The following is a 57671-nucleotide window of genomic DNA, read 5'->3' as shown; positions in this document are numbered from 1 at the left end:
GATCGACAGCAACAAAGGCGTCAGCGTAGCCCGCAGCCGCCTGGCGGCCCTGCTCAACCGGCCGCTGTACGATCTCGACCGCCTTGACCTCGCGGCCACCAGCACCTTGCAGGCCGAACTGCAAAACCAGGTGACCGGTTACCTCAAGCAACTGGCCGACCCGGCATTCGCGGGCAACATCGGCCTGCTCGGCGAACGCCTGCTGACGCCCGCCAGCACGCCGCAAGTGCGCTACAGTTTTACCCTGTTCGAACGCACCGCCGACGGCTCACGGGTGCGGGTGCAAACCGACAACACCGACCAGCCCTTCGATATCAACGAAGGCAGCAAGCTGGAACTGGGTTCCACCGCCAAGTTGCGGGTGCTCACCACTTACTTGCAAATCATCAGCGAACTGCATGATCGCTACGCCACACAAACCCCAGCAGCGTTGAAAAAGGCCGACATCGCCGAGCAAGACCGGCTCAGTCGCTGGGCCGTCGATTACTTGCTGCAGGCTTCGGACAAATCCCTGGCGACCATGCTTGAGGCCGCCCTGGACCGCACCTATTCGGCCAGCCCCAACGAAGGGTTTTTCACCGGCGGCGGGATGCATTATTTCCATAATTTTCGCAACGAAGACAACGGCCGCAGCCCCACATTGCGTGACGCGCTGCGCGAGTCGATCAACCTGCCGTTCATTCGCCTCATGCGCGACCTGACGCGCTACGTCACCTATGCCGGCGCCAACAACAGTGCGCAATTGCTCAAGGATGACGGCGACCCGCGCCGCCAGGAATACCTGGCCCGGTTTGCCGACCGCGAAGGCACCACCTTCCTGCTCAAGTTCTGGAAGAAGTACCAGAAAAAAGACACCCAGGCGCGCCTGGAAACCTTCCTCGACAGCCTGCACCCCACCGCGATTCGCTTGGCGGCCGTACATCGCTACCTGTTTCCTGAAGCAAACCAGGACACCTTCAACCGCTTCGTGCGCTCCCACCTGACCGGCGTAAAAACCACCGCAGCCCTCAGCGACGAGCGCCTGCAACGCCTGTACAAGGACTACGGCCCCGGCACCTACGACCTGCCCGACCAAGGCTATATCGCCAAGGTCCACCCCCTGGACCTGTGGTTGCTCGGTTACCTGCTCAACCACCCGCAGGCCACCTTCAGCGAAGTGGTCAAGGCCAGCCAGTTCGAACGCCAGGAGGTGTACAGCTGGCTGTTCAAGAGCCGTCATCAAGGCGCGCGCGACAGCCGTATCCGCACCATGCTCGAAGTCGAAGCCTTCCTGGATATTCATCAGCGCTGGCAAGCGGTGGGGTATCCGTTCGATCACCTGGTACCGTCGCTGGCTACCGCCATCGGCAGTTCGGGAGACCGCCCCGCCGCGCTCGCGGAACTGATGGGCATCATCCTCAACGACGGCGTGCGCGGCAAAGTGCTGCGCATCGACAGCCTGCACTTTGCCGCCGGCACCCCTTACGACACCCGTGTGGTCAACACGCCCGACCCCGGCAAACGGGTGATGCCGTCCGAAGTTGCCAGCGCCTTGCGCGGGGCGTTGTCGCGAGTGGTGGACGCTGGCACGGCCAAACGCGTGTCGGGCAGTTTCACCCAGGCCGACGGCACGCCAATGGCCATGGGCGGCAAGACCGGCACGGGCGATAACCGCATCCAGGCAATGGGTGCCGGTGGGCGCTTGATCAGTTCCAAGGCGATCAACCGCACCGCCACTTTTGTGTTTTTTATCGGCGACCACCACTTCGGCACACTCACCGCCTTTGTGCCCGGCAGTTCGGCGCAAGGCTTCAAATTCACCTCGGCGTTGCCGGTGCAAGTGCTCAAAGGCATGGCGCCGTTGTTGATGCCTTATCTGCAAGGGTCGGGTGAGGTGATGTGTGGTGGTTCCTGATTGGGTGGCGTGCCAGCCACTGAGTCGTTGGCCGCCCAACCGCTTTCAAACCTAGACCTCCGAATCCCAGATCACCGTGACCACGCCCGTGTAGGTGCTACCGGGCTGCTTGAGCATTTCCTTCACGTCGTCCCGCTCCACGGTAAAGTGCAGGCTCGCGGGGCGGTTGTTGACGTAATAGCCGGGTTGGAACAGCTCGGTGCCGCTGCCGTCCAGGCGCAAGGGCAGCTTGTTCACGGCCTGGCCGTACTGGTCTTGCAAGCCATAAGGCAAGGTCACCCCGACCTGCAGCGGCACCTCGTCGCCCGCGCCGTTGCGCAGACCGCAGGTGTTGCCGATGGCCAGGCTGCATTCGAGCTGCATCTTGAAACGTCCGCTGGCGGAGATGACGAAGGTCTGGTCACGGAACAGTTTCGACGGTTGTCGCCCGCGATTGAGCCAGGCTTGCCAGCCGCCCTCGGGCAGCAGTTCAACGCGGTTGCCTCCCGGTGGCAGGTCGACCTTGAGGTTGTGCTCCACCGACAGGGTGAAGTTGAAAGTCAGCGTATTGTCGTTGGGCATCATCACATCGCCGAGATCAAAATCCCCTCCTGGGCCGATGCTGTAACTGACCGAACCGCGGTATTCACCGCTGGCCATGCCCAATGGATTCGGGGTCTTGAGTTCATAGCCATACTCGACGGGGTTATAGACCATCTGCGGAATCGGCGAGGTGGGGACCACGTTGCAAGCCCCTGCATTTTCAGGAATGGTCCAGAAGTAGAGTAAAAAAGTGCTGGACGCCGCGATATACCTGACCCCCTGACACGGTGCTGCACCATAACGCCAGTAATAATCCCAGGAGCCATTTCTGGCCCAAACGCCCACTCTGGCGCCACCGCCCAGGCTCCATCGGCCACCGAAGCCGGCGATGCGCATCTGTACCGTTTCAACCTGACCCGTGGCGATATGGGTCACCTGCACATCGCGCCAGGAGGACGGTACCTTGAAATACGCGCCCTTGCGCGGGTCTTCATGGTCCGCCTCGATTTGCGCGTTCGAGTTGAACACCAATTCGTTGGTACGAATACTGAAGGTGTTGAGTGACTCGCACAGCGCCGGCACATGCCAGGCACAGATGCCACTGTGGGGGGTGGTGTTCTGGAATTTATTGACCATCGGGTTGGTCGGGTCAGGGCGAAACACCGCCGAGATGTTTTGCTCCAGCGCCTGCACCGGCAGGCTCGCCCAGCTGAGGCCCAGCGCCAGCGCACAAGGCCCCAGCCATTTTTTTGTAACGGTGAACAGTCGCATAATCGCTCCGTATCGCGGGCCCACAAGGTTTCACTCGCCAGGCTTATGGCGCGGGAAAATCGAACATCAAGTGCACCGTGCCGTAATACTCGCCACCGCGGTAACCGTCAGGTGGTTCGATAGCGGCAATCTCCAGTTCGGCGCGGCGCCCCGGGCGCGCCTCCTCGGCACTGAGTACCTGCGTGGCATCCAGGGTCAACGGCACCCGATTGAACAACACCTGCAACTCGATACGGTTGCGCCCGCTCAGCAAGTACGGGGTGTCGCCCAGGCGGGCGGTCACGCCACCGTTGATGTTCTTGACGTCGAAGTTCTTGCGCAGGCGGCCAAGCCGCGCCGTCGCCAGGTCCCACGCCAGCACTTGGTCATGCCCCATCCAATCCGGCTCGGAGGGCAGTACATAGGCTTCTTCGATCGGGATGGTCACCGACACATCGAAGCTGTGGCGTTCCTGGAACGCCTGCGCCGGCTCGCCCAGGAACACAGGGGTCATCAGTACCGCCAGTGCCGTCAGTTGCTTGAACATTGTCATCACCCGTTGCTGTTGACCGTCATCGGTTTTTTGTCGCGGCCTTCGATCAGCTGGAAACTGAACTGGCGCTCGGGCTTTTTCTCGAACACCAGCTGACGGCCGGGCAGGATGTGGTGCTTGGTGGTGGCTTCACAGTCGGTTTTCTTCGCCACCGAACAGTCCCGGAACTCATCGAGCACCACCACGCTGTTGCCGGCATTGCGCAAGGTGTACTGGCTGGTGGTCTGGCTGATCTGCGTGTCGAAACGGGTGTTCTGTGGGCGCACGAAAAACACCGTGCCATAACCGGCCATGACGTTGACCCCGGCGGCCAGCGCGTCCTTGTACTCGGCCCGCTCTTCATCGGTGACAGCAAAGTCGTCTTCTTTTTCCGGCACCACCGGGATGAAGCGCACACGGAAGTAACGTTCCGTGTCGCGCTGGCCCATGTACAGCAAGCGGGTGCCCTGACGCCCGCCCGCCGGCACGATCAGCCGCGCCGGGCTGGCCATCAGGCCGTCACGGTTGGTGGCGCCGCCCTTGGCGTCAGTCATCGAAGTAATCGGCACTTCCTTGGAGGTGCCGTCGGCGTTGTAGACGATTTCCAGCACATTGACCTTGATGAATGCGGTACTGGTGCCGCCGTTATAGACACGCTTGAGGTAGGAACTGCGATCGCCCTCCAGGTAGTCGTACACCACCCCCACGTTGATCGCCGGCCCCGCCTGAGCGGACAACGACAACAGCACCAGCCCGACCGATAACACTGCTTGTTTCATGTTTGATTACGCCTCATTGATTGAACCCAGCCCAGCGGCTGATGTGCGGTAGATGCCTGCCTAGACTTCCGAATCCCAGATCACCGTGACCACGCCGGTGTAGGTGCTGCCCGGTTGTTTGAGCATTTCCTTCACGTCGTCTCGCTCCACGGCAAAGTGCAGGCTGGCGGGGCGGCTGTTCACGTAGTGGCCGGGCTGAAACAGCTCAGTGCCGGAACCGTCCAGGCGCAAGGGCAGCTTGCTCACGGCCTGGCCGTACTGGTCGCGCAAGCCAAATGGCAGGGTCACGCCGACCTGCAGCGGCACCTCGTCGCCGTCCCCGTTGCGCAGCCCGCAGGTGTTGCCGATGGCCAGGCTGCACTCGAGCTGCATCTTGAAACGGGTACTGGCCGAGATGACGAAGGTCTGGTCGCGGAACAGCTTCGAAGGTTGCCGCCCGCGATTGAGCCAGGCTTGCCAGCCGCCTTCGGGCAACAGCTCGATACGGTTGCCTCCGGGGGGCAGGTCAACCTTGAGGTTGTGCTCCACTCGAAGGTCGAAGTTGAAGGTCAGCACATCATCGTTTGGCCGGTAAATGTCACCAAAATCGAAATCCTGGTGCGGCCCGACCCCGTAAGTAATCGACCCTCTGTATTGCCCAGCATCCATGTCCAGGGGGTTAGGTGTCCTCAGTTCATATGTGTACTCAAGCATGCTGAAACTGGAGGAGGGAACATTGAACGGCGTCACTAGATTGCACGCACCGCCACCTTCCGGTATCAGCCAGAACCACAGCCGCAACGTGGGGGCCGCCGCCCACATGCCGGTGTATTGGCAGGGGGAAGGTGGATGCGTCCAGTTGGCGGGTAATGAACTCCACGCATGCACGCCCGGAGGGTTGGTTGTATTGAAACGGCTGCCAATACCCGAGATACGCATCTCGACGGTTTTGCGGTCGCCCTTGGGTGATATCACCTCGAAACTGCGCCACTCGGAGGGGACCTTGAACATCAAGCCTTGACGCGGATCCGCATGGTTGGCCTCTATCGGGCCGGTGGCGACAAAGTTGATATCCCAGGTGCGGATACTGAAAATCCCCAATGCTTCACACCGTGCCGGCATATGCCCAGGGCATACCCCGCTCTGCGGGGTGGTATTGGTGAACCTGTTCACCATGGGATTGCTAGGGTCCGGTCGGAACTCAGCGGTAATGTCTTGCGTGGCCGCAAGGCCCCAAGGGGTGAACGAACCCAACGAAGCGGCCAATACGACAGCGCGCCACATTGTGTTGCCAGGCTTGTTCATGCTGATCAACTCGTTGCTGCGAACGCATGCTGTTCTGAGTAAAAAATTCATCCGGCCGCCTCTGACGCATGGGCGACTTCGGCCAACGTATCCGGCGTGCAGCGCAAGTCGCCGATCATCAGCACGTCGCTTTCGCTTGGCGCGTTGCTGGGGTCCAGACGGAACTGGCACAACAGCTGGTTCTGGTAGCGCACTTGCAGGGTGGGTGAGCTGGAACTCATTTCCATGGAGAAGAACCCATCTACTTCGCTGACCCCACGGCTGGCGTGATTGATCACGTGGTGGCCGCGCAGAGGTGTGCCGTGTTCATCCAGCAAGCGGCCCAGCACGGTGACGGTTTTCATCACCGTGACTTTGCGGTAGTCCACACCGCCCTTGTTCAGGTGGTAGCTGGAGCGCGCCGGCTGGATATTGGCCGCCGGTGGGTGGTTGCCTTCAAAGTCGAAGGCCACGCTGCTGCTCTTGTAGGCCGACACCGGCACATAATTGCGCCCGGGCCGCAACAGGGTGCTGCCGCCGCCCAGGTCATCGGCGCGCAAGGCGATCTCGTCGAGGTCGGTTTCCACGTCGATGATCATGCCGGCACCGTTGCCCTGGTACTGGCTGCTCAGCAATACCTTGCCGGCACCGGCCACCAGGGTGCTGTTGAGGTTCAGGCCACCGCTGAAGTCGCCGTTGAAGGAACTGCGCTGCACGAAGCCGTCACCGCTGATCGCGTCGGTATTGAAACTGGCCATGCCCGACAGGCCGACGCCATAGGTGTCGGTGATCGCCGTGGCCGAGACGCTTTGCAGGAAGTGGTCGGTCAGGTCTTGGCGCAAGGTCACCGAGGCGTTGTTGTCACGCCCGCCGTCACGGGCGGTGCGGGTGCCGATGCTGCCGGAGATCTGCCGGCCATCGCGGCCCAGGTTCATGCTGACACTTACGTCTACACCACGATTGCGCGCGTCGTTGGTACCCGAGGTACCGGGCCGGTCGAACACCGAGAAGCGCCAGTTGGCATCGCTGCCGAACAGCTTGTCATGACGGCTCCAACCCAGGTCGATACCGGCGCCCTCGACATTGCCTTCGCTGTGGGACAGGCGCATGTTCAGGGTGTTTTTCGCATCGAGCCGGTGGTTGACCGACAGCGCCGTGTTGCTGGCCTCGCCCACGAAGGTATTGCGGCGCAGGCGGGTGCCGTCCGGCAGGGTTTCGTAGGTGTCGCGGGTGTCGAGCCAGCTGCGCGTGTGGCTGAACACCAGGTTGGTGGCGCCCAAGGTGTAGAGCGCTTGCAGGTCCATGCCGGTGCCGTGGTCCTGGGTCTGGTACAGGTTGGTGTAGAGACTGGTGTTGTTGGCGACCGTCCAGTCCACCGAACCGCCGTACTGCAGTTGTTCACGCACCTGGCGTGCCGACAGGCCGAGGATCACCCGTGGGTGCAACAGGTAGTTGATGGACGCGCCCGCAGTCATCGCGCCAGAGGCTTGTTCGTCCCAATTGCTGAACAGCTTGGTCTCGCGCCCGGCAAACAGGTTGTAGCGCCACGGGTCTTCGGCGTTGCGCCAGTTGCTGGGTTTGTACACCAACTCCTGGGTGGTGCTGGTGGTCAGGCCGTCTTCCACCAGGCGCACTTCCACTTCATAGATACCGCCGGGCAATGGCCGGGTGTCCAGGGTTTGCAGGCCGGCTGCCACGGCTTGGGTGTTGATCAACAGACCGTTGCGGTAAATCTCCACCGCCGCCTGGCGGTTGGCGGTGACATAGATCGGGTACACGCTGGGCTTGGCATTGTTGATGGCCAAGCTGTCGGAACTCCCGTACATCAGGCCCAGCGCTGTGTCAGGGCTGGCACCGAAGCTGCGCAGTTGGCGGGTCAGGCCGTCGGAATTGGGGGTGAAATGACCCAGGCGAAAAAATTGCCCTTCCATTTCCCGCTGGGTGTACAGCTCATGGATCGCGTGGCGCATCTGTTCGTTATCGCCACTCTGTCGCGCCAGTTGCAGGTTGAACACCTGGCTCCAGTTGCCAATGCTGGAACTGGCCTGCAGCCCGTAGCGACCGCCCAGTTTGTTGTCCTGGCCACCGTTGAGGTTGAGCTGGTTGTTGATGATCAACCCCAGGCTGCCGTCTTCCGGTTGCTGGTAAAAGCGCGGTGCATCGTCATTGAGCTCGACATTCTGAGTGATGATCGCCAACTGGGAGTTTTCCAGGTTGTAGAACGCCGAGAGCATTTTTTCCGGACAGGATTGGGTACAGGCACCCAGCGCCACGCCCTTTTCCAGCAGGGCTTGCCAGGTGTCGCGGGTGGCGGCCGGGACCTTGCTGTCACCGGTGTCGGTGAACTCGAGCAGGGTGACGCGATCATCCCGGGTCAACACAATCAGTGCCTCGCCCAGCAACTGCTGGTCAAGGTCTACACGTACCGCCAGCGGCACGTCGAAAAAGTGATCGGCAAAACCGGCGGGCAAGCCTTGGGCCTGACTCAGCAGATTGCCGGTAGTCAAAGCGCCCGAGGCAGCAGGTACGGCCAGGGCACTCGTACACATCAACAGCGCAAGCGCCGTCGCGATAGGCGTCATCGGAAACATGAACGGAACACTCTGAATGCCAAAAGACTGGAAAAAACCAGGCCGGCGGACCGAGGAGGAAAGTCAGCCGACCTGCAAGTAAATGCCCGTGTTCAACGGGCATTCATTGGCACATCAAAGCGTTGGCAATACCGCGTCGAATACCACCGGCATCACCGCGGTGTAGGAACCGCGCTGAGTAGCCGAAGGCTTGGCCGCGACGATGCGCATTTCAGCGCCAATACCTGGGGTGGAGTCGGCTTCATTGACCACTTCCTGCGGAGAGCCGGTCAGGGTCACGCCATTGAGGGTGGTGGTCAGCGCGATGTTCTGCGCGGCATCACCGTTGAACAGCACAGCCGGGCCGCCTTCGATGTAGGCGTGAACCGAACCGTTGGTGTTCTTGATGTCGTAGATGGCGCTCAGGGGCGCCAACTCACCGCTGACCAGGTTGTAGGTCATGGTTTCGTCACGACCCCAGTTCGGATCACGCGGCTGGGCGTGGAACACGGTGGTCGGGATGTTTGCCTTGAGGTTGACGGTGTGGCTGGCTTCACCGGCAGCGATAGCCGTTACCGAGGAAGATAGCGCCAGAACGGCCAGGGGAACAGCGACAGCAAACTTCTTAAACATGGTCAATACCTGTAGTTGACAACATTGAATGGTTCATTGCCAAGGAGGTCCCTAACAACGAATTAGCAGGCGTAGTTAGTTGAACTACGCACTGCAAGACAATGATCAAGCCAAACTAAAAGCAGGTATGCAGGCACATTCCAAAACGCACGTAGCCCTTGTAAACAGGGCTTGAGCGAAAAAGATGGCATTTCGCCAAAACTTTAAAAGTATCCGTAGGAAATAAGCTACACGCTAAAAATGTGCTAAAGAAGTTGCTGTAAGAAGCGTACCACAAGACTAAGCAGCGCCTGACAAATAACAAGTTCAGATATAAATTCGAGCTACAACTCTAATTAAAGTTATAGCTCTAAAATCCAATCAGGTCCAATAGTTGTTAGTTGCTTCGCGGACCAAGCCTGTGCAACCGCCAACGACCGTTGGTCGCCAGGTACTATCCTTAGCATTAAGATATATCTTACGTTATATCTAAACCTGCACAGAGGACCTGCCCATGAAACACGAACATCGCGGCGAGTTTGAAAAACGCGGCGGTCGCGGCCCACGGGTGTTCGCCCCTGGCGACCTGAAGCTGCTGCTGTTGTCACTGATCGCCGAGCAACCTTGCCATGGCTACGACCTGATCCGCCGCATCGAGGGCCTGTTCGACGGCGCCTACAGCCCCAGCCCCGGCGTGATCTACCCCACCCTGACCTTTCTTGAAGAGAGCGAGCTGATCAGCGGCGACGCCGATGGCGGAAAAAAACGCTACACAATCACCGACCCCGGTCGTCTCTTCTTAAGCGAGCAAGCCGTTGCCCTGGACGGTGTGCGCATGCGCCTGGATGTCAGCAAGCGCTCGCTGCGTGGCCACGACCGCCCACCGCAAATCCATGAAGCGGTGCACAACCTGCGCCACGCCTTGCATTCACACAACGGGCACTGGAGCCCGGAAGAAATCATTCGTGTCGCGGCGCTGCTCAATCGCACCGCCCAAGCCATTGCCGACGGGACAGACCAATGAACACACAAACCATTCATCGCGTAACCCACGAAATCAAACGCCGCCGCCTGCAAGTATTGCGGGTGGTCGATATCACCCCGCGCATGCGCCGCGTCACCCTGGGCGGCCCGGAATTGGCGGGCTTTATCAGCCTGGGCAGCGACGACCACATCAAGCTGTTGTTCCCGCAGAACGCCCAAGAACAAGCCGCGCTGGAAAGCCCGACGTTCAACATCAAGGGCGACGGCCCGCAACCGGCGATGCGTGACTACACACCACGGCGTTACGACCTGAGCATTGGCGAGCTGGACATCGACTTCGTGCTGCACGGCGATGGCCCTGCGTCTACCTGGGCCGAGCAAGTTGAAGTCGGCCAGCACCTGTATATCGGCGGGCCACGTGGCTCGATGATCGTGCCGGATATCTTCGACAGCTACCTGCTGATTGGCGATGAAACGGCGATCCCGGCCATCGCTCGGCGCCTGGAAGAACTGCCCGCTGGGCGCAAGGTGCTGGCGGTGATTGAAATCGCCGATGCGGCGGAACAACAGGCGCTGAACAGCGCAGCCGAGGTCGAGGTGATCTGGGTGCTGCGTGGCCAGGATGACCTGCTCAATGTGGTGAGTAACCTGACGCTGCCCAGCGGCACGCTGTACAGCTTCGTCGCCACCGAAACCAAGCTGTCGCGCCAGGTGCGGCGGGTGCTGCTGGATGCGCACAAGGTCAACGAGCAATACCTCAAGGCCGTGGGTTACTGGCGTGCCGAGGGCAGCGAGGAAGAATAAATAAGGTGGGAGCTGGCTTGCCTGCGATGCAAACACCTCGGTTTATCAGTTACACCGAGGTGATGCTATCGCAGGCAAGCCAGCTCCCACATTAATGGTGCTCACTTTAGATCGAGGGAGATTTGAGGTGCTTGTCCAGGCCGATGATCGCCAGCGCGATGACGATGAACCCTGCCAAAATCCCTGCGGCATTCACAAACACTTGTGGATAACCAAGGCTGTCCACATCCATGAACGGGTACTGATACTGCCCGAGCATATGCCCGCGCAGCAGCACATAACCGAAGTACACCAATGGGTAAATCACCCAGCCGGCAATGTGCTTGAACCGCAAGGTGCCCTTGGGCACACACCGCCACCAATACACCACAAACAGCAACGGCATGACGTCGTGCAGCAATTCATCGGCGATAAATTGAAAGCCTTGCGGGCTCCACAGATGCCGCAGCAGCAGGTTGTAGGCCAGGCTCACCAGCACGATGCTCGCCGCTATCGCGCTACTGATGTGAGGCGCGAGGAAAAACCGCTTGGCACCAGAGTCGCGCTTGACCAGCGCGTAGCTGAGCACCACGACCACCAGGGTATTGGTCAGCACGGTGAAGAAGCTGAAGAAACTGATCAGGCCGCCCAGCAAGCTCGCGCCACTGGTCCAGCGCAAATAGAGAATCAGGTATTGCTGGATCGCCAACCCCACCCAACCGGCCAAGGCTGCCGTCGCGACAAAGCGCTTCATGCTTTCAATCCAGGGGGCGCTTGGTACGCATCAGCTTGACGTACAAACCTTCGACCTTTTCCCGCGCCCACGGGGTTTTGCGCAGGAAGGTCAGGCTCGACTTGATGCTCGGGTCACTCTTGAAGCAGCGGATATCAATGCGCTCGGCCAAGCCGCTCCACTCGTAATGCTCCACCAGGGTGGTGAGCACGTGTTGCAGGGTCACACCGTGGAGCGGGTCGTTGCTTGTCGCGGTCATGCCAGGCCTTTTGCAAAAAGAGGAAACACAGCCGCGCACCTTAGCCGACGGGGCGTGCAGGTGGAAGCATCGGATTGAATATAGCCCGCGAGGAAAAGTTCCCCTTTTTCGCAAAAAAGAGATGTTATATTGTAACTTTACTTAACAACCTTTTTGCCTAGGAATATCCGATGTCGCTGCCTTCTATCTGGCGCTTGTCGCCCCTCGCCGCCGCCCTGTTGATCGGCTCCCAGGCCCATGCCCTGGAACTGCCACCCCAAGTGGTCACCGGCAACCCGCTGGGCAGCGAACAGCTGGCCTCGCCCACCACCGTGCTGGAAGGCGACGACCTGACCCTGCAACAAAAAGGCAGCCTCGGTGAAACCCTGAACAAGCAGCCGGGCGTATCGTCTTCGTACTTTGGCCCAGGGGCCAGCCGCCCGATCATTCGTGGCCAGGACGGCGACCGTATTCGCATCCTGCGCAACGGTGTGGGGGCGCTGGACGCCTCGTCGCTGTCCTACGACCACGCGGTGCCGCTGGACCCGATCAACGTTGACCGCATTGAAATCGTGCGGGGCCCGGCCGCACTGCTGTACGGCGGCAGCGCCATCGGTGGTGTGGTCAATACCTTCGACAATCGCATCCCCACCGAGGCCATTGAAGGCATCCATGGCGCGGGTGAACTGCGCTACGGCGGTGCCGACACCACCCGCAGCAGCGCAGGCAAGCTGGAAGCCGGCAACGGTACGTTCGCCTTGCACCTGGATGCCGATGCGCGCGAGTTCAACGACCTTAAAATCCCAGGCTATGCCCGCAGCCGGCATGCACCGGAGAGCGAAAACGGCCCCGGCAAAAACGGGCGCCTGGGTAACAGCAATGGGCGCCAGGACGGTGGTGCGGTAGGCGGTTCCTACACCTGGGATGATGGTTATGCGGGGCTGTCCTACAGCAATTACGACAGTAACTACGGCTCACCCGCCGAGCAGGATGTGCGCATCCGCATGAAACAGGACCACTACGCCTTTGCGTCCGAGATCCGCAACCTGCAAGGGCCTTTTACCTCGGTGAAACTCGACGCCGGTTACACCGACTACGAACACCGAGAAATCGAAGGCGGCGAAACCGGCACCACCTTCAAGAACAAAGGCTATGAAGCGCGGGTGGAAGCTCGTCACCAGCCGATAGGCCCATTCGATGGCGTGGTCGGCGCCCAAGTGACGCGCAACGAGTTCTCGGCCCTGGGCGAAGAAGCCTTCGTACCGCAGACCGACACCAACGCCGGCGCACTGTTTATCCTCGAAGAAATGCAAGCCACCGAGCGCCTCAAACTCAGCCTAGGCGCACGTCTGGAACACACCAGCGTCGACCCGAACGCCAAAGGCAACGAGCGCTTTGCCAATGCCGACAAGAGCAGTAACTTCACCGCCGGTAGCCTGTCGTCTGGTGCGGTGTACGCCCTCACGCCGATCTGGTCCCTGGCCGCCACCCTCGGCTACACCGAACGCGCGCCGACCTTTTACGAGCTGTACGCCAACGGCGCCCACGTTGCCACCGGTACCTACGAGTTGGGCGATGCCAACCTGAAGAAAGAAAAGGCCGTGTCCAGCGACCTGGCCCTGCGCTTTGACAACGGCACCCACAAGGGCAGCTTCGGCGTGTTCTACAGCCACTTCTCCAATTACATCGGCTTGTTGGGCACGGGTCGTACCCTGAACGATGAAGGCGAAGAGGACGCGGGCGGTATTCCCGAGTACGAATATTCTGGCGTGCGCGCGCGTTTCGCCGGCTTCGAAGCCCAGGATCACTGGAAGCTCGGTGAAGGCGCCTACGGTAAGTTTGCGCTGGAACTCTCGGGCGATTACACCCGCGCCACCAACCTGGACACCGGCGAAGCCTTGCCACGCATCGCGCCCCTGCGCATGAGCAGCGGCCTGCTGTGGGAACTGGACCGCTGGCAAGCACGTATCGATGTGGAACATGCCGCAGGCCAAGGGCGTGTGCCGGATAACGAAAGCGGCACCGACGGCTACACCACCCTCGGCGCCAGCGCGGGGTATCGCTTCAATGTGGGCGGTAGCCAGTGGCTGGCCTTCGTCAACGGTGAAAACCTGACCAATCAGACCGTGCGCTATGCCAGCTCGATTCTGCGCGATATCGCGCCGGCGCCAGGTAGAAGCGTGCAGTTCGGCGTTCGCACTACCTTCTAATCATCACCGCTAATCCCCTGTGGGAGCGGGCTTGCCCGCGAAAGCGTTGGGTCAGTCAACATCACTGTTTGCTGGGCCGACGTCTTCGCAGGCAAGCCAGCTCCCACATTTGATCTTCGTTGCTTTGAGCATTGCGTTCGCTTGATCGATCGGCATTGGGGACATGCCTGCGACGTGATTGTGCAGCGACTATCTGTCACTGTTACCAAAACTGAAATGATGCATCTTGCGATTCACCCTTTCTCAAAACGCCCCGCCGCATTATCCTTCGCAACAATCTGAAACGCTTCACCTCCGGGTCGATCCCATTTGCCGAATTTCCCTTCACGCAAAGACAGCGCTGTCTTAAACCGACCTGCGCCAGGGACTCTGTTGCCCGCCTGTGGATAACCCGGTTATCCACAGAAAAACCCGAAAATAACGATGAACCAAGCCCGTGCTGAATCGTCATCTACAGTGAAGCACGGGGTTACATAATTATTCCAACGTCACGGAGAAACACACTATGAGCACTGATGGTGCTTCAAGCCCAAGCCGCCTGTTGCCCAGGCTGCTAGGCGTCTTGCTGCTGATCATGGGGCTGGCCTTGCTGGCTGGCGGCGTCAAGCTGAGCATGCTCGGCGGGTCGCTGTACTACCTGCTCGCCGGTATCGGCATCACCCTGACCGGCGTGTTGCTGCTGGCTACCCGCCGCGCTGCGCTGGGCTTGTACGCACTGGTGTTGTTCGCCAGCACCGTGTGGGCACTGTGGGAAGTCGGCCTGGACTGGTGGCAACTGGTACCGCGCCTGGCCCTGCTGTTCGCCTTGGGCATCGTCATGCTGCTGCCGTGGTTTCGCCGTCCGTTGCTGCGTGGCCAAGCGGCCCCGCTGGGCACTGGCGCGCTGAGCGTGGCCGTGGTGCTGGCGGGCGCTACCGCACTGGCCAGCCAATTCACCAACCCAGGTGAAATGGTCAAGACCGGCCAACTGGACCGCGACGCGGTACCGGGCATGGCCAGCGCTGCGCCCACCCAGGCCGATGGCGACTGGAATTCCTATGGCCGTTCGGCCTTCGGTGACCGTTACTCGCCACTGGCACAGATCACCCCGGAAAACGCCCACAAGCTGGTGCCGGCGTGGACCTATCGCACTGGCGACATCCCTGGCCCAGGCGACCCCGGTGAAACCACCGCGGAAAACACCCCGCTGAAAGTCAATGGCATGCTCTACGTGTGCACACCGCACAGCCAAGTGATTGCCCTGGACCCGGATACCGGCAAGGAAATCTGGCGTTTCGACCCGAAGATCACCACCCAGGGTGCTGAAAGCTTCAAAGGTTGGGCGCACATGACCTGCCGTGGCGTGTCGTACCACGATGACGCTGCCTACGCTTCCGAACAAAGCCCGACTGGCACTGCCAGCCCGGCCGCCGCACCGAACGCCTGCCCGAAACGCATCTTCGTGCCGACCGCCGACACCCGTCTGATCGCCCTGAACGCCGACACCGGCAAGATGTGCGAAGACTTCGGTGACAAAGGCCAGGTCGACCTGCGTGCCAACATCGGCAGCTTCGCCCCAGGCGGTTACTACTCCACGTCGCCACCGGCCGTGACCAAGAACCTGGTCGTGATCGGCGGTCACGTGACCGATAACGTTTCCATCGACGAGCCAAGCGGCGTGATCCGTGCGTTCGACGTGCACACCGGCAAGCTGGTGTGGAACTGGGACAGCGGCAACCCGGACGACACCACCCCGTTGGCCGAAGGCAAGACCTACACCCGCAACTCGCCGAACATGTGGTCCATGTTCGCCGTGGATGAAAAACTCGGCATGCTCTACCTGCCGATGGGCAACCAGATGCCCGACCAGTACGGCGGCGACCGTACCGATGACTCCGAGAAGTACGCCGCGGGCCTGACCGCTCTGGACATCGACACCGGCCACGTGAAGTGGACCTTCCAGTTCACCCACCATGACCTGTGGGACATGGACGTGGGCGGCCAGCCTTCGCTGATCGACATCAAGACCGCTGCGGGCGTGAAGCAGGCCGTGATGGCGTCGACCAAGCAAGGCAGCATCTACGTGCTGGACCGTGCCACTGGCCAGCCAGTGGTACCGGTCAATGAAATCCCGGTGCCACAGGGCGCAGTCGCGGGCGACCGCACCTCCCCTACCCAACCCAAGTCCGACCTGAACTTCATGCCGCCGCCGTTGAAAGAACGCGACATGTGGGGCGTGACACCGTTCGACCAGATGCTGTGCCGGATCGACTTCAAATCCATGCGCTACGACGGCCCGTTCACGCCGCCGTCGCTGCAAGGTTCGATCGTGTACCCAGGCAACTTCGGCGTGTTCGACTGGGGCGGCATCTCGGTTGACCCGGTGCGCCAGATCGCCTTCGTGAACCCAAGCTACATGGCGTTCAAATCCAAGCTGATCCCGGCCGCTGACATCGCCAAGCAAGGCCCACGCGTCAGCGAAACCGAGGGCGTGCAGCCAAACAAAGGCGCGCCGTATGGTGTGATCCTTGAAGCGCTGCTGTCGCCGATGGGCCTGCCATGCCAGGCACCGGCCTGGGGCTACGTGGCGGCGGTCGACCTGACCAACCACCAGACCATCTGGATGCACAAGAACGGCACCGTGCGTGACAGCTCGCCGGTTCCAATCCCGCTGACCATGGGCGTGCCTAGCCTGGGCGGTACGTTCACCACCGCTGGTGGCGTCGCGTTCCTCAGCGGCACCCTGGACCAGTACCTGCGTGCCTATGACGTGAAAAACGGCAAGCAACTGTGGGAAGGCCGCCTGCCTGCAGGCGCGCAAACCACCCCGATGACCTACACCGGCAAGGACGGCAAGCAATACGTGCTGGTCATGGCGGGCGGTCACGGCTCCCTGGGGACCAAGCAGGGTGACTATGTAATGGCGTTCAAACTGCCGGATTAAGCAACGCTGGCGGTACAAAAAAGCGGCGGCCCGAATGGGCAGCCGCTTTTTTTTGCCTGCTGATAATGCCCAGCGTTTCCCCTCAACCCTTTAAAACTAATTTAGTGCGCACGCCCTGCGTAATACAAAAGGCGTACGGATAAAACTTTAAAGGGAGCTTCACTGCATGACGGACCATGTCGCTACAAAACCGATGCTTTCCACCCCCACAAAAATCCTGGAGCTTGAACACCTCAATACTGCCAGTTTGAAAAAACTCATCAGTGGCGAAGTGCTTGCCATTCGGGTACCTGAGTTTGCCAACGCAACCACCAGCGCACGGTTGATTCAGGCCATCGACGATACCGCCACCCTGGAACACTACGGCCATGAAACCTACGAAGAGGGGCGCGTCGTTCAGCACTTCTACGGTGTGCATCGCTGGGGCACGCCGTTCAACTCCACGTACGGCAAGGCCGCCGGCGGTGACGCCCAAGAAAAATATTATGCAGACGCGGCCCGTATGCGCGGCCTTATCGACAGCCTCTGTGCGCCGCAAACGCCGCCCATTCAACAGCTGATGGAACAGTTCCAGGCGCTCTGGCCGCAAGGTGCAACAGCCGCTGCGTTCCAGGGCCGACCGATGTTTTGCGGGATCATCCGCGTCATGTTCCCGGAGACGGCGCACCTCTCGGAAACGGTGCCCCATGTGGATTGCCTGCCCCGCACAGTCGCTGAACTGCAGCATCAATTCAGCGCCAATATCTACCTGCAAACACCGCCTTCGGGGGGCGAGTTGGTCATCTGGGATACCCAAGCCTTTGGCTATGAGGAGGTCAAGCGCTTCGAGGGGGCCCAACTGCCCGAACAGTGTTTACAAAAACCGCTGCGCATCCGCCCACGCCAGAACGAACTGGTGCTCATCAATACCCGCCGCCCCCACGCCATCTGTGGGTTCGATTCGGGAAAACGCGTCAGCATGCAGTCGTTTATTGGCTATAACGCCGGCGAACCGTTTTACTTCTGGTGCTAATACTTTTATTGCTCGTGCACATGGACGTTTATCTATGACCCCCGAAGAATTCCGCCAACATGGCTATGCCATGATCGACCTGATTGCAGACTACCGACAGAACATCGAACAACGCGGCGTGCAGCCCACCACCCAACCTGGCGAGATCAAAGCCGCCCTGCCGGCCAGCCCGCCTGACACCGCCGAACCCTTCGAACAAATCATGGGCGACGTCGAAAAACTGATCATGCCCGGCTTGCTGCATTGGCAGCATCCCAGTTTCTTCGGGTTCTTCCCTTCCAATGTGGAACTGTCCTCAGTGCTCGGCGATTGCCTGAGCACCGGCCTGGGTGTGATTGGGTTGTCCTGGCAATCCAGCCCGGCCCTCACCGAAATCGAGGAAGTCACCACCGATTGGCTGCGCGACATGCTCGGCCTGGGCAGCTCATGGAGCGGTGTGATCCAGGACTCGGCGTCCACCTCCACGCTGGTGGCGCTTATCAGCGCCCGGGAACGCAGCTCCGATTACGCGCTGATGCACAACGGCCTGCAAAACAGCGGCGCGCCCCTGATCGTCTACACCTCAGCCCACGCCCATAGCTCGGTCAACAAGGCGGCGATCCTGGCCGGGTTCGGCCAGAACCATATCCGCACCATCGCCACCGATGCACACAATGCAATGTCGCCCCAGGCACTGGCGCAGGCCATCGAACAGGACCTGGCCGCTGGCAACACACCCTGCGTGGTGATTGCCACCACCGGCACCACGGCTGCCATGGCGATCGACCCTCTGGATGCGATTGGCGACCTCACCCAACGCCACGGCCTGTGGCTGCACGTGGACTCGGCCATGGCTGGCGCGGCAATGATCCTGCCGGAATGCCGGGCCCTGTGGGATGGCATCGAAAAGGCTGACTCGCTGGTGCTCAACCCGCACAAATGGCTGGGCGCGGCCTTCGATTGCTCGGTGTACTTTGTACGTGACCCCGAGCATTTGATTCGCATCATGACCACCAACCCGAGCTACCTGCAATCCAGCGCAGACGGCCAAGTGCGAAACTACCGTGACTGGCGGATTTCCCTGGGCAGCCGTTTTCGCGCCTTGAAGTTGTGGTTCCTGATACGCGAGCAAGGTGTCAGCGGCCTGCAAGCGCGGCTGCGGCGAGACCTGGCCAATGCGCGCTGGCTGGCAGAGCAGATTGAAGCCACTGAGCACTGGACACTGGTGGCCACGCCCGCCTTGCAAACCCTTTGCATTCGCCATGAACCGCCGGGGTTGGCAGGCCAGGCCCTGGATACTCACACCCGAGCCTGGGCAGAAAAACTCAACCAGTCAGGCGATGCCTACGTCACCCCCGCCCTCCTCGATGAGCGCTGGATGGTGCGGGTATCCATCGGCGCGCTGGGCACCGAACGCCAGCATGTCCAAAGGTTGTGGGCGCGACTGCAGACACTGGTCTAAGTAGGCACCCGTTCACGCCGCATCCACCGCTCGAACGCCATGGCATTGAGCGGCCGGCTGATCAGGTAGCCCTGGGCGGTGTCGCAGTTCCAGCGTTTGAGCAGGGTGAGGCTGTGTTCGAACTCCACGCCCTCGGCCACCACCTTGAGCCCCAGGCTATGGCTCATTTCTATGGTGGAACGCACGATCACGCCGTCGCCGCTGGTGCTGTCGAGGTTGCGTATAAAGGACTGGTCGATCTTCAGCTCTTGCACCGGCAGGCGCTGCAACTGTGCGAGGGAGGAGTAACCGGTGCCGAAATCATCCACCGACAGGCTGATCCCGCAATTGCGCAGCTGCTCCAGCACGCTGAGGGCCTGCTGCGGGTTGTGCATGATGGCGCTCTCGGTAATCTCGAAAATCAAATGCTCGGCGCCCACGTGGTATTGGGCCAATAGCGCAGTGACGCGAATCGCCAAGTCATCATCCGCCAAGTCGTTCACGGAGATATTCACCGACAGCTGGATAACCAGCCCACGCTGCGCCCATTCGGCAATCTGGCGGATGGCTTCCTCGATCACCCATAGCGTTAGCGCGCCCATGCTGCCGGTGCGTTCGGCCAGGGGAATGAACTCTGCGGGGGACACTTGCCCCAGCGTCGGGTGTTGCCAGCGCAACAAGGCTTCAGCCTGGCTCACGTGCCCGCGGCGCAGGTCAAGCTTGGGCTGGTAGCACAGGAACAACTCGCCTTCGATCACGGCGCGGCGCAAATCGCGGATCAGGGTGATCTGGCGTTGGTGGGCGAGGTCGCGGTCCGGTTGGTAGATCTGCAAATGCCCCGGCAGGTTGGCCGCGTCGTGCCGGGCGATGGCCGCGCGGTTGATCAATTCTTCCACCTGCTGCCCGTCAGCAGGGTACGCGGCGATGCCGATGCTCACCTCATGGCGCACTTCGTCATTGCCGATGCGCAGGGGTTCGGTCAACGCCCCATGCAACTGGTCGGCGCGGGCCACGGCAGAGTCGATCTCGGTGTTTTCCAACAACAACAGAAACTCACTGCCGGCGATGCGCGCCGCAGTGTCGCTGGCCAACAGGCTGCTGGACAAGCAGCGGCTCGCCTCGCACAACATATGCTCGACCCCTTCGGGGCCAAACCCTTCGTTGATGACCCGGTAGTTTTCAATGCCTACGTACAGCAATACCACCGACCGCCGTGCGCTGATCGCACTGCCCAGGCGCTCCATGGCCAGGGCGCGGTTGGGCAGGCCGGTGAGCGGGTCATGCAAGGCATTGTGAGCCAACTGTCGCTCACGCAGGGCGATGCCGCTTTGCATGGCATTGAACGCACGCGCCAGCAGGCCGAACTCGTCGTGGCTGCGCACCCGCACCGGGGTGCGGTAGTCACCGGCCCCGATGCGTTCAGCGGCTTGCACCAGCGCATTGAGCGGGCGTGACACTCGCCGCGCCAGGAATAACGCCACCGCCAGCGAGACCAGCAGCACCGCCAGGGCAATCCCCATGAACTGCCGGTCCAGCGGCGCGAAGGATTCCAGCGCATGGTCCAGCGGGCTTTGCAGCAACACGCGCACTTCATCGCCCTCGCCGCTATTGGCCAAGGGCAACACCTGGCTGAGCACACGCTGGCCATGGAACAGCTGGATCTTCGCCTCAGGATCGACCTGCGTGCCATGCAAGAGGCTGATGATGCTTGGGCGCCAATTGCCAGGGTGGGTGGTGAATAGCTGACCGAGATGGCCGTCCTGCACACTGAGGAACGACACCTCCAGGTTGCTCATGGAACGCAGCTCGTGGGCAAATTGCGTGTCCATGGGGAAACCCATGACCACGCGGGCGATGGGCACAGGCCCGAGCACATCCTTTTGCACCAGCAGATAGGGGCGCCCGGCCATGGCGACGATCAACATTTGCTGGCCACTGCGCCGCGCCTTGCGCAAGGCATCGGCATACGGGAACAGCTGGCCGCGCGTCTGCACCAGCAGAGTACTGACCATGACCCGGTCATCCAGGCCCAGCACCACCACTTCGCTGGAACTGACCCCGGTACCATGGGTGCCCAGCGCGTCCAGGATCGGCACCGTGCGGCCACCGGCCACCGCCTGCTTGAACGGCCCATCGGCGGTGAGCCAGTCCAACCCGTACTGCAAGCGCCGCCCGCGCAGGTCCAGCAGGCGCTCGAACACCTGCCGCCCCGTGTTCAGCTGCACGTCGGCCTGGTTCTCCACCGCGCGAGTGGTGGCGGCCTTCACGGCAAAATAGGTGGCGGCCACGACCACCAGCAGCAACAGCGCCAACACCCCGGCAATACGGGTCTGAAACGTGTGGCGCCAGTGCATGGCCGCGCCCTCGGGCCGTGCTCGTCGCTCTTGGCCGTGCTTTCCTGGTGTCATACGCGTCCCTGCCGACTGCTAACCGGCGTCAAAAAAACATCCTTTTTTATGGGGAATTTTATTAAAGCAGGTTAGCTGGGACTGGAGATAAGTAAACCCAATAAAAGCTGGGCTTCGCTGTCACATTATTGACGATCAGTTCGAAAAGCAGAGGCATAAAGCACATTGACCGCGCCTCTCCCGTTATTTCATGCAAATTGTTGCTAACGACGCCGCCCCATTGAAACCACCGCAACCCCGCCCCATCTAACCTGCATACTTACTGATGCAGGTGCCCCATGAGCGACCAGCAAGAATTTCCAGATTACGACCTCAACGATTACGCCGACCCCGAAAACGCTGAAGCCCCCTCGTCCAATACTGGCCTGGCGCTGCCTGGGCAAAACCTGCCGGACAAGGTCTACATCATCCCGATCCACAATCGGCCGTTTTTCCCGGCCCAAGTGTTGCCGGTGATCGTCAATGAAGAACCCTGGGCCGAAACCCTGGAGCTGGTGAGCAAATCCGACCACCATTCCCTTGCGCTGTTTTTCATGGACACGCCGCCCGATGACCCACGGCACTTCGACACCTCCGCCCTGCCGCTGTACGGCACCCTGGTGAAGGTGCACCACGCCAGCCGCGAGAACGGCAAGCTGCAGTTCGTGGCTCAGGGCCTGACCCGCGTGCGCATCAAGACCTGGCTCAAGCACCACCGCCCACCGTACCTGGTGGAGGTTGAATACCCGCACCAGCCCAGCGAGCCGACCGATGAGGTCAAGGCCTACGGCATGGCGCTGATCAATGCGATCAAGGAACTGCTGCCCCTCAACCCGCTGTACAGCGAAGAGTTGAAGAACTACCTCAACCGCTTCAGCCCCAACGACCCGTCGCCGCTTACCGACTTCGCCGCCGCCCTCACCTCGGCGACCGGTAATGAGCTGCAGGAAGTGCTGGACTGCGTGCCCATGCTCAAGCGCATGGAAAAAGTGCTGCCGATGCTGCGCAAAGAGGTAGAAGTCGCGCGCCTGCAAAAAGAACTCTCCGCCGAGGTAAACCGCAAGATCGGCGAGCACCAGCGTGAGTTCTTCCTCAAGGAACAACTCAAAGTCATCCAACAGGAGCTGGGCCTGACCAAGGACGATCGCAGCGCCGACGTCGAACAGTTCGAACAGCGCCTGCAAGGCAAGGTGTTGCCGGCCCAGGCACAGAAGCGCATCGATGAAGAGCTGAACAAACTGTCGATCCTGGAAACCGGTTCGCCGGAATACGCCGTCACGCGCAACTACCTGGACTGGGCCACCTCGGTGCCGTGGGGCGTGTACGGCGCAGACAAACTCGACCTCAAGCACGCGCGCAAAGTGCTCGACAAGCACCATGCGGGCCTGGATGACATCAAGAGCCGCATCCTCGAATTCCTCGCCGTGGGCGCCTACAAGGGCGAAGTCGCCGGCTCCATCGTGTTGCTGGTGGGCCCGCCGGGCGTGGGCAAGACCAGTGTGGGCAAGTCCATCGCCGAATCCCTGGGGCGGCCGTTCTATCGCTTCAGTGTCGGCGGCATGCGCGACGAGGCCGAGATCAAGGGCCACCGGCGCACCTACATCGGCGCCCTGCCCGGCAAGCTGGTGCAGGCGTTGAAAGACGTGGAAGTGATGAACCCGGTGATCATGCTCGACGAGATCGATAAGATGGGCCAGAGCTTCCAGGGCGACCCGGCGTCGGCGCTGCTGGAAACCCTGGACCCGGAACAGAACGTCGAATTCCTCGACCACTACCTGGACCTGCGCCTGGACCTGTCCAAAGTGCTGTTCGTGTGCACCGCCAACACCCTGGACTCGATCCCGGGCCCGTTGCTGGACCGCATGGAAGTGATTCGCCTGTCGGGCTATATCACCGAAGAAAAAGTCGCCATCGCCAAGCGCCACCTGTGGCCCAAGCAGTTGGAAAAAGCCGGCGTGGCCAAAAACAGCCTGACCATCAGTGATGGTGCCTTGCGCGCGTTGATCGACGGTTATGCGCGAGAGGCCGGCGTGCGTCAGTTGGAGAAGCAACTGGGCAAGCTGGTGCGCAAGGCGGTGGTCAAGCTGCTGGATGAACCGGACTCGGTGATCAAGATCGGCAACAAGGACCTGGAAAGCTCCCTGGGCATGCCCGTGTTCCGTAATGAACAAGTGCTGTCCGGCACCGGCGTGATTACCGGCCTGGCCTGGACCAGCATGGGCGGCGCCACCTTGCCGATCGAAGCGACGCGCATCCACACGCTCAACCGCGGCTTCAAGCTCACCGGGCAGTTGGGTGAAGTGATGAAAGAGTCCGCCGAAATCGCCTACAGCTACATCAGTTCAAACCTTAAGTCGTTTGGCGGCGATGCGAAGTTCTTCGATGAAGCCTTCGTGCACTTGCACGTACCGGAAGGCGCCACCCCCAAAGACGGCCCGAGTGCTGGCGTGACCATGGCCAGTGCGTTGCTGTCCCTGGCCCGCAACCAACCGCCGAAAAAAGGCGTGGCGATGACCGGCGAACTGACCTTGACCGGGCATGTACTGCCGATTGGCGGAGTGCGCGAGAAGGTGATTGCGGCGCGGCGCCAGAAAATTCACGAGTTGATCTTGCCGGAGCCCAACCGTGGCAGCTTTGAGGAGTTGCCGGATTATTTGAAGGAAGGCATGACGGTGCACTTTGCCAAGCGGTTTGCGGATGTGGCGAAGGTGCTCTTCTGATAGATCTCTAGCGCCTGGACTGGCCCTATCGCGGGCAAGCCCGGCTCCCACAGGGATCGGTGTTGTTAATGACAACGCGGTCAAGTGTGGGAGCGGGCTTCCCCGCGATGGCGCCAGCCGCCACACCGCATGCCCTCTTGTCACACCTTGTCTCATCTTCGGTTATGCTCCCCCTTCGTCGTGTATTAACGGAGCCTTCATGACCGCTGCCCGCCTGTTTCTCCCCTTGAGCCTTGCCCTGCTGGCCGGATGCGCCAGTGCCCCCAAGCAAAACGTCAGCGTGGACAACCAGAGCGCCTGCCCGCTCCAGCTTGAAAACGGGCAAAACCTGATCCTCACCCTGCCCAGCAATCCCACCACCGGCTATCGCTGGGCCATCCAGGATTCCGCTGGCGGCGTGTTGCGCGCCTTGAGCCCTGAGGTCTACAGCAGCACCGAATCCGGCGTGATTGGCGGTGGCGGCCAGTCCACCTGGCGCTTCCAGGCGTTTGCCCCAGGGCAAGGGCGTTTGCGCCTGACATCCCAGCAACCTTGGGAGCCGGAGGCCGAACCTGTCGAAACCTTTGACTGCGCCATTACGGTGAACTGATATGCCATGGCTGATCCTTGCCTTGATGGGCGCCGGCACCTTTGTCTACGGCCTGGCGACCCATGCAACGCTGCTGTGCCTGCTGGTCAAGCCGCTGCCGGTGCTGGCGCTGCTGGGTTGGCTGCATGACGCGCCGCCCACCGAGTATCGACGCTGGATCAGCCTGGGCTTGATTTTTTCCGTGGGGGGCGACGTGTTGCTCGCCTGGCCAGGCGACCTGTTTATCTTTGGCCTGGGCGCGTTTCTGTTCGCACATCTGGCCTATCTCAAAGCCTATTTCAGTGACTGTCGGCGCTTGGCGCTGCTGCCGCTGGTGCTGGCCCTCGGCGTTGGCGCAATCTTGCTGAGCATCTTGATAGCCCACGGCCTCGGTGAGCTGTTGATACCGGTGGTGGTTTACGCACTGGTGATCAGCGCCATGCTCTGGCGGGCGTTGGCGCGACTGGGCAGCGAGGTGCCCAAACGTTCGGCGTGGCTGGCAGCAGCGGGTGCGCTGTCGTTTGTGGTTTCCGACGCGCTGATCGGCATCAACCGGTTTGTGCTGGCGTTCGAGGCGGCGCCGTATTTACTGATCGCCACCTACTGGCTCGGGCAGTGGGGCATCACCGCCTCGGCTTTCCATCAGACAACCCGCGCATCCGAGGACCAACTTGGCTAAAATGCCGGCCTTTCCCCCATCGTCGCCGGAACAGCCGTGAGCAAAGAACCCGATCGCCTATTCGCCCAGCCCCTGCCCCAGGTGCCGGACTTCGCCTTTAACGAGGATGTGGTGCGGGTGTTCCCGGACATGATCAAGCGCTCGGTGCCGGGTTACCCCACAATCGTCGAAAACCTCGGCGTGCTGGCCGCGCAATTTGCCCAGCCCCACAGCGTGCTGTATGACCTGGGCTCTTCCCTGGGTGCCGTGACCCAAGCCCTGCGCCGCCATGTACGCACCGAGGGTTGCCGGGTGATCGCCGTGGATAACTCCGCCGCGATGGTCGAGCGCTGCCGCGAATACCTCAATGGCCAGGATTCGATGTTCCAGGAGTTGCTGCCCGTGGAGGTGATCGAGGGCGATATCCTCGCCTTGCAATTCAAGCCCGCCTCGGTGGTGGCGCTAAACTTCACCCTGCAATTTATCGCCCCAAAGGAGCGCCTGGCGTTGCTGGGGCGCATTCGCCAGGCGCTGCTGCCGGGCGGGGCGTTGATCCTGTCGGAAAAGCTGCGCTTTAACGATGTTGAAGAACACGCGCTGCTGACCGACCTGCATATCGCCTTCAAGCGCGCCAACGGCTACAGCGAACTGGAAATCGCCCAGAAGCGCAGCGCCATCGAAAACGTCATGAAGCCCGACAGCCTCGAAGAACACCGCGAACGCCTGCTGGCGGCCGGGTTCTCGAAAGTCGTGCCGTGGTTCCAGTGTCTTAACTTTGCCTCGTTGATTGCCTTGCCATGATTGATTTGTCCCCCCTCGCCCGCCACCTGGTCGGCACTCCCCTGGCCGTGTGGGCCCAGGGCCTGCAAGCGCAGCTCGATAGCAAGATGGAAAAGGGTCATGGCGACCTGGAGCGCTGGCAGAGTGCGTTGGATGCACTGCCGAAGATCCAGCCCAGTGAAGTCGACCTGCTCAACGGCCTGGTGCTGGACACCGATTGCGACGACGCCACCCGTGAGCAAATGCACACCGCCTTGATGGGCCTGAGCCCTTGGCGCAAAGGCCCGTTCCATCTGTTCGGCGTGCATGTGGACACCGAGTGGCGTTCGGACTGGAAGTGGTCGCGGGTCGCGCCGCACCTGAACCTCAAAGGCAAGCGCATCCTCGATGTGGGCTGCGGCAACGGCTACTACATGTGGCGCATGCTCGGCGCCGGGGCCGACAGCGTGATTGGCGTGGACCCCAACTGGTTGTTCTTCTGCCAGTTCCAGGCGGTGCAGCGCTACCTGGCTGAGCCCAAAGCCTGGCACCTGCCGTTCCCGTTCGAAGACTTGCCGGCGAACCTGGAAGGCTTTGACACCGTATTTTCCATGGGCGTGTTCTACCACCGCCGCTCGCCCATCGAGCATTTGCTGGCGTTGAAAGACACCCTGGTCAAGGGCGGCGAGCTGGTGTTGGAAACATTGGTGGTGGAGGGCGATCAACAGCAAGTGCTGGTGCCGGAAGACCGTTACGCCCAGATGCGCAACGTGTGGTTCCTGCCGTCGGTGCCGGCGTTGATGCTATGGCTGCGCCGGGCCGGTTTCAGTGATGTGCGGTGCGTGGATGTGAGCGTGACCACGGTTGAGGAACAGCGTGGGACGCAGTGGATGAAGTATCAGTCGCTGAGTGATTTTCTGGATCCTGAGGATCACAGCAAGACCATTGAAGGGCTGCCGGCGCCGATGCGGGCGGTGATTATCGCTCGCAAATAACACCACTATGATCGTTCCCACGCTCTGCGTGGGAATGCCTCTTGTGACGCTCTGCGTCACGCTTTGGGACGCAGAGCGTCCTGTGCTGCGTTCCCACGCAGAGCGTGGGAACGATCATCACGGTTTAGCTCGTCGGGCTTTGAAGAACTCGCTCAAGACAGCCCCACACTCCTCGGCCAATACCCCGCCTTCAAACAACACCCGATGGTTAAGAAAACCCTGGGTAAAAAACTGCCCCTGGCTTTGCACGATGCCCGCCTTCGGCTCCAGCGCGCCATACACCACCCGCGCAATCCGCGAATGCACGATCAAACCCGCGCACATGCTGCACGGTTCCAGCGTCACGTACAGCGTGCTGCCCACCAGCCGATAGTTGCTGATCGCTTGCGCAGCGGCGCGGATCGCGACCATTTCGGCATGGGCACTGGGGTCGTTGCCGCTGATGGGGCAGTTGAACCCGCGGCCGATGATTTCACCGTCCTGCACCAGCACGGCACCCACCGGCACTTCGCCCAATGCAGCGCCTTGAGCGGCGAGCGCCAGGGCTTCGCGCATAAAGTCCTGGTCGCGGCTGCGGTCGATAATCGCGGCGGGGCGAATCTGGCGCATCACGCCACCTCGATGGCGGCCATCAGGCCGGTTTCCATGTGGTCGATCACATGGCAATGGAACATCCACACCCCGGGGTTATCCGCCACCAAGGCCACGCGGGCGCGTTCGTTCTTGCCCAGCAGGTAGGTGTCGGTGAAATACGGGATCACCTTGTGGCGGTTGGACGCGAGCACCTTGAAGCTCATGCCGTGCAGGTGGATCGGGTGCTGGTACTGGGTCATGTTCTTCAATTCGAAAATGTAGCTCTTGCCCTTTTCCAGCTTGGCAATCGGGCGGTCGGCGCAGGTCTTGTCGGTGATGTCCCAGGCCTGGCCGTTGATCTGCCACAGGCTCGGCGGCTTGCCGTTTTCGACATTGACCGACACCGAGCCGACCCATTCGAAATTAAAGTTGAGCTTCTCGGCATTGGCCAAGTCTGGCTCGGCAACCGGGTTGGCCGGCAATGCCGGCGGCCATGCGGTAGGCGCGTCGGTATTGGCGACCGAGCGGAAGGTGCCAAGGCGCACCGGGCCGTTGCGCAGCGACAGCTCTTCGCCCGCCGGCGGCGCCTTGATCGCCAGGCAAATGCGCATGCCCGGGCCCAGCCAATATTCCTTGCCCAGCGGGCGCGGCTCGATGGGGTTGCCGTCCAGGGCGTAGATCTGCGCTTCGACGCCAGGAATATTGAGACGATAAGTCAGGGTGTTATCGAGGTTGAGCAGGCGCACGCGGGTGATTTGCCCAGCCGGCAGCTCGATCACCGCCTGGGGCACGCCGTTGATGGTGGAGAGGCGCCCGGCCGTGCCGCCACGCGCTGCTTCACGGGGGATGCTGAATTCGACAAACTCGCCCTCTTCGTCGATGTGCCAGTTCTTTAGGCTCAAGGTGCGTTCGTACTTGAAGCCGGTGGGTTCGCGCTCTTCCACGATCAACGGGCCGACCAGGCCACGGCCAAGTTCTTCGCTGCTGCTGACATGGGGGTGATACCAGTAACTGCCGGCATCGGGCACGCGGAATTTGTAGTCGAAGTATTCGCCAGGCAGCACCGGTAATTGCGAGACGTAGGGCACGCCGTCCATTTCCAGCGGCAGGCGGATGCCGTGCCAGTGGATCGTAGTGGCGACTGGCAGATGATTGATAAAGCGCACCCGCAGCCATTCGCCCTGGCGCACCCGCAACTCGGTGCCTGGCGCCGAAGGGCCGAACGCCCAGGCCTGAGTCTTGTGCCCCGGCACCAACTCTACGTCCAGGGGCGCGGCGATCAACTCGTAATCGTGCCCGGCCTCGGACTCAGCGACTTTCCCCAGCCAGTAGCGGTAGCCACCGCCGGCACCGACGCCTACTACGGCCAGGCCAGCAAGACCACCCAGGATTTGTCGACGGGAAAAGGATCGGGACACAACAACCTCGCGTATCTGCCGCAGGCCAAGGGCCCGCAAAGGGCTGATACGATACACCTGCGTCGGCTAAACAGTAAGGCTTCGCATTGCCGCATGCCAAAAACACGACGGCTCATCCTGTGGGAGCTGGCTTGCCTGCGATCGCGGTGGGCCTGCTACGAATGCGTCAACTGACACTCCGCTATCGCAGGCAAGCCAGCTCCCACATTGATCTTCATTGTTTATTAATGTTTGGCAGCGGCCAGGATCAGGGCTTTCATCTCGGCCACCGCGCCTTTGAAACCGACGAACAACGCGTGGGCCACCAGGGCATGGCCGATGTTCAGCTCGTTGATACCTTTGATTGCGGCCACGGCCTCGACGTTGTGGTAATGCAAGCCATGGCCGGCATTGACGATCAAGCCTTCGTTGAGCCCGCAGTTCACGCCGTCGATGATGCGTTGCAGTTCGTCGGCCACTTCGGTCGGCGTGGTGGCATCGGCGTAGCGACCGGTGTGCAGTTCGATGGCCGGCGCACCCACACGGCGGGAGGCTTCGATCTGGCGTTCGTCGGCGTCGATAAACAGCGAGACTTCACTGCCGATCCGCGACAGGCGCTCCACCGCAGCCTTGATCCGTGCTTCCTGGCCGGCGACGTCGAGGCCGCCTTCGGTGGTCAACTCCTGGCGGGTTTCCGGTACCAGGCAGATATGCGCCGGGCGGATGCGCTCGGCGAACGCCATCATTTCTTCAGTGACGCCCATTTCGAAGTTCATGCGGGTTTGCAGCACGTCCTTGAGCAGCAGCACGTCGCGCTCCTGGATGTGGCGGCGGTCTTCGCGCAGGTGCACGGTGATGCCGTCGGCACCCGCTTCTTCGGCGTCCAGCGCGGCCTTGACCGGGTCAGGGTAACGGGTGCCCCGGGCCTGGCGCAGGGTGGCGACGTGGTCGATGTTGACGCCAAGAAGAATGCGATTGCTGGTGGTCACGGAAGCGCTCCTGAAAAGGGAAAGAATCGGTGCACAGCATACACGGGGATGTCAGGGCTTTCGAAACAACTCGCGACTGACCAGTGGCCGCCCGCCCAGATGCACGGCCAGGGCCTGGCGCATCAGGCGCTTGGCAGCAGACAGCGCACCGGGAGCGTGCCAGTCGGCTTCGCTCATGGCCAGCAGTTCGGTGCCCTGAAACAGGCCGGGCTGCAGCAGGTACACACGTTCAAGCCCGGCATCGACCTGCAGGCGATACATGCCATCGGCGGCGATGGGCTCGCCGTGCAGGTCGTTGGCCAGTTCGAAGCCGTAGCCAAGGTCGTCGAGCAAGCGCCATTCGAAGGCGCGTAGCAGCGGTTCCAGGGGGCGGCCCTCAGCGAGGGCAAGCAAGGTGGCAGCGTAGTGATCGAAGACCGCGGGGTGCGGGTCTTCGGCGGGCAACAGGCGAATCAGCAGTTCATTGAGGTAAAGGCCGCTGAACAGCGCATCGCCATTCAGCCAGGCCGAGGTGCCGACGCTTTCCAGGCGGCCGACGTTTTTCAGCTCGCCCTTGCCGCGAAACTCCACGTCCAGCGCCACGAACGGCCGCGCCAACGTGCCCGCCTTACCGCGCGCGCTGCGCAAGACGGCGCGCAGGCGGCCTTGGGGCGTGAGGAAGTCCACCAGCGCGCTGGTTTCGCGGTAGGCGCGGCTGTGCAGGACGTAGGCGGGTTGGCTGGGGGGGGAGGCGGACATGAGGCTCTCTCGCAGAACGTGAAACAGCGTCGATCCAATGTGGGAGCGGGCTTGCCCGCGATGGCGGCGTCACAGTCAACATCTCTGCTGAATGTTACATCCTCATCGCGGGCACGCCCGCTCCCACAAGGTTTTGCAGTGTGTTCGAGACCCGTTACAGGTCGCCATAGCCCAGGGAGCGCAACGCACGCTCATCATCGGACCAGCCACCCTTAACCTTCACCCACAGGTTGAGCATGATCTTGGAGTCGAACAGCAGCTCCATGTCCTTGCGCGCTTCGGTACCGATACGCTTGATACGCTCGCCCTTGTCGCCAATGATGATTTTCTTCTGGCCGTCACGTTCGACGAGGATCAGCGCATGGATATGCAAGGTCTTGCCCTGCTGCTTGAACTCTTCGATTTCGACGGTGATCTGGTACGGCAGCTCGGCGCCCATCTGGCGCATGATTTTCTCGCGGACCAGTTCGGCGGCGAGGAAGCGGCTGCTGCGGTCGGTGATCTGGTCTTCCGGGAAGAAGTGCTCGTTCTCCGGCAGGTGCTCGGCGATCACGCGCTCCAGGGCTTCCAGGTTATGACCGTGCTGGGCCGAGATCGGGATGATCTGGGCGTTCGGCAGTTGCTCCTGCAGCCAGCTCAGGTGTGGCATCAGCTCGGCTTTGTCTTCGATACGGTCGGTCTTGTTCAGCGCGACGATCAACGGGCCGGTCACGTATTGCACACGCTCGAGGACCATCTGGTCTTCGTCGGTCCACTTGGTGCGGTCGACTACAAAGATCACCACGTCGACGTCTTTCAACGCGGCCGAGGCGGTCTTGTTCATGTAGCGGTTCAGGGCTTTCTCGCCACCTTTGTGCATACCTGGGGTATCGACATACACCGCTTGCACGTGGCCTTCGGTCTTGATGCCCAGCATGTTGTGGCGGGTGGTCTGGGGCTTGCGCGAGGTGATCGCGAGCTTCTGGCCGAGAATGTGGTTGAGCAGCGTGGACTTGCCCACGTTCGGGCGGCCGACGATGGCAACATAGCCACAGCGTGTTGCGGTTGAATCAGTCATGGCCATTCTCCACGCCCAGGGCAATCAGTGCTGCAGCGGCCGCTACCTGTTCGGCAATACGACGGCTCACACCCTGACCTCGGCTTTTTTCGTTCAATAAGGTGATTTCACATTCCACGAAGAACACCCGGCAATGGGGCTCGCCCTGGATATCCACCACTTCGTAGCGTGGCAGTTCGCAACCGCGGGACTGCAAGTACTCTTGCAGGCGGGTCTTGGGATCCTTGTTGGTATCGACCAGCGTCAGGCTTTCGATTTCCGAGGCCAGCCAGGCGACCACGCGCTCCTTGGCCGTCTCCATGCCTGCATCAAGGTAGATCGCACCGATCAAGGCTTCCAGGGCATCAGCCAGGATTGACTCGCGACGGAAACCGCCGCTTTTCAACTCGCCGGAACCCAGCCGCAGGTACTCGCCCAGGCCGAAGCCTCGGGCCAGCACGGCCAGGGTCTCGCCTTTTACAAGGCGTGCGCGCAGGCGTGAAAGCTGGCCTTCTCGCGCTTGGGGGAAACGCTCGAACAGCGCCTCGCCGGCGGCGAAATTGAGGATAGCGTCACCGAGGAATTCCAGGCGCTCGTTATTGCGCCCTGCAAAGCTGCGGTGTGTGAGGGCAAGGACCATCAATTCCTGGTCCTTGAAGGTGTAGCCGAGCTGACGCTCGAGACGACTTAGAGAAACGGTCACGGTTTATCCATATCTAGTTGATGGCACCGGCGGCCATCGACGATTGACGCAGTGTTCAAATTCAAATCCTGATGGGTACCGGGCATCGGAAAATGTCCAAGCCCCAGAAAAGCATTCGGCGCTGTGTTCACAGCGCCGCTTGTATTACTTGATCAGCCCGACCCGCGAGAAGTTCGGCAGGTGGCTGAGCTTGGGTTCCGGCCAACTCATCCAGACCGCGAAGGCTTTGCCGACAATGTTTTCGTCGGGCACCATGCCCAGCAGGTCTTTGGGAATGTTGGGGTCATCCCAGTAGCGGCTGTCGTTGGAGTTGTCGCGGTTGTCGCCCATCATGAAGTAGTGCCCGGCAGGCACTTTCCACTGGCCATCCGGCATCGCACGGTAGCGGCTCATTTCCTTGCGGATTTGGTGCTCCACCGCGCCGAGTTTTTCCTGGTACAGCTCGGCGCTGCCCAGGGTGTTCGGCTCGGCGCCCAGCAGCTTCTCGGCCACCGACTCACCGTTGATGAACAGGCGCTTGTCACTGGTGTAGCGCACCACGTCGCCCGGCAGGCCGACCACACGCTTGATGTAGTTGACGTTCGGGTCGCTTGGGTAGCGGAACACCATCACATCGCCGCGCTGCGGGTCACCCACGGGGATGACTTTCTTGTCGATCACCGGCAGACGAATGCCGTAGGAAAACTTGTTCACCAGGATGAAGTCGCCCACGTCCAGGGTCGGTTTCATCGACCCCGAAGGGATCTGGAACGGCTCTACCAGAAACGAGCGCAGCACCAGCACGATGAACAACACCGGAAAGAACGACTTGCCGTACTCAACCAGCAAGGGCTCTTTGTTCAGCTTTTCGACCACCACCGCATCGGGCTGGCTGACGCTGCCCTGATAGGAAGCGATGGCCGCCCGACGTCGCGGGGCGAAGAACACCAGATCGAGCAACGCCAGGAGACCACAGACGGCAACGGCAATGACCAGCAACAGCGGGAAATTTAGTGACATAGGACCTAACTATCCAACCTGAGCACCGCAAGGAAGGCTTCTTGTGGAACTTCCACGTTGCCTACTTGCTTCATGCGTTTTTTACCGGCCTTTTGCTTCTCAAGCAGCTTGCGCTTACGGCTTACGTCACCGCCGTAGCATTTGGCCAGTACGTTCTTTCTGAGAGCCTTGACGGAGGTCCGTGCAATGATCTGCCCGCCAATGGCGGCCTGGATCGCGACGTCGAACATCTGGCGCGGAATCAGTTCTTTCATCTTCTCGGTCAGTTGGCGACCTTTGTAGTGCGCGTTGTCCTTGTGCACGATCAGTGCCAGGGCATCTACCTTGTCGCCGTTGATCAGCACATCCAGTTTCACCAGATTAGCCGATTGGTAACGATCGAAATGGTAGTCCAGCGAAGCATAGCCGCGACTGGTGGACTTGAGACGGTCGAAGAAGTCCAGGACCACTTCGTTCATCGGCATATCGTAGGTCACTTGTACCTGGGTACCGAGAAACAGCATGTCGCGCTGCACGCCACGCTTTTCGATGCACAGGGTAATGACGTTGCCCAAGTGTTCCTGCGGTACCAGGATATTGGCCCGCACGATCGGCTCGCGCATGTCTTCAATGGCCGACAGGTCCGGGAGCTTGGAGGGGTTGTCGACGTAAATCGTTTCACCGGTTTTGAGCAGCAACTCGAAAATAACGGTGGGTGCGGTGGTGATCAGGTCCAGGTCGTATTCGCGCTCAAGGCGCTCCTGGATGATCTCCATGTGCAGCATGCCCAGGAACCCGCAACGGAAACCGAAGCCCAGGGCGTCGGAGCTTTCCGGGGTGTACTGCAACGACGAGTCGTTGAGGGTCAGTTTTTGCAGGGCTTCGCGGAAATCTTCGAAGTCATCGGAGCTGACCGGGAACAGGCCGGCGTAGACCTGTGGCTGGATGCGCTTGAAGCCGGGCAGCACGTCGACGTCTGGCGTGGAGCTCAGGGTCAGGGTATCACCCACTGGCGCACCGTGAATGTCCTTGATACCGGCGATGATGAAGCCTACTTCACCGGCTTTCAGATCAACGGTGGCAGTGTGCTTGGGGTTGAATACACCGACGCTGTCCACCAGGTGGATCTTGCCGGTGGACTTGACCAGGATCTTGTCGCCCTTCTTCACACGGCCATGGCGCACGCGTACCAGGGAAACAACGCCCAGGTAGTTGTCGAACCAGGAGTCGATGATCAACGCTTGCAGCGGATCTTCGTAGTTGCCGGTCGGCGCGGGAATGGTGTGCACCAGGCGTTCGAGCACTTCGTCGACACCCAGGCCGGTCTTGGCGCTGCAGGTGACGGCGTCGGTAGCGTCGATGCCGATGATCTTCTCGATCTCTTCCTTGACGCGCTCAGGCTCGGCCTGGGGCAGGTCGATCTTGTTGAGCACGGGCATGACTTCCAGGCCCTGCTCGATCGCGGTGTAGCAGTTGGCAACCGACTGCGCCTCGACGCCCTGGCCGGCATCGACCACCAGCAACGCACCTTCACAGGCCGCCAGCGAACGGCTGACTTCGTAGGTGAAGTCAACGTGGCCTGGGGTGTCAATGAAGTTCAGTTGGTAAGTGATGCCGTCTTTGGCCTTGTAGTACAGCGTGACGCTGTGGGCCTTGATGGTGATCCCGCGCTCGCGTTCGAGGTCCATGGAATCCAGTACCTGGGCTTCCATTTCACGCTCGGCAAGGCCGCCGCACATCTGGATAAATCGATCGGCCAGCGTCGACTTGCCATGGTCAATGTGGGCGATGATGGAGAAATTGCGGATATGACTCAAATCACTCACGGATCAACACTCAAAAAGGCTGCAGGCAGATTGCCCGCTGAAAAATAGCCGGGAATTGTACCTGATGCTCAGGCCAGACGTCATCTTTGCTGACCAATACAAAAAAGCCCCGTTTCCACGGGGCTTATTACTGTAGGAGCGAGCTTGCTCGCGAAAATCGCCAACGATAACGCGCTTATCCTGGATAAACGCGGCGTTTCGTAGATTTTCGCGAGCAAGCTCGCTCCTACAGGGAGGGGCATTATGCAAGCGGCTTCAACCGGCCCGACGCAGCAGCCAGAACCCGGCCACAGCACAAATAGCTGTTGGCACCAGTACCGCAAACAGCGGCGAAAAACCGAATACCAGGCTCGACGGCCCCAGCAAGTCCTGGGCGATGCGGAAGGTGAAACCCACCAGCACACCGGTAAATACCCGCTGGCCCAGGGTCACGGAACGCAACGGCCCGAAAATGAAGGAGATCGCCATCAACACCAACGCAGCGGTAACCACCGGTTGCAAGACTTTCACCCAGAACGCCAGCCAGTAGCGGCCATTGTTCAAACCCTGCTCCTTGAGATAGTGGATATAGCTCCATAAACCGGAGATAGGCAGCGCTTCCGGTACCATCACCACGGTGTTGAGCAATTCCGGCTTCAGGGCGATATCCCACTGCTCAGTCGGCACATTGACCACTTCGGTGCTGGACTGGGTGCCCTGGCCCACGTTACGGAAGTGCGTGGTGGTGACGTCGCTCAGTTGCCATTGTTCGCCACTGTACTGCGCGCGCTTGGCGAAGCTGGACGACAACATGTGCCGTTCTTTGTCGAAGGTGTAGCGGGTTACCCCGATCAACAGGCCACCCGGCTGCACGGCGTTGATGTGGATGAACTCATCACCCTGGCGGTGCCACAGGCCGTGCTTGGCGCTTTGCGCATCGCCCGAACCCTGGGCCAGGGCGCGATTGGCCTGGGCGGTGGCTTCGGCCGGTGGCGCGACGTATTCACCGATCAGCACGCTGCACGCCATCAGCAGCAGCATCGGCTTCATGACCGCCCAGACGATACGGCCGATGGAAACCCCGGCGGCGCGCATGATGGTCAGTTCGCTGTTGCTGGCCAGGGTGCCCAGGCCGATCAGGCAGCCAATCAGCGCGGCCATTGGCATCATGTCGTAGAGGCGACGCGGCGCGGTCAGTGCCACGTAGCTCAGCACGTCCGTGACCGTGTAGGTATCGGTGACGTTGCCCACTTCATCAATGAAGGCGAACAGCAAGGCCAGGCCGAGAATGATGCCCAATACCGCCAGGATGGCGATCAGTACGCTAATGCCGATGTAGCGATCAAGCTTAGCCACGAGCCAACTCCTTCAGGCCACGACGGCTCTTCATTTTCAAACGGATAGGTTCCCAATAGAGCAGCCCCAGGCCGATCATCAGGAAAACCCCGTGTACCCACCACAGGCCCAGGGCCGGCGGCAACTTGCCCTTCTCCAGGGAACCACGGGCGGAAATCAGGATGGTCAGGTAGGCCATGTACAGCAGGATCGCCGGCAGCAACTTGAGGAAGCGCCCCTGGCGCGGGTTGACGCGCGACAGCGGCACGGCCATCAGGGTCACGATAAATACCAGCAACGGCAGGGAAAGGCGCCATTGCAGCTCGGCGATGGAGCGCAATTCCGGGCTGCCGAAGAGCGATGAGGTGGGCAGCGCGTCGCGGTCGGTCACCTCGTCACTGATCTCGGCCTTGGGCAGCATGACGCCATAGGTGTCGTACTTGATGGCGCGATAGTCCGCCAGGCCAGGGCTGCCGTCGTAGCGGTAGCCGTTTTCCAGGATCAGGTAGCGGTTGCCATCGGGGCGGATTTCCTGGCGTCCGCTGTCGGCCACCAGAATGGTAATGCCACGGTCTTTCTGGTTCTGGCCGAGGTTCTTCTGGGAAATGAACACGCCGCCGAGGTTGGAGCGGTCGTCGGTCATGGTTTCGGTGTAGGTCACCCGCGAACCGTCGCTGAGCGCCTGGAAGCGACCGGGCTCGAGGGTGTCGAACTCAGTCATCGCATCCTGCTTGTTCAGCAGCAACTGGAATTGCATGGCCCCCTGGGGCGCCAGGCTCATGCTCAACCAGGCCACCACCAGGGCAACACCGGCGGCAGGCACCATGGTCATGGCCAGCAGGCGCTGCTGGCTCATGCCGGTGGCCGACAACACAGTCATCTCGCTTTCCAGGTACAACCGGCCATAGGCCAGCAATATGCCGAGGAACAGTCCCAGCGGCAGGATCAACTGGAGCATGCCGGGCATCCGGTAGCCCATGATCAGGAACAGTGAGCCCGGATCCAGGGCGCCAGCGGCGGCTTGGGCCAGGAACTTGACGAAACGACCACTCATGATGATGACCAGCAACACCGCACTCACGGCACTCAGGGTCAACAGGACTTCGCGGGACAGATAACGGAAGACAATCAAACCAGACACTCCAGGGTTGTCAGGCTAAGGCGGCCAAACAAGCAAGCATACCGAGTCGACCCGTTTACCACGGGCCGGCTAAAAAGATGGCGCATTATCCTGTGATTGACCGCGCCTGTCACGGAGCTTACTCATGCGCACGCACAAAGCGTGCGCCAAGGGTTGTCAGGCTCCGCTGGCGAGGTTCAAACTGCGGCCTTTGTCGCTGGCGGTTTACAACGCTGCCGAGCTTTAAAGCCGGAGTACAAGCTCGCGGCTCACAGACCTTGATAAGGGACCCGAAAATGGAATTGGTTGTAAAAAGCGTTAGCCCCGAAACGTTGAAAACCGCCACCCTCGTGGTCGCTGTCGGCGAAGGCCGCACACTCGGCGTCGCCGCCAAGCAACTGGATGAACTGAGCGGCGGCGCTATCAGCGCCGTGCTCAAGCGCGGCGACCTGGCCGGCAAAGTCGGCCAGAGCCTGCTGCTGCAGAGCCTGCCCAACCTTAAGGCCGAGCGCGTTTTGCTGGTGGGCGTGGGCAAGGATGCCGAACTGGGCGACCGTCCGTTTCGCAAGATCGTCAGCGGCATCCTCACCACCCTCAAGGGCCTGGGCGGCAGCGATGCGGTGCTGGCACTCGATGAAATCGTGGTCAAGGGCCGCGACAGCTACGGCAAGACCCGCCTGCTGGCCGAGTCGCTGGTGGACGGCGGCTATATTTTCGACCAGTTCAAGAGCCAGAAAGCCGAACCCCGCGCCCTGAAGAAAATCACCCTGCTGACCATCAAGGCTGCCCAGGCTGAAGTCCAGCGCGCCGTCACCCACGCCCAGGCCATCGCTAATGGCATGTCGTTCACTCGCGACCTGGGCAACCTGCCGCCGAACATCTGCCACCCGACATTCCTGGGCGAACAGGCCAAGGCACTGGGCAAAGAGTTCAAGGGCTTGAAGGTTGAAGTGCTGGACGAGAAGAAAATCAAGGACCTGGGCATGGGCTCGTTCTATGCCGTGGGCCAGGGCAGCGACCAGCCGCCACGCCTGATCGTGATGCAATACAACGGCGGCAAGAAGTCCGAGAAGCCTTACGCCCTGGTAGGTAAAGGCATCACCTTCGACACCGGCGGCATCAGCCTCAAGCCAGGTGCCGGCATGGACGAGATGAAGTACGACATGGGCGGCGCCGCCAGCGTGTTCGGCACCCTGCGTGCGGTGCTTGAGCTCAAGCTGCCGATCAACCTGGTGTGCATTTTGGCCTGTGCCGAGAATATGCCGAGCGGCGGTGCTGCGCGCCCGGGCGATATCGTCACCACCATGAGCGGCCAGACTGTGGAGATCCTCAACACCGACGCCGAAGGCCGCCTGGTGCTGTGCGACGCCCTGACCTACGCCGAGCGCTTCAAGCCCCAGGCCGTGATCGACATCGCCACTCTGACCGGTGCCTGCATCGTGGCCCTGGGCTCCCACACCTCCGGCCTGCTGGGCAACAACGACGAACTGATCGAGCAACTGCTCAGCGCCGGCAAGGCCGCCGACGACCGCGCCTGGCAACTGCCGCTGTTCGATGAGTACCAGGAACAGCTCGACAGCCCGTTCGCCGACATCGCCAACATCGGTGGCCCTAAAGCCGGCACCATCACGGCGGCCTGCTTCCTGTCGCGCTTTGCCAAGAACTTCAACTGGGCGCACCTGGACATCGCCGGCACCGCCTGGACCAGCGGCGGCAAGGACAAGGGCGCCACTGGCCGTCCGGTGCCCCTGTTGACCCAATACCTGCTGGATCGCGCCAAAGCTTAAGCGGCCCCGGCCCTTCTGTAGGAGCGAGCTTGCTCGCGAAGATCGCCTTTGATAACGCGTTCATTCTGGATGAACGCGGTGTCCTCTGGTTTTTCGCGAGCAAGCTCGCTCCTACAGGGGGTAATCAGGTCAGCCCCAGGATTTCCAATGCCCCAAGTCGACTTCTATATATTGCCCAGCGCCGATCCCCTCGCGCGCCTGGACTTTGCCTGCAAACTCACCGAAAAAGCCTGGCGTATGGGCCATCGCATCTACCTGCACTGCAGCGATGCCGCCCAACGTGACGAACTCGATGCCCGCCTGTGGCGCTTCAAGGGCGAGAGCTTCGTGCCCCACGGCCCCGCCGAATCCGAACCCGAAAGCCTGGTTGTGCTGGGTTTGGGGGATAATTGCGGCGATCACCATGATTTGCTGGTCAACCTCGACCTGAAGGTACCGGCCTTTGCCCAAGCGTTCGCCCGTGTGGCGGAAGTGGTGGTCGAAGACCCGGCTATTCGTCAGGCTGCGCGGGAGAGTTTCCGTTTCTACCGTGAACAGGGCTATCCTCTGCAAGATCACCGGCTACAACGACTTTGAGTACATGATGGACACTCCAAACCCGCTGAAAAAAGACGACCACCTGCTGGATGACCTGGAGTCGATCCGTCAGTTGCTGGGTGATGACAACCTGCAACCGCCGCTGCTGACCGAGACGGCCGATGGCGAGGTACAGATCCCGCTGCTGTTCGACATGGTCGGCGGCAAGCCTGCCGCGCCGGCACCTGTGGTTGCAGAACCAGCGCCAGCAGCCGAAAAAGCCCCGGACGCGCTGTTGCTGCACCTGGACAATGAACTGCGCGCCGCTGCGCAATTGATCATGCAGGATGTGATCGACGACTTTGCGCCGCATATCGAAGCCGAGATCAAGCGTCGGATGGATGCGCGGATGGAGCGGTTGCTCAGCCAATACCAGAACTGAAAGTCCCCCCCATCCTTGTGGGAGCTGGCTTGCCTGCGATGGCGGCGCATCAGTCGCCGAAGATGCTGACTGAGACACCGCCATCGCAGGCAAGCCAGCTCCCACATTAATTCTGCATCGGTCTTAAACCGTCTTCGCCTCGCCCTCGCCCCTATCCCCCGTTATACTTGCCGGCTTTCCTGAATAAATGCCAACTAGGGTCCCGCCGCGCATGGATAAGACCTACCAGCCCCACGCTATCGAAACTTCCTGGTACAACACCTGGGAGTCCGAAAACTATTTCGCCCCACAAGGTGCGGGCGACTCGTACACCATCATGATTCCGCCACCGAACGTCACTGGCAGCCTGCACATGGGCCATGGCTTCAACAATGCGATCATGGATGCGTTGATCCGCTTCCGCCGCATGCAGGGTCGCGACACCCTGTGGCAACCGGGCACCGACCACGCCGGTATCGCCACCCAGATGCTGGTGGAACGCCAACTGGAAGCCACCGGCCAGAACCGTCACGACCTGGGTCGCGAGAAATTCCTGGAGAAAGTCTGGGAATGGAAGGACCAGTCCGGCGGCAATATCAGCCGTCAGATCCGTCGCCTGGGTTCGTCCGTAGACTGGAGCCGCGAGCGCTTCACCATGGACGACGGCCTGTCCGAAGCCGTAAAAGAAGCCTTCGTACGCCTGCACGAAGACGGCCTGATCTACCGCGGCAAGCGCCTGGTCAACTGGGACACCAAGTTGCACACGGCGATTTCCGATCTCGAAGTGGAAAACCACGACGAGAAAGGCTTCCTGTGGAACCTCAAGTATCCGCTGGCCGATGGCGCCAAGACCGCCGAGGGCAACGATTACCTGATCGTTGCCACCACCCGTCCGGAAACCATGCTCGGCGATGCCGCCGTCGCCGTTAACCCGAACGACGAGCGCTACCAGGCGCTGATCGGCAAGTTCGTCGAACTGCCGTTGGTTGGCCGCCGTATCCCGATCATCGCGGACGACTATTGCGACCCTGAATTCGGCACCGGCTGCGTGAAAATCACCCCGGCCCACGATTTCAACGACTATGAAGTCGGCAAGCGCCACAACCTGCCGCTGCTGAACATCTTCGACAAAAATGCCGCCGTATTGCCGGCCTGCCAGGTGTTCAACCTGGACGGCTCGCTCAACGACAGCATCGACGGCAAGATCCCGGCCGAATATGCCGGCCTCGACCGTTTTGAAGCGCGCAAGCAGATCGTTGCCGCCTTCGACGCCGCCGGTTTGCTGGTCAGCGTCGACGACCACGGCCTCAAAGTGCCCAAGGGCGACCGCTCCGGCACCGTGATCGAGCCGTGGCTGACCGACCAGTGGTACGTGTCCACCAAGCCGCTGGCCGAGCCTGCGATTGCCGCCGTGGAAGATGGCCGCATCCAGTTCGTGCCTAAACAGTACGAAAACATGTACTTCTCGTGGATGCGCGACATCCAGGACTGGTGCATCAGCCGTCAGCTGTGGTGGGGCCACCGCATTCCGGCCTGGTACGACGAATCGGGCAAGGTCTATGTAGGCCGCGACGAAGCCGAAGTGCGCGCCAAGCACAACCTCGGCGCGGACATCGCGCTGCAACAGGACAACGACGTACTGGACACCTGGTTCAGTTCGGGCCTGTGGACCTTCTCTACCCTGGGCTGGCCGCAGCAGACCGAGTTCCTGAAGAAATTCCACTCCACCGACGTGCTGGTCACCGGCTTCGACATCATTTTCTTCTGGGTTGCCCGGATGATCATGCTCACCATGCACCTGGTGAAGAACGAAGACGGCACCCCGCAGGTACCGTTCAAGACCGTGTACGTACACGGCCTGGTACGCGACGGCCAGGGCCAGAAGATGTCCAAGTCCAAGGGCAACGTCCTGGACCCACTGGATATCATCGACGGCATCGACCTGGAAACCCTGGTGCAGAAACGCACCTCGGGCCTGATGCAGCCGAAACTGGCGAAAAAGATCGAGAAGCAGACCCGCGACGAGTTCGAAGGCGGCATCGCCAGCTACGGCACCGACGCCCTGCGCTTCACCTTCTGCTCGCTGGCCTCCACCGGTCGCGACATCAAGTTCGACATGGGCCGCGTCGAAGGCTATCGCAACTTCTGCAACAAGATCTGGAATGCGGCGCGCTACGTGCTGGACAAAGGCGAAGACTGCGGCCAGAACGGCGAAGCCTATGAGTTGAGCCTGGCGGATCGCTGGATCATCTCGCAGCTGCAGCGCACCGAAGCCGAAGTGACCCGCCAGCTCGACCAGTTTCGTTTCGACCTGGCCGCACAGGCCCTGTATGAGTTCATCTGGAACCAGTATTGCGACTGGTACCTGGAACTGTCCAAGCCGGTGCTGTGGGACGAAAACTCGCCGGTCGAGCGCCAGCGCGGCACCCGTCGCACCTTGGTGCGCGTGCTGGAAGTGGCGTTGCGCCTGGCGCACCCGTTCATGCCGTTCATCACCGAAGAAATCTGGCAGCGCCTGGCGCCGCTGGCCGGTATCGAAGGCAAGACCATCATGCTGCAACCTTGGCCGGTGGCCAACGAAGCGCGCATCGATGAGGCCGCCGAAAGCGATATCGAATGGCTCAAGACCCTGATGCTCGGCACGCGCAACATCCGCGCCGAGATGAACATCGGGCCGGGCAAGCCTTTGGCCGTGTTCGTCAAGAACGCCAGTGCCGAAGATCAGCGTCGCCTCAGCGAGAACGATGCACTGCTCAAGAAGCTGGCCAAGCTGGAGTCGATCACCGTATTGGCTGAAGGCGCCGAAGCACCGCTGTCCGCCACTGCGTTGGTGGGCGACATGGAAGTGCTGGTGCCAATGGCCGGACTGATCGACAAGGGTGCGGAACTTGCGCGCCTCGACAAGGAAATTGCGCGTCTGCAAGGCGAAGTGCAACGAGTGGGCGGCAAGCTGTCCAACGCGGCGTTCGTCGACAAGGCGCCGGCTGAAGTGATCGAGAAAGAACGCGCCAAGTTGGCCGAGGCAGAACAAGCCTTGGGCAAGCTGGCAGAGCAACATGCGCGGATTTCCAGCCTGTAAGGCTGGCGCCGTGTGAAAAAAGAGACCTTCGGGTCTCTTTTTTTTGTCCAGCAAAACGACACCATTTCCGACTCTGAACCTTATCCCTGTGGGAGCTGGCTTGCCTGCGATAGCATCACCTCGGTCTGCCTGATACCCCCAGTCGCCTGCATCGCAGGCAAGCCAGCTCCCACATTTGACCGAGTTGTGTTCAAGAATGTGTGACAATGCCTATCACTTTGAGCCAACACCAGAATCATCATGACCGCCCCCACTACGCCCAAACCACCGCGCAAGAAGCCTAAAACCGCCGCCACGGCGAAACCCGTCGCGCCGCGCAAAGAGGCCACCCTGCACCCACGCAACCGCCACACGGGCCGTTACGACTTCCCGGCGCTGATCAAGACCACGCCTGAACTGGCCAAATTCGTGATCATCAATCCCTACGGCAAAGAGAGCATCGACTTCGCCAGCCCGGATGCGGTGCGGGTGTTCAACCGGGCGTTGCTGAAGTCGTTCTATGGCATCCAGCATTGGGATATCCCGGCGGACTATCTATGCCCGCCGGTACCGGGGCGTGCCGACTATGTGCATTTCCTCGCCGACCTGCTGGCCAGCGTCAACGAGGGCAAGATTCCCCGCGGTTCGATCGTCAAGGTGCTGGACGTCGGCATGGGCGCCAACTGCGTCTACCCACTGATTGGCTATATGGAGTACCGCTGGAACTTCCTCGGCTCGGAGGTCGACCCGATCGCCGTGAGCGCCGCCAAGGCCATCGTGCAATCCAACGACCTGAGCAAGGTCATCCAGTTGCGCCAGCAACCCAACCCCAAACAAATTCTGTTGGGCCTGCTGGAGCCGGGTGAACGCTTTGACCTTACGATGTGCAACCCGCCCTTCCATGCGTCCATGGACGAAGCCACCAAAGGCAGCGAGCGCAAGTGGCGCGCCTTGGGCAAGGCCGACCCGAAACGCAAATTGCCGGTGCTCAACTTCGGTGGTCAATCGGCCGAACTGTGGTGTGAGGGCGGCGAGGCGCGGTTTGTGACGCAGTTGATCGCCGAAAGCGCGCACTTTGCGCATAAAGTGCTGTGGTTCAGCACCCTGGTGTCCAAAGCCTCCAACCTGCCGGCGATCGAAACGGCGCTGAAAAAAGCCGGCGTGCTGGAAAGCCAGGTAGTGGAGATGTCCCAGGGGCAGAAGCAGAGCCGCTTTGTGGCCTGGACGTTCCAGACCAAGAACGAGCAGCAGATCTGGCGCCAGCGCTGGGTTCGATAAGCCCGCCACACAATAAAATCGCAGGCAATAAAAAACCGTGCCCGGATCACTCCGAAGCACGGTTTTTTTTGCTGCGTCTTACTTGTTAACAGCGTCGGTCAGGCCTTTAGCCACAACCAGCTTGATAACTTTCTTGGCAGCGATTTCGATGGCAGCGCCAGTCGAAGGGTTACGGCCAGTACGGGCAGGACGCTCGGTCACTTTCAGTTTGCCAACGCCTGGCAGAGTGATTTCGCCGCCATTTTCCAGCTGATCAGCAACAACTTGGCTCAGTTGGTCCAGCAGAGCACGCACGGTAGTTTTCGGTGCGTCTACTGCTTCAGCCAGGTCAGCGATCAGTTGGTCTTTAGTAATAGCCATTGTGGTGTTCCTTCCCTATCAAATTCATATGGATTGCAGAGTGCAGTGTCAGCCGTCGAGCCCGACCGTCATGGCCTGGCATCCCCGGCTATAACCACGGAGATCGGGGTTATAGATGCTTGAATCGGGGATTGGTTCGACCTGACAAATGCTGAATGCACGCTTAACGCCGAGACTTGGCGTAAGACGGGGCAAAACTAGCACAGAGACGGGGAAATATCCGCCTCAACATACCCATTTGGTCAGCTTTATCGCTCTAAACCGTGAAAAAAAGGCATATGGCCAGTCACAGGGCGTGCAAAATGCCGTTCGGGGCACGTCTTGACCAATGGGTGCGGTACACTGGGCGACTTTTCGGGGAGGCCAACCGCTCCCCCTTCAACCAGCCGAGAAGCCTATGCCGATCCGTCATTGCATCGTCCACCTGATCGACAAAAAACCCGACGGCACACCCGCAGTTCTTCACGCCCGCGACACGGAACTGGCCGAGTCCGCCGCCATCGAGAACATGCTTGCCGACCTCAACGAGAGCTACAACGCCAAACAAGGCAAGGCCTGGGGTTTCTTCCATGCCGAGTCCGGCGCGCACCCGTTCAGCGGTTGGTTGAAGGAGTACTTTGACGGTGGCCAGGACTTCACCAGCTTCAGCCGCACGGCGGTAGAGCACCTGCAGAAGCTGATGGAGGAATCCAACCTCTCCACCGGCGGCCATGTGCTGTTTGCCCATTACCAGCAAGGCATGACCGACTACCTGGCCATCGCCCTGCTGCACCACAGCGAAGGCGTGGCGGTGACCGACGAGCTGGACGTGACGCCCTCGCGCCACCTGGACCTGGGCCAGTTGCACCTGGCGGCGCGTATCAACGTCTCCGAGTGGCAGAACAACAAGCAGTCCAAGCAGTACATCTCCTTCATCAAAGGCAAGAACGGCAAGAAGGTCTCGGAGTACTTCCGCGACTTTATCGGCTGCCAGGAAGGCGTGGATGGCCCGGGCGAAACCCGCACCCTGCTCAAGGCGTTCAGTGACTTCGTCGAAAGCGAAGACCTGCCCGACGAGTCCGCCCGCGAGAAAACCAAGACCCTGGTGGACTACGCCAGCAGCCAGGCGAAGCTCGGCGAACCCATGGGCCTGGAAGAGCTCTCGGGCCTGATCGATGAAGACCGGCCAAAAGCCTTCTACGACCACATCCGCAACAAGGATTACGGCCTGTCGCCGGAAATTCCGGCCGACAAACGCACCCTCAACCAGTTCCGCCGCTTCACCGGGCGCGCCGAGGGCCTGTCCATCAGCTTTGAAGCGCACCTGCTGGGCGACAAGATCGAGTACGACGAAGCCGCCGGCACCTTGATCATCAAGGGCCTGCCGACCCAACTGACCGACCAGCTCAAGCGCCGTAACTGATGCTGGGCGGGGTACTCAAGAAAGTCCTGCTGGTGTTGCTGGTGGTGGTTGCGATCCAGAACTGGGGCAAGGTCGAGCGGCTGTTCAACCCGTCCCAGGTGGTCCCGGAGCAGGTGCGCGCCTCTGCGCGGGTGGTGCTCTATGCCACCGAATGGTGTGGGTACTGCAAGCAGATCCGGCGTTTTCTGGACCAGAAGGGTATCCCGTACCAGGCCGTCGATATCGAGAAGGATGCCCAGGCGCGCAAGGCGTATGAGGCGCTGGGCGGTGGTGGGATTCCGTTTGTGGATGTGAACGGCACGTTGATTCGCGACTACAACCCTGAAGCGATCATGGCCGCATTGAAGTAACACACAATCAAATGTGGGAGCTGGCTTGCCTGCGATGGCGGTGTAACAGGTTCAATACCTGTGACTGACACACCGCTATCGCAGGCAAGCCAGCTCCCACACAAGTCAGCTCTGCACATTGGGCTTGCGGGTGGGCTTAGAAGTTGGCTTCCAGCGACACCATCGCCGTGCGCTCCTCACCCACGTTGTAATACGCCGTGCTCGCCCCCAACCCGTTCACCGGCGCCGAGTTGAACGCCACCGTACGCGCCGAGCTCAAGTACTCCTTGTCGAACACGTTGAGCATCGAAAACCGCAGTGCCGCCGACTTGATGACCTTCTTATCCACCGGCAAATAAATACCCGCGTTCAGGTCAAACACCGTACGGCCTTCGATCTTCTCCTTGTTGGTCAAATCGCCATAGAAACTGCCGACATATTTGCCTGCAATGTTGCCGTAGAACCGCGAATCGTCATACCCGAACACCAGGTTGAACATGTTTTCCGGCACGTTGGCCAATTGCTTGCCCGAGGTTGGTAGCAGCACGTTCTTGCTGAGCAGGTCGTCCTTCTGCTCAGACTGGGTGTAGGTATAGGACGCGTAGTAATTGAAGTTGTGCGGCAACAGGCCGCTCCATTCCAGCTCCAGGCCTTTGTTATCGACAGTGCCGACGTTGAGCACCATGTAGTCACCGCTGGCGTCGGTGGTCGAGACCTGGCGATCCTTGAAGCTGATGTAGAACAGGGTCGCACTCAAGGCCATATCGTCTTCGGTGTAGCGCCAGCCCAGTTCCTGGTTCCAGCTCAACTCGGACTTGAGGCTGACGGAGTCGCCCTTGTTGTACAGCACGTAGTTGGGCGGCGTGCGCATATTGCGGGTGACGTTGTAGAACGCCTGGTTGCTTTCATCGACCTGGTACTTGGCGCTGAAGTTGGGCAGGAACTGGTGGTAGCGGGTGTTACGCTTCTCCGGTGTGTCGTACAGGCTGCCGAGGTTGTTGCCGTCACGCTCGACATATTGGTAGGCCACGCCGCCAACAAAACTCAGGTCCGGTGTGGCTTGCCAGTTGTCCTGTACCCAGAGCTTCTGCGCGGGAGTGACGGTGTAGTAGTGACGGCCCTGGACCGTAGCGCCGTTTTTGTCGACCACCTGGCCGCCGCTGTTGTAGTCGCCCCACACATCGTCGGGGGCACCTTCGTTGTTAATGCCGATAAAGGGCTGGGTCTGGCGCTGGCGTGCGCGTTCGTACCAGTAGCCATAGTCCAGGCTGTGTTCTTCGTTGATGTCCCACTTCATTTTCGCCGTGAAGCCAGGGCGCCAGGTTTCGGTCCACGAAGGGCGGTAATAGTTGGCCGATTGCAGGTTACTCAGGTCGTAGTTGCCGGCCTTGTCGGACTTTGGCCCCAGGTTGGAAGCCGTCTGGCCGCTGAAGCTGCCACCGTTGGCCCAGTAGTAATACGGCGTGAGCGTCAGCGACAAATTGTCCTGCAGTTGCCAGCGCTGGGTCAGCGTAGCGTTGACGCTTTCGAACGGGTTGCGGTTGAGCTTGTAGGACGCCGACAGCAAACCAGCCTTGTACACCGGGCTTTGCGCGTAATCCTTACGCCGTCCTTCGGTGTCGAACTGCGCCTTGCTAAGGCTGTTGTAGTTGTAGTTTTCCTGCTTGTTGTACTTGATCGTGGCCAATGTGGAGTTGCCGTTATCCCCTTCGAACAGGCTGCTCCACTCGATCTTGTCGCTGCGCAGAGTGCCCTTGCCGCGCCATTTGTCACCTTCCAGGTGGGATGCCGACACCCAGGTTTTCAGGCCACCCACATCCCCGGTGTTCGCTCGCACGAAGGTCTTGCGCAGGGCGTTGGCACCGACGATCTGTTTGGCGAAAACCCCGGCGTCCTTGGTCGGGCGAATGGTGATCATGCCAATGTTGCCGCCGCTGGAGCCGATGTGCGGGCCGTCGGCCTCGGAGGAACCTTGGGTGGCGAACACTTCGGCCAGGTTTTCCGGGTCGCCCAACTGGTTGGAGTACACACTGTAGTTGCCCGAATCGTTGATCGGCACGCCGTCCACCGAGACGCCGACCTGGTCGGAACTCATGCCCCGCATGGTAAAACTGGTGCCACTGGTGCCGCTGGCGTCATCACTGGAAACGTTGATGCCCGGCGTGTACTTGAGCTTGTCGATGGCGTTGGCGGTGGCCGACATTTCGTCCATGGCTTGCTTGGTCACCGTCGAGCGTGCCTTCGCACTTTCTTCGAGAATCATGTGACCGCTGCCAAGGGTTTGCTTGCCGGCGATGTTCACCGAGCCTACATCCTGGGCATCATCGGCCAAAACCAGCGGCGCAAAGCCGCCCAGGCCCGATGCGAGGAGCAGGGCATAAAGAGTGTTGTGGTTCACGTGTAGATCCCTTACTGACATTGTTGTGTTGTATGGGGCAGATGCGAGCTTCCTGACCACTTGTTCAGGAACCCAGGGATGATCCACGGCACGTGTAACCGTTTGGTGACAGGTTGTGGCGATTGCGATGAAGGTTCGATGAAGGCGCTGCGGGCCTAGCGCAACACAATCATTCGGCCCAACAAGGTGTGCTGTTCAAAGCCCAACACCGCTTGCAAGGCGTTCAAGACCGCTACAGGGTCCTGGCTCGGAAAGCTGCCGCTGACGCGTTTGGCGGCCATGTTTTCGTTAAGCAGAAGAATTCGGCCGGGGTAATAACGCCTCAGGTCCTGGACCACATCGGCCAGGGGTGCCCTGTAGTAGTTGAGCCAACCTTCGCGCCAAGCCAGGCGTGAGGCGCTGTCGACCCCATGCAAAGGGTCGGCAATACCGTCGGCATAGGCCACTTGCTGGCCCGCTGTCAGCACCTGTTGCTGGCCCTGTTTGGAGGGCGTCACGCCCACACGGCCGGACAGCACAGTGACCTCGGCGCCGTCAGGTTGCAGGCGCACTTCAAACTGCGTTCCCATTACCCGCGCTTCACCGCCGCTCGCCTCCACCACGAAGGGTTGGCCGGTGTGGGTCACACTGAAAAAACCTGCACCACGGCGCAATTGGATGTGCCGTTCGCCCTGGCTGAAATCCACGGCGATGGCGCTGTCGGCGTCTAGGGTGACCTTGGATTGATCGGCCAGGGTGAAAGTCTGCACCTCCCCCGGCGCCGTCACATAATCGGCGCCCCATTCATCGACCCAGCGCGACGGCTGCCAACCGGCGCCCATCGACACCATCAGCAGCAGGCAGGCAGCGACGGCCAAGGCACCAGACCAACGCGCCACCCGGGAGCGTTTGGAGGCGGTGATCCTATTGAGGTAGCCCTGCAAGGCGAGCGCGTCCTCGTCGGCCAGTTGGCGCGCCGGCACTTCGCTCAATTCCCAGAGCACCTGGGCTTGGGAATAGGCCTCGACGTGTGCGGGATCTGCGCGTAACCAGCGGCTGAACGTGGCCTGGTCGCCGCTGCTGGGCTGGTCATGCAGCAGGCTCAGCCAATCGAGCGCGGCCTGTTCCTGGGCGGGCGTGGGCGTGACGTTCACGGGGCTTTCCCTGGCGTGCGTGGCGGCGATGGTTCGCGAAGGCTGGCCTTGCAGGCTTCGAGGGCGCGCATCATATGTTTTTCCACGGCGCTTTGGGACAGGCCCATGGCTTTGGCGATTTCTGCGTATTTGCGGCCGTGAATGCGGTTAAGCAGGAAAATCTGGCGGGTGCGTTCGGGCAAGCTGCGCAAGGCGGCTTCCACATGGCGCAGATCATTGCCCGCCTCCAGCGCCGCCTGGGGTTCGCAGCCTTGATTGTCTGACTGCTCGGGTAGCCAGCCTTCACTGCTGCGCGCCCGTGCGCCTTCGCTGCGCAGGTGGTCGATGGCGATATTGCCGGCGCAACGCAGCAGGTAGGTGCTCAGCTCTTCAACCTGCACCAGCGGGCGACGCCAAAAGCGCAGGAACAAATCCTGCACCAGGTCGGCTGCCGTGGCGCGGCACCCGACGCGACGGCTGACCAACGCCTCCATTTGCGAACGCTGGGACAAAAACACCTGCAAAAAATGCGCGCGCCCACCGGCCGCCTCCGCATGCGGATTGTCCTGGGGTTGCGGCGGTGGGTTGATCCTCATGGCCGACTCAAGATAGGGCGAACGCCGCAACAGGGCTGGCCAACAGGCCGAGGCCCGCCAGGATCAAGGCCAGCCTTGGCCGATACGGCAGCAGCAACACCAGCAGCAAGGCGCTGAGCATCAACACCGCGCACCACTCCACTAGGCCCTGGCCCCAACCAGCACCAAGCACGGCCGGCCAGATCGACACGGCCAGCAGCAACCAGCCGCCCACCCGCAGCGCCAGGCGCCGCGTGGGCGTGGGTTTGCAGTGCAGCAATTCGCCGTGGTGACGGTCGGTAGACAAACACAGCGCGGTAAACCCGGCGTAGCACATCAATAGCGCGAGGAGCATCAGTGGGCCTGCTGCTTGAGTGTCAACCCGCGGGCACGCTCAGCCTTGGGTTGCGGCGCGGTGCGGTGGTGCATCTTCCACGCCGCCCAGGCCAGGAACATGCCGCTGGCCAGGCAGGTGAGGTCGAAGCCGGCCATGGCCCAGTCGCCGTTTGGCACGGAGACGCCCAAGTGGTGCGCGGTGGTGATGGCGTTAAGCAATGGAATGGCGGCAAACAACAGCGCGCCGAAGCTCAGTTGCTCGACCCAACCCTGGCGACCGCGCCGCAGCAAGGCGTGCAACAGGCTCAGGCTCCAGGCGATAAAGAACGCCTGCACTTCCCAGTCGGAACGCGCAGCGAAGCTTACCGGCAACAGGCGGTTGGCCCAGAAAAACGCCGCGATGGCGATCATCAATCCGGACATGCTGGCGATATTCAACACCTCCACCAGGCGCAGTTCAAACGGCATGACCGAGGCTTTGGCATGTTTGAGCTGGCGCTTGCCCAGCCAGATCACCAAGCCCGTACCGATCATCGCCGTGCCCGCCAGGCCGCAAATAAAGTACAGCCAGCGCAGCACTGGGCCGGCGAAATGGCCCATGTGCAAACCGTAGAAACTGCCACCGATGGCCGTCGCCAATGACGGCTCGGCACTGCCTCGCAACAGCTCGCCGGTGGTGCCGTTGAACGACAGGGTACTGCCGGAGGCATGCACTACGCTGTCGGAGCCGGCGCGGAACACATTGACCGAGGCGTTGGCATCGCCGGGGTTGTTGACCGCCACCCGCCCTACATGACCACCCGCCCACTGCTCCCGCGCCTGCTGGTACAGCGGCAATAACGGCAGCAACTGCCCTGGCTGGCCAAGGGCCGGCGCATTGTTGGTGTTGGGAAACAGCTCATTGAAAAACGCCCGGCTGTCGTCGCCATAGGACGCCACGATGGGCGCGGGCATGACCATGCTCATGAAAATCACCAGGCTGCTGTAGGTGATCATCAGGTGAAACGGCAGCACCAGCACACCCACCGCGTTGTGCCCGTCCAGCCAGGAGCGCTGGCCTTTGCGGGGGCGGAAGGTGAAGAAGTCCTTGAAGATTTTCTTGTGGGTGATGATGCCGGTGATCAGCGCGACGAACATCACCATGGCGGCGATGGTCGACAGCCAGCGGCCCCACGGGTAAGGCATTTGCAGCTGGAAGTGGAAACGATAGAAGAACTCGCCGCCCTTGCTTTCGCGGGCCTGCACCGCTTGGCCGGTGACGGGGTCGAGGACTTTCTGGATGAAGGTGCCGCGCTTGCCGGGCTCGAGCTTGTCCTGCCACATCACCGACAAGCCGGGGTCGCGGCGGGTCGGCAAGGTAATGAACCAGCGCGCGGCGGTGGGCGCCTGCTGTTGCAGGTAGCTTTGCGCGACGGCGAGGCTGCGCCCATCGTCCAGGGGATGGGCCTGCACTTCGGGCTGCATCCAGTGGGTTATTTCATCTTTGAAATAGGCCAGGGTGCCGGTCAGGAAAATCGCGAACAGCAGCCAACCGAAGATCAAGCCTGCCCAGGTGTGCAACCAGGCCATGGCCTGGCGAAAGCCCTCTTTCATGTGCGAGCCATCCAGAAACCAATGCCGGCCAGGGTGGCAAACAGCGCACTCGGCACCATCACCCCTGCCCAGGCGCGCCATGCCGTGCGGCAGGCAAAACACCAGAGCACCGCCAGCAGGTAGAACACAAAGGAACTCATCATGCCGGTAACCACCGCATCGGCACGGGTAGTGGGCAGCCACAGCGCCAGGCAAATGGCGGCCAGGGAGGCCATCAGGTAACCACCAATCACCGCCGCCAGCACGCGCGAGGTGACGGCAAGGCGGTAGGAAACGGGCAATGAGGTTTTGCTTTTCATGCGGCAGGCGCCTGGTTCATCAGCGCGCAATATTAATGATAAATATTCTCATAAGCAAAAGAGAACGGATGAATCACCTGCCCTGCCCGATTGCCGAACCCGGTCACGGGCCCTACAATGCGAACAATTCTTGTTCTCTAAAGCATGTCGAATGCTTGCGGAGTGATCGCGTTGCAGCCGTCCAATCCCGTCGAAGTGTTGTACAACGACCATCACCACTGGCTTACCGGCTGGTTGCGGCGCAAGCTCGGCTGCCCGGACAACGCGGCCGACCTGGCGCAGGACACCTTCATCCGCGTGCTCAGTGCCCGGGAAGCGCCAACGCTGATCGAGCCGCGCGCCTTCCTCACCACCGTGGCCAAGCGCGTGCTGTTCAACTTCTACCGCCGCCAGGACCTGGAGCGCGCCTACCTCGAGGCCTTGGCGCAGATGCCCGAACACGTGGCACCGTCGGAAGAAGACCGCGCAATCATCCTGCAAACCCTGCTGGAACTGGACCAACTGCTCGACGGCTTGCCCAAGCAGGTCAAACGCGCTTTCCTGCTGGCCCAACTCGACGGCCTGACCTACGCGCAAATCGGCGCGCAACTGGGCATCTCCATCGCCACCGTCAAACGCCACCTGACCAAAGCGGCCATGCGCTGCTACTTCGCCCTATGAACGTCTCCAGCCAAGTCGCCGAACAAGCCGTGCACTGGTTGCTGGAAATGCAGCAAGGCGCGCTCAACCCACGCCAGCAGGCGGCCTGGCAGCAATGGTTGAATGCTCACATCGAACACCAACGCGCGTGGGAGCAGATCCAGCGCGTCAACCAACGCCTGCGCGGCGTGCCCTCGCCCCTGGCTCACGCCGCGTTGAATGCCCCCACCTCCAGCAACCGGCGCCAGGCGCTTAAGTTGCTGCTGATTCTGGGTGCCGGTTCAGCCGCTGCCTGGAGCCTGCGCCAGCAACATATCCTGCCGCCGCTGACGGCTGACTATCGCAGCCCGGTGGGCCAACGCCGCACGGTGCAACTGGCCGACGGCAGCCAGTTGCAGCTCAACACCGGCAGCGCTGTGGATGTGCATTTCGACGGCCAGCAGCGCCTGGTGCGCCTGCTTGAAGGTGAAATCCTGCTCACTGCCCGTGCAGGCCAGGCGCCGTTGCACGTGCTGACCGGCCAGGGCCTGCTCAGCAGCCAGGCGGCGCGCTTGACTGTGCGCCAGTTCAACGACCACACCCAACTGGCGGTGCTGGCCGGCCAGGTCGAGGTGATGCCCAACCGCTACAACGGCTTGGCGCTGAGCGTTGATGCCGCGCACCAGGTCAATTTCACCCGCAAAGGCTGGGACACCCCGCGCGCCACCGACGCCAACAGCGGCGCCTGGGCCGACGGCATGCTGGTGGCCGCACATATGCGCCTGGAAGACTTCTTGAGTGAACTGGGGCGCTATCGTCGCGGCCAGCTCCATTGCGATCCACAAGTGGCCAACCTGCTGCTGTCCGGCAGCTACCCGCTGGACGACAGCGAACGCATCCTCGACCTGCTGGAAATCAGCCTGCCGGTGAAAGTGCGGCGTTTTACGCGTTATTGGGTGACCGTGCAGGCACGTGCGTGATGCAAGCGCTTTTTGTAGGAGCGAGCTTGCTCGCGAAAAACCTCAACCCACCGCGTTAAACCAGACAACCCGCATTATCGTTGACGACTTTCGCGAGCAAGCTCGCTCCTACAGTGGGAAGCGCATTCAAAAATATTTATACGCAATTGTGAGCCGTTTTCCGCACCTGGCGTGACAGAGAAGGAAAGCCCCCCCTTGATCCTTCCTTCTCAGGACCGCCCTTCATGCCCCAGCAACCGACGCTTCTCGCCCGTACCCTGCGCCAACTCCTGCTCGGTGCCAGCCTCAGCCTGACCGCACTGCCGGCGGTGATGGCAGCCGACGCCAAGGCGTACCACATCGCGCCGACCACCCTGGAAGCGGCCCTGAATCAATTCGGTCGCGAAGCCGGCGTGCTGGTGTCCTTCGGTTCGGCAGTGACGGCCGGTATGCAAAGCCCAGGGCTGTCGGGCAATTACAGCGCTGCCGAGGGCTTGCAAAAACTACTGGAAGGCACCGGCCTGCAAGCCCGCGCAGAGGGTGATAACGCCTACAGCCTGCAACCAGCGGGCGCCCCCGCTACCCTGGAGTTGCAGACCTCCAACGTGGTCGGCGACTGGCTCGGTGACGCGGCGCAAACCAACGTGTTCGAACACCCCGGCGCCCGAGATGTGATCCGCCGTGAAGAATTCGAACGCCAGGGCGCCACCCAGGCCCGCGATGTGCTTAACCGCATCCCTGGCGTCAACGCCCCGGACAACAACGGCACCGGTAGCCACGACATGGCGCTGAACTTCGGTATTCGCGGGCTCAACCCGCGCCTGGCGTCGCGCTCCACCGTGCTGATGGATGGCATCCCGGTGCCCTTCGCGCCTTACGGCCAGCCGCAACTCTCCTTCGCGCCGATCAGCATGGGCAATATGGACGCGGTGGATGTGGTACGCGGCGGCGGTGCGGTGCGCTACGGCCCGCAAAACGTCGGTGGCATCGTCAACTTCGTCACCCGTGCCATCCCGGATGCGCCGACGGTCAAGGGCGGTTTGCAGACCGAGACCAGCCCCTCCTCCAGCCACGACGGCTTCAAGACCACCGGCAACCTGCTGGCGGGCGGCACCGCCGACAATGGCCTGGGCGGCGCGCTCTTGTACTCCGGCACCCGCGGCGGCGATTGGCGCGAAAACAGCAACACGCGCATCGACGACCTGATCCTCAAGGGCAAATACCAACTGGACGACGCCAACAGCTTCAACGCCATGGCGCAGTACTACGAAGGCCAGGCCGACATGCCGGGCGGTTTGAACGTCAAGGACTACAAGGCCGACCCGTATCAGTCCACTCGGCCCTACGACAAGTTCTGGGGCCGCCGCACGATGTTCAACGTCGGCTACCGCTACGAGCAGGACCGCCGCGAATTCACGATCAACAGTTTCTTCACAAAGACCCTGCGCAGCGGTTACCTGGACCAGGGCAGTTTCCTGTCGCTGTCGCCACGGGAATATTGGGTACGCGGCCTGGAAACGCGCTTCGCCCAGGGCTTCGACCTCGGCCCCACCAGCCACGAAGTGGGTGTGGGCTACCGCTACATCAATGAAGCCGGCCACGAACTGCGCTACCGCACACCGATTGCCGCCAACCAGCAAATCCCCACCACCAACAGCCGCAACGACCGCGACACGCGCGGCGGCACCGAAGCCAATGCGTTCTTCATCGACGACCGCATCGACATCGGCAAGTGGACCATCACCCCAGGCATTCGCTACGAGATGATCAAGTCCCAGCAGACCAACAACCTGAGCAACGTCAAATACAAGGGTGACTACAACACCGCGCTGCCCGCGCTGAACGTGCTCTACCACCTCACCGACGACTGGAACCTGTACGCCAACACCGAAGGCTCGTTCGGCAGCGTGCAATACAGCCAGATGCCCAACCGTGTGAACAGCGGCGAAGTGAAACCGGAAAAAGCCCGCACCTGGGAACTCGGCACGCGCTATGACAACGGCAACCTGCGTGCGGAAATCGGTGCCTTCCTGATCAACTTCGACAACCAGTACGACAGCAACCAGACCAACGACACCGTGATCGCCCGCGGTGAAACCCGCCACCAGGGCATCGAGTCGAGCATCAACTACGCCCTCGACGGCCTGAGCCCGGCGCTGGCAGGGTTTGACGTGTACGCCACCTACGCCTATGTGGATGCGACCATCCGCGAAGACGGCCCGAACAAAGGCAACCGCGTGCCTTTCTCCTCCAAGCACAAAGGTACCCTCGGCGTGGGTTACACCGAAGGCCCATGGAAGCTGAATGTGGACAGCAGCTACCAGAGCAGCCAGTTCGCCGACAACGCCAACACCCAAGCCGAAAGCGCCGACGGCGCCAATGGCCGTATTCCCGGCTACATGCTGTTCAGCAGCCGCGCAGCCTATGACTTCGGACCGCAGTTGTCGGACTTGAATGTGGCGGTGGGGGTGAAAAACATCTTCAACAAGCAGTACTACACCCGCTCGTTTGATGACAACAACAAGGGCAAGTACGTGGGTGAGCCGCGCACGGTGTATGTGCAAACCTCTATCGCGTTCTGACCGCATTTTGTAGGAGCGAGCTTGCTCGCGAAAAACTCACAGGCGCCGCGTTCATTCAGCAA

At 61.1% G+C, this 57671-nt stretch carries 48 protein-coding genes (1 of these 48 only partly in view); 22 read left to right on the top strand and 26 right to left on the bottom strand.

Annotated features, from left to right (window positions below; all coding sequences use genetic code 11):
* Window positions 1-1894, top strand: partial view of a transglycosylase domain-containing protein gene (locus tag E1K68_RS06300; protein WP_212613879.1) — the 3' portion only. 1193 nt of this gene lie to the left of the window's left edge; the window shows 1894 of its 3087 coding nt (coding positions 1194-3087); its start codon lies beyond the left edge, outside the window; the stop codon is at window positions 1892-1894.
* Window positions 1895-1945: 51 nt separating this feature from the next.
* Here the strand turns inward: E1K68_RS06300 and E1K68_RS06295 are convergent, their stop codons facing one another.
* From E1K68_RS06295 to E1K68_RS06270, 6 genes are all read right to left on the bottom strand, one after another.
* The gene (locus E1K68_RS06295) at window positions 1946-3187 is read right to left on the bottom strand and encodes a hypothetical protein (RefSeq protein WP_003188893.1); all 1242 of its coding nucleotides are present in this window, start codon (window positions 3185-3187) and stop codon (window positions 1946-1948) included.
* A gap of 43 nt (window positions 3188-3230) precedes the next feature.
* Window positions 3231-3713 (bottom strand): CS1 type fimbrial major subunit, encoded by a 483-nt coding sequence (locus E1K68_RS06290; protein WP_003188892.1) that lies wholly within the window; start codon window positions 3711-3713, stop codon window positions 3231-3233.
* 5 nt (window positions 3714-3718) lie between these two features.
* Window positions 3719-4477 carry a hypothetical protein gene (locus E1K68_RS06285; protein ID WP_003188891.1) on the bottom strand — a complete coding sequence of 253 codons (759 nt, stop codon included), beginning with the start codon at window positions 4475-4477 and terminating at the stop codon, window positions 3719-3721.
* A gap of 60 nt (window positions 4478-4537) precedes the next feature.
* Window positions 4538-5632 carry a hypothetical protein gene (locus tag E1K68_RS06280; RefSeq protein WP_057711012.1) on the bottom strand — a complete coding sequence of 365 codons (1095 nt, stop codon included), beginning with the start codon at window positions 5630-5632 and terminating at the stop codon, window positions 4538-4540.
* 176 nt (window positions 5633-5808) lie between these two features.
* On the bottom strand, window positions 5809-8331 hold the full coding sequence (locus E1K68_RS06275) for a CS1-pili formation C-terminal domain-containing protein (RefSeq protein ID WP_212613878.1): 2523 nt from the start codon (window positions 8329-8331) through the stop codon (window positions 5809-5811).
* 114 nt (window positions 8332-8445) lie between these two features.
* The gene (locus E1K68_RS06270) at window positions 8446-8943 is read right to left on the bottom strand and encodes a CS1 type fimbrial major subunit (RefSeq protein WP_003188887.1); all 498 of its coding nucleotides are present in this window, start codon (window positions 8941-8943) and stop codon (window positions 8446-8448) included.
* 493 nt (window positions 8944-9436) lie between these two features.
* On the opposite strand from E1K68_RS06270, the gene E1K68_RS06265 reads away from it, so the two are divergent.
* Window positions 9437-9946, top strand: coding sequence for a PadR family transcriptional regulator (locus E1K68_RS06265; protein WP_003188886.1), 510 nt, complete (start codon window positions 9437-9439; stop codon window positions 9944-9946).
* The gene (locus E1K68_RS06260; protein WP_003188884.1) at window positions 9943-10710 is read left to right on the top strand and encodes a siderophore-interacting protein; all 768 of its coding nucleotides are present in this window, start codon (window positions 9943-9945) and stop codon (window positions 10708-10710) included. The genes E1K68_RS06265 and E1K68_RS06260 overlap by 4 nt, the downstream gene beginning before the upstream one ends.
* A 106-nt stretch (window positions 10711-10816) precedes the next feature.
* Here the strand turns inward: E1K68_RS06260 and E1K68_RS06255 are convergent, their stop codons facing one another.
* Together E1K68_RS06255 and E1K68_RS06250 are read right to left on the bottom strand one after the other, a co-directional pair.
* On the bottom strand, window positions 10817-11443 hold the full coding sequence (locus tag E1K68_RS06255) for a Pr6Pr family membrane protein (RefSeq protein ID WP_212613877.1): 627 nt from the start codon (window positions 11441-11443) through the stop codon (window positions 10817-10819).
* Window positions 11444-11447: 4 nt separating this feature from the next.
* A complete protein-coding gene (locus tag E1K68_RS06250) occupies window positions 11448-11681 on the bottom strand; it encodes a VF530 family protein (protein WP_003188882.1) in 234 nt (77 codons plus the stop codon).
* Window positions 11682-11851: 170 nt separating this feature from the next.
* Here E1K68_RS06250 and E1K68_RS06245 point away from each other — a divergent pair, with 170 nt between their 5' ends.
* The 4 genes from E1K68_RS06245 to E1K68_RS06230 all read left to right on the top strand — a co-directional run bounded on the left by E1K68_RS06245 (window position 11852) and on the right by E1K68_RS06230 (window position 19246).
* Window positions 11852-13870 (top strand): TonB-dependent receptor, encoded by a 2019-nt coding sequence (locus E1K68_RS06245; protein WP_212613876.1) that lies wholly within the window; start codon window positions 11852-11854, stop codon window positions 13868-13870.
* A 505-nt stretch (window positions 13871-14375) separates the two neighbouring features.
* Window positions 14376-16793 (top strand): glucose/quinate/shikimate family membrane-bound PQQ-dependent dehydrogenase, encoded by a 2418-nt coding sequence (locus E1K68_RS06240; RefSeq protein WP_094774873.1) that lies wholly within the window; start codon window positions 14376-14378, stop codon window positions 16791-16793.
* Between the two features lie 166 nt (window positions 16794-16959).
* Window positions 16960-17805, top strand: coding sequence for a 2OG-Fe(II) oxygenase (locus E1K68_RS06235; RefSeq protein WP_038449041.1), 846 nt, complete (start codon window positions 16960-16962; stop codon window positions 17803-17805).
* Between the two features lie 34 nt (window positions 17806-17839).
* A complete protein-coding gene (locus E1K68_RS06230) occupies window positions 17840-19246 on the top strand; it encodes a pyridoxal-dependent decarboxylase (RefSeq protein WP_003188875.1) in 1407 nt (468 codons plus the stop codon).
* On the opposite strand, the gene E1K68_RS06225 is transcribed toward E1K68_RS06230, so the two are convergent.
* A complete protein-coding gene (locus E1K68_RS06225; protein ID WP_034134817.1) occupies window positions 19243-21579 on the bottom strand; it encodes a bifunctional diguanylate cyclase/phosphodiesterase in 2337 nt (778 codons plus the stop codon). The two genes, E1K68_RS06230 and E1K68_RS06225, sit on opposite strands and share 4 nt — an antisense overlap.
* Window positions 21580-21911: 332 nt before the next feature.
* Here E1K68_RS06225 and lon point away from each other — a divergent pair, with 332 nt between their 5' ends.
* From lon to cmoB, 5 genes are all read left to right on the top strand, one after another.
* Window positions 21912-24332, top strand: a complete 2421-nt coding sequence (lon, locus tag E1K68_RS06220) for an endopeptidase La (RefSeq protein ID WP_003188872.1) — start codon at window positions 21912-21914, stop codon at window positions 24330-24332.
* Between the two features lie 199 nt (window positions 24333-24531).
* Complete coding sequence (locus tag E1K68_RS06215; protein WP_003188871.1) at window positions 24532-24921, top strand: protease inhibitor I42 family protein; 390 nt, start codon at window positions 24532-24534, stop codon at window positions 24919-24921.
* Window position 24922: 1 nt separating this feature from the next.
* Entirely contained in the window at window positions 24923-25579 is a 657-nt protein-coding gene (locus tag E1K68_RS06210) for a lysoplasmalogenase (protein WP_212613875.1), read from the top strand.
* 36 nt (window positions 25580-25615) lie between these two features.
* On the top strand, window positions 25616-26359 hold the full coding sequence (gene cmoA / locus E1K68_RS06205; RefSeq protein ID WP_120248712.1) for a carboxy-S-adenosyl-L-methionine synthase CmoA: 744 nt from the start codon (window positions 25616-25618) through the stop codon (window positions 26357-26359).
* Window positions 26356-27312: a tRNA 5-methoxyuridine(34)/uridine 5-oxyacetic acid(34) synthase CmoB gene (cmoB, locus tag E1K68_RS06200; protein WP_212613874.1), complete on the top strand. Its 957-nt coding sequence runs from the start codon at window positions 26356-26358 to the stop codon at window positions 27310-27312. The genes cmoA and cmoB overlap by 4 nt, the downstream gene beginning before the upstream one ends.
* Before the next feature lie 117 nt (window positions 27313-27429).
* On the opposite strand, the gene tadA is transcribed toward cmoB, so the two are convergent.
* From tadA to lptF, 10 genes are all read right to left on the bottom strand, one after another.
* On the bottom strand, window positions 27430-27921 hold the full coding sequence (tadA, locus tag E1K68_RS06195; RefSeq protein WP_003188863.1) for a tRNA adenosine(34) deaminase TadA: 492 nt from the start codon (window positions 27919-27921) through the stop codon (window positions 27430-27432).
* Window positions 27921-29303, bottom strand: coding sequence for a multicopper oxidase family protein (locus E1K68_RS06190; protein WP_003188861.1), 1383 nt, complete (start codon window positions 29301-29303; stop codon window positions 27921-27923). The genes tadA and E1K68_RS06190 overlap by 1 nt, the downstream gene beginning before the upstream one ends.
* Before the next feature lie 224 nt (window positions 29304-29527).
* Window positions 29528-30271, bottom strand: a complete 744-nt coding sequence (pdxJ, locus tag E1K68_RS06185) for a pyridoxine 5'-phosphate synthase (RefSeq protein WP_003188860.1) — start codon at window positions 30269-30271, stop codon at window positions 29528-29530.
* A gap of 51 nt (window positions 30272-30322) precedes the next feature.
* Window positions 30323-31009 carry a DNA repair protein RecO gene (gene recO, locus E1K68_RS06180; protein ID WP_003188859.1) on the bottom strand — a complete coding sequence of 229 codons (687 nt, stop codon included), beginning with the start codon at window positions 31007-31009 and terminating at the stop codon, window positions 30323-30325.
* Window positions 31010-31163: 154 nt separating this feature from the next.
* Window positions 31164-32066 (bottom strand): GTPase Era, encoded by a 903-nt coding sequence (gene era / locus E1K68_RS06175; protein WP_003188857.1) that lies wholly within the window; start codon window positions 32064-32066, stop codon window positions 31164-31166.
* Window positions 32059-32748 carry a ribonuclease III gene (rnc, locus tag E1K68_RS06170; RefSeq protein ID WP_003188856.1) on the bottom strand — a complete coding sequence of 230 codons (690 nt, stop codon included), beginning with the start codon at window positions 32746-32748 and terminating at the stop codon, window positions 32059-32061. The genes era and rnc overlap by 8 nt, the downstream gene beginning before the upstream one ends.
* 144 nt (window positions 32749-32892) lie before the next feature.
* On the bottom strand, window positions 32893-33747 hold the full coding sequence (lepB, locus tag E1K68_RS06165; protein ID WP_003188855.1) for a signal peptidase I: 855 nt from the start codon (window positions 33745-33747) through the stop codon (window positions 32893-32895).
* A 5-nt stretch (window positions 33748-33752) separates the two neighbouring features.
* Complete coding sequence (gene lepA / locus E1K68_RS06160) at window positions 33753-35552, bottom strand: translation elongation factor 4 (protein ID WP_003188853.1); 1800 nt, start codon at window positions 35550-35552, stop codon at window positions 33753-33755.
* A 255-nt stretch (window positions 35553-35807) separates the two neighbouring features.
* Window positions 35808-36887, bottom strand: a complete 1080-nt coding sequence (gene lptG / locus E1K68_RS06155) for an LPS export ABC transporter permease LptG (RefSeq protein ID WP_003188851.1) — start codon at window positions 36885-36887, stop codon at window positions 35808-35810.
* Window positions 36880-37998: an LPS export ABC transporter permease LptF gene (gene lptF / locus E1K68_RS06150; RefSeq protein WP_003188848.1), complete on the bottom strand. Its 1119-nt coding sequence runs from the start codon at window positions 37996-37998 to the stop codon at window positions 36880-36882. Before lptF ends, lptG begins: the two co-directional genes overlap by 8 nt.
* Before the next feature lie 284 nt (window positions 37999-38282).
* Between lptF and E1K68_RS06145 the strand changes: the two genes are divergently transcribed.
* The 5 genes from E1K68_RS06145 to rlmF all read left to right on the top strand — a co-directional run bounded on the left by E1K68_RS06145 (window position 38283) and on the right by rlmF (window position 45046).
* On the top strand, window positions 38283-39773 hold the full coding sequence (locus E1K68_RS06145) for a leucyl aminopeptidase (protein WP_034128658.1): 1491 nt from the start codon (window positions 38283-38285) through the stop codon (window positions 39771-39773).
* A gap of 147 nt (window positions 39774-39920) precedes the next feature.
* The gene (locus E1K68_RS06140; RefSeq protein ID WP_003188845.1) at window positions 39921-40349 is read left to right on the top strand and encodes a DNA polymerase III subunit chi; all 429 of its coding nucleotides are present in this window, start codon (window positions 39921-39923) and stop codon (window positions 40347-40349) included.
* A gap of 7 nt (window positions 40350-40356) precedes the next feature.
* Window positions 40357-40731 carry a hypothetical protein gene (locus tag E1K68_RS06135; protein WP_003188844.1) on the top strand — a complete coding sequence of 125 codons (375 nt, stop codon included), beginning with the start codon at window positions 40357-40359 and terminating at the stop codon, window positions 40729-40731.
* 211 nt (window positions 40732-40942) lie between these two features.
* Window positions 40943-43789: a valine--tRNA ligase gene (locus E1K68_RS06130; RefSeq protein WP_003188842.1), complete on the top strand. Its 2847-nt coding sequence runs from the start codon at window positions 40943-40945 to the stop codon at window positions 43787-43789.
* Window positions 43790-44029: 240 nt separating this feature from the next.
* Window positions 44030-45046 (top strand): 23S rRNA (adenine(1618)-N(6))-methyltransferase RlmF, encoded by a 1017-nt coding sequence (rlmF, locus tag E1K68_RS06125; protein ID WP_003188841.1) that lies wholly within the window; start codon window positions 44030-44032, stop codon window positions 45044-45046.
* A 78-nt stretch (window positions 45047-45124) separates the two neighbouring features.
* On the opposite strand, the gene E1K68_RS06120 is transcribed toward rlmF, so the two are convergent.
* Window positions 45125-45406 (bottom strand): HU family DNA-binding protein, encoded by a 282-nt coding sequence (locus E1K68_RS06120; RefSeq protein ID WP_003188840.1) that lies wholly within the window; start codon window positions 45404-45406, stop codon window positions 45125-45127.
* 397 nt (window positions 45407-45803) lie between these two features.
* Between E1K68_RS06120 and yejK the strand changes: the two genes are divergently transcribed.
* Window positions 45804-46808, top strand: coding sequence for a nucleoid-associated protein YejK (yejK, locus tag E1K68_RS06115; protein ID WP_014717069.1), 1005 nt, complete (start codon window positions 45804-45806; stop codon window positions 46806-46808).
* A complete protein-coding gene (locus E1K68_RS06110; protein ID WP_003188836.1) occupies window positions 46808-47158 on the top strand; it encodes a glutaredoxin family protein in 351 nt (116 codons plus the stop codon). Before yejK ends, E1K68_RS06110 begins: the two co-directional genes overlap by 1 nt.
* 136 nt (window positions 47159-47294) lie before the next feature.
* On the opposite strand, the gene E1K68_RS06105 is transcribed toward E1K68_RS06110, so the two are convergent.
* From E1K68_RS06105 to E1K68_RS06080, 6 genes are all read right to left on the bottom strand, one after another.
* Complete coding sequence (locus tag E1K68_RS06105) at window positions 47295-49535, bottom strand: TonB-dependent receptor (RefSeq protein WP_020301211.1); 2241 nt, start codon at window positions 49533-49535, stop codon at window positions 47295-47297.
* A 155-nt stretch (window positions 49536-49690) separates the two neighbouring features.
* Window positions 49691-50668, bottom strand: coding sequence for a FecR family protein (locus tag E1K68_RS06100; protein ID WP_212613873.1), 978 nt, complete (start codon window positions 50666-50668; stop codon window positions 49691-49693).
* The gene (locus E1K68_RS06095) at window positions 50665-51243 is read right to left on the bottom strand and encodes an RNA polymerase sigma factor (protein ID WP_003188829.1); all 579 of its coding nucleotides are present in this window, start codon (window positions 51241-51243) and stop codon (window positions 50665-50667) included. The genes E1K68_RS06100 and E1K68_RS06095 overlap by 4 nt, the downstream gene beginning before the upstream one ends.
* A 7-nt stretch (window positions 51244-51250) precedes the next feature.
* On the bottom strand, window positions 51251-51577 hold the full coding sequence (locus E1K68_RS06090) for a DUF3325 domain-containing protein (protein WP_003188828.1): 327 nt from the start codon (window positions 51575-51577) through the stop codon (window positions 51251-51253).
* Window positions 51577-53151, bottom strand: coding sequence for a PepSY-associated TM helix domain-containing protein (locus tag E1K68_RS06085; RefSeq protein ID WP_212613872.1), 1575 nt, complete (start codon window positions 53149-53151; stop codon window positions 51577-51579). Before E1K68_RS06085 ends, E1K68_RS06090 begins: the two co-directional genes overlap by 1 nt.
* Window positions 53148-53450: a DUF3649 domain-containing protein gene (locus E1K68_RS06080; RefSeq protein ID WP_003188824.1), complete on the bottom strand. Its 303-nt coding sequence runs from the start codon at window positions 53448-53450 to the stop codon at window positions 53148-53150. Before E1K68_RS06080 ends, E1K68_RS06085 begins: the two co-directional genes overlap by 4 nt.
* A gap of 171 nt (window positions 53451-53621) precedes the next feature.
* Here E1K68_RS06080 and E1K68_RS06075 point away from each other — a divergent pair, with 171 nt between their 5' ends.
* The 3 genes from E1K68_RS06075 (at window position 53622) to fecA (ending at window position 57609) form a co-directional block, all read left to right on the top strand.
* Window positions 53622-54110, top strand: coding sequence for a sigma-70 family RNA polymerase sigma factor (locus E1K68_RS06075; RefSeq protein ID WP_003188822.1), 489 nt, complete (start codon window positions 53622-53624; stop codon window positions 54108-54110).
* A complete protein-coding gene (locus E1K68_RS06070) occupies window positions 54107-55048 on the top strand; it encodes a FecR domain-containing protein (protein WP_003188820.1) in 942 nt (313 codons plus the stop codon). Before E1K68_RS06075 ends, E1K68_RS06070 begins: the two co-directional genes overlap by 4 nt.
* A gap of 224 nt (window positions 55049-55272) precedes the next feature.
* A complete protein-coding gene (fecA, locus tag E1K68_RS06065; RefSeq protein WP_003188819.1) occupies window positions 55273-57609 on the top strand; it encodes a TonB-dependent Fe(3+) dicitrate receptor FecA in 2337 nt (778 codons plus the stop codon).
* The last annotated feature ends 62 nt before the right edge of the window (window positions 57610-57671 follow it).

Source organism: Pseudomonas sp. B2021, assembly GCF_018135665.1.
Classification (GTDB): domain Bacteria; phylum Pseudomonadota; class Gammaproteobacteria; order Pseudomonadales; family Pseudomonadaceae; genus Aquipseudomonas; species Aquipseudomonas lactis.
This window is presented reverse-complemented; position numbering and strand designations above follow the sequence as displayed.

What these genes read in the sequence shown, in the direction of transcription:
- E1K68_RS06295 (WP_003188893.1), bottom strand. Translation starts at nt 3,187, where the DNA reads ATGCGACTGTTCACCGTTACAAAAAAATGGCTGGGGCCTTGTGCGCTG.
- E1K68_RS06290 (WP_003188892.1), bottom strand. Translation starts at nt 3,713, where the DNA reads ATGTTCAAGCAACTGACGGCACTGGCGGTACTGATGACCCCTGTGTTC.
- E1K68_RS06285 (WP_003188891.1), bottom strand. Translation starts at nt 4,477, where the DNA reads ATGAAACAAGCAGTGTTATCGGTCGGGCTGGTGCTGTTGTCGTTGTCC.
- E1K68_RS06280 (WP_057711012.1), bottom strand. Translation starts at nt 5,632, where the DNA reads ATGGTGAACAGGTTCACCAATACCACCCCGCAGAGCGGGGTATGCCCT.
- E1K68_RS06275 (WP_212613878.1), bottom strand. Translation starts at nt 8,331, where the DNA reads ATGTTTCCGATGACGCCTATCGCGACGGCGCTTGCGCTGTTGATGTGT.
- E1K68_RS06270 (WP_003188887.1), bottom strand. Translation starts at nt 8,943, where the DNA reads ATGTTTAAGAAGTTTGCTGTCGCTGTTCCCCTGGCCGTTCTGGCGCTA.
- E1K68_RS06265 (WP_003188886.1), top strand. Translation starts at nt 9,437, where the DNA reads ATGAAACACGAACATCGCGGCGAGTTTGAAAAACGCGGCGGTCGCGGC.
- E1K68_RS06260 (WP_003188884.1), top strand. Translation starts at nt 9,943, where the DNA reads ATGAACACACAAACCATTCATCGCGTAACCCACGAAATCAAACGCCGC.
- E1K68_RS06255 (WP_212613877.1), bottom strand. Translation starts at nt 11,443, where the DNA reads ATGAAGCGCTTTGTCGCGACGGCAGCCTTGGCCGGTTGGGTGGGGTTG.
- E1K68_RS06250 (WP_003188882.1), bottom strand. Translation starts at nt 11,681, where the DNA reads ATGACCGCGACAAGCAACGACCCGCTCCACGGTGTGACCCTGCAACAC.
- E1K68_RS06245 (WP_212613876.1), top strand. Translation starts at nt 11,852, where the DNA reads ATGTCGCTGCCTTCTATCTGGCGCTTGTCGCCCCTCGCCGCCGCCCTG.
- E1K68_RS06240 (WP_094774873.1), top strand. Translation starts at nt 14,376, where the DNA reads ATGAGCACTGATGGTGCTTCAAGCCCAAGCCGCCTGTTGCCCAGGCTG.
- E1K68_RS06235 (WP_038449041.1), top strand. Translation starts at nt 16,960, where the DNA reads ATGACGGACCATGTCGCTACAAAACCGATGCTTTCCACCCCCACAAAA.
- E1K68_RS06230 (WP_003188875.1), top strand. Translation starts at nt 17,840, where the DNA reads ATGACCCCCGAAGAATTCCGCCAACATGGCTATGCCATGATCGACCTG.
- E1K68_RS06225 (WP_034134817.1), bottom strand. Translation starts at nt 21,579, where the DNA reads ATGCACTGGCGCCACACGTTTCAGACCCGTATTGCCGGGGTGTTGGCG.
- lon (WP_003188872.1), top strand. Translation starts at nt 21,912, where the DNA reads ATGAGCGACCAGCAAGAATTTCCAGATTACGACCTCAACGATTACGCC.
- E1K68_RS06215 (WP_003188871.1), top strand. Translation starts at nt 24,532, where the DNA reads ATGACCGCTGCCCGCCTGTTTCTCCCCTTGAGCCTTGCCCTGCTGGCC.
- E1K68_RS06210 (WP_212613875.1), top strand. Translation starts at nt 24,923, where the DNA reads ATGCCATGGCTGATCCTTGCCTTGATGGGCGCCGGCACCTTTGTCTAC.
- cmoB (WP_212613874.1), top strand. Translation starts at nt 26,356, where the DNA reads ATGATTGATTTGTCCCCCCTCGCCCGCCACCTGGTCGGCACTCCCCTG.
- tadA (WP_003188863.1), bottom strand. Translation starts at nt 27,921, where the DNA reads ATGCGCCAGATTCGCCCCGCCGCGATTATCGACCGCAGCCGCGACCAG.
- recO (WP_003188859.1), bottom strand. Translation starts at nt 31,009, where the DNA reads ATGTCCGCCTCCCCCCCCAGCCAACCCGCCTACGTCCTGCACAGCCGC.
- era (WP_003188857.1), bottom strand. Translation starts at nt 32,066, where the DNA reads ATGACTGATTCAACCGCAACACGCTGTGGCTATGTTGCCATCGTCGGC.
- lepB (WP_003188855.1), bottom strand. Translation starts at nt 33,747, where the DNA reads ATGTCACTAAATTTCCCGCTGTTGCTGGTCATTGCCGTTGCCGTCTGT.
- E1K68_RS06145 (WP_034128658.1), top strand. Translation starts at nt 38,283, where the DNA reads ATGGAATTGGTTGTAAAAAGCGTTAGCCCCGAAACGTTGAAAACCGCC.
- E1K68_RS06140 (WP_003188845.1), top strand. Translation starts at nt 39,921, where the DNA reads ATGCCCCAAGTCGACTTCTATATATTGCCCAGCGCCGATCCCCTCGCG.
- E1K68_RS06135 (WP_003188844.1), top strand. Translation starts at nt 40,357, where the DNA reads ATGGACACTCCAAACCCGCTGAAAAAAGACGACCACCTGCTGGATGAC.
- E1K68_RS06130 (WP_003188842.1), top strand. Translation starts at nt 40,943, where the DNA reads ATGGATAAGACCTACCAGCCCCACGCTATCGAAACTTCCTGGTACAAC.
- rlmF (WP_003188841.1), top strand. Translation starts at nt 44,030, where the DNA reads ATGACCGCCCCCACTACGCCCAAACCACCGCGCAAGAAGCCTAAAACC.
- E1K68_RS06120 (WP_003188840.1), bottom strand. Translation starts at nt 45,406, where the DNA reads ATGGCTATTACTAAAGACCAACTGATCGCTGACCTGGCTGAAGCAGTA.
- yejK (WP_014717069.1), top strand. Translation starts at nt 45,804, where the DNA reads ATGCCGATCCGTCATTGCATCGTCCACCTGATCGACAAAAAACCCGAC.
- E1K68_RS06110 (WP_003188836.1), top strand. Translation starts at nt 46,808, where the DNA reads ATGCTGGGCGGGGTACTCAAGAAAGTCCTGCTGGTGTTGCTGGTGGTG.
- E1K68_RS06095 (WP_003188829.1), bottom strand. Translation starts at nt 51,243, where the DNA reads ATGAGGATCAACCCACCGCCGCAACCCCAGGACAATCCGCATGCGGAG.
- E1K68_RS06090 (WP_003188828.1), bottom strand. Translation starts at nt 51,577, where the DNA reads ATGCTCCTCGCGCTATTGATGTGCTACGCCGGGTTTACCGCGCTGTGT.
- E1K68_RS06085 (WP_212613872.1), bottom strand. Translation starts at nt 53,151, where the DNA reads ATGAAAGAGGGCTTTCGCCAGGCCATGGCCTGGTTGCACACCTGGGCA.
- E1K68_RS06080 (WP_003188824.1), bottom strand. Translation starts at nt 53,450, where the DNA reads ATGAAAAGCAAAACCTCATTGCCCGTTTCCTACCGCCTTGCCGTCACC.
- E1K68_RS06070 (WP_003188820.1), top strand. Translation starts at nt 54,107, where the DNA reads ATGAACGTCTCCAGCCAAGTCGCCGAACAAGCCGTGCACTGGTTGCTG.
- fecA (WP_003188819.1), top strand. Translation starts at nt 55,273, where the DNA reads ATGCCCCAGCAACCGACGCTTCTCGCCCGTACCCTGCGCCAACTCCTG.